52 protein-coding genes, 14 tRNA genes, 1 rRNA gene, 3 pseudogenes and 1 riboswitch (1 of these 71 running past the window's edge) are annotated in these 57671 nt (G+C 34.3%); of the genes and pseudogenes, 69 read left to right on the forward strand and 1 reads right to left on the reverse strand.

Annotated features, from left to right (window positions below):
* Positions 1-163 precede the first annotated feature (163 nt).
* The 15 genes from rrf to ACFQ3N_RS19620 all read left to right on the forward strand — a co-directional run bounded on the left by rrf (position 164) and on the right by ACFQ3N_RS19620 (position 1666).
* Positions 164-279, forward strand: a 5S ribosomal RNA gene (rrf, locus tag ACFQ3N_RS19550).
* A gap of 95 nt (positions 280-374) precedes the next feature.
* Positions 375-449: transfer RNA gene (locus tag ACFQ3N_RS19555), tRNA-Asn, on the forward strand.
* A 1-nt stretch (position 450) separates the two neighbouring features.
* Positions 451-542: transfer RNA gene (locus ACFQ3N_RS19560), tRNA-Ser, on the forward strand.
* A gap of 18 nt (positions 543-560) precedes the next feature.
* Positions 561-635: transfer RNA gene (locus ACFQ3N_RS19565), tRNA-Glu, on the forward strand.
* Between the two features lie 5 nt (positions 636-640).
* Positions 641-716: transfer RNA gene (locus tag ACFQ3N_RS19570), tRNA-Val, on the forward strand.
* Positions 717-738: 22 nt separating this feature from the next.
* Positions 739-815 (forward strand) — tRNA-Met (locus ACFQ3N_RS19575).
* Positions 816-844: 29 nt separating this feature from the next.
* Positions 845-921 (forward strand) — tRNA-Asp (locus ACFQ3N_RS19580).
* 34 nt (positions 922-955) lie between these two features.
* Positions 956-1031, forward strand: a tRNA-Phe gene (locus tag ACFQ3N_RS19585).
* A 31-nt stretch (positions 1032-1062) separates the two neighbouring features.
* Positions 1063-1146, forward strand: a tRNA-Tyr gene (locus tag ACFQ3N_RS19590).
* Positions 1147-1165: 19 nt separating this feature from the next.
* Positions 1166-1239: transfer RNA gene (locus ACFQ3N_RS19595), tRNA-Trp, on the forward strand.
* Positions 1240-1250: 11 nt separating this feature from the next.
* Positions 1251-1326 (forward strand) — tRNA-His (locus tag ACFQ3N_RS19600).
* A 16-nt stretch (positions 1327-1342) separates the two neighbouring features.
* Positions 1343-1417: transfer RNA gene (locus ACFQ3N_RS19605), tRNA-Gln, on the forward strand.
* Positions 1418-1422: 5 nt separating this feature from the next.
* Positions 1423-1497: transfer RNA gene (locus ACFQ3N_RS19610), tRNA-Gly, on the forward strand.
* A gap of 10 nt (positions 1498-1507) precedes the next feature.
* Positions 1508-1581, forward strand: a tRNA-Cys gene (locus ACFQ3N_RS19615).
* A gap of 3 nt (positions 1582-1584) precedes the next feature.
* A tRNA-Leu gene (locus tag ACFQ3N_RS19620) sits at positions 1585-1666 on the forward strand.
* Between the two features lie 838 nt (positions 1667-2504).
* On the opposite strand, the gene ACFQ3N_RS19625 is transcribed toward ACFQ3N_RS19620, so the two are convergent.
* A complete protein-coding gene (locus ACFQ3N_RS19625) occupies positions 2505-2666 on the reverse strand; it encodes a hypothetical protein (RefSeq protein WP_390364932.1) in 162 nt (53 codons plus the stop codon).
* 542 nt (positions 2667-3208) lie between these two features.
* On the opposite strand from ACFQ3N_RS19625, the gene ACFQ3N_RS19630 reads away from it, so the two are divergent.
* The 54 genes and pseudogenes from ACFQ3N_RS19630 to rfbA form a co-directional block, all read left to right on the forward strand.
* Positions 3209-4114 carry an NAD(P)-dependent oxidoreductase gene (locus ACFQ3N_RS19630; protein WP_390364793.1) on the forward strand — a complete coding sequence of 302 codons (906 nt, stop codon included), beginning with the start codon at positions 3209-3211 and terminating at the stop codon, positions 4112-4114.
* A gap of 176 nt (positions 4115-4290) precedes the next feature.
* Positions 4291-4992: a GntR family transcriptional regulator gene (locus tag ACFQ3N_RS19635; RefSeq protein WP_390364795.1), complete on the forward strand. Its 702-nt coding sequence runs from the start codon at positions 4291-4293 to the stop codon at positions 4990-4992.
* An 85-nt stretch (positions 4993-5077) separates the two neighbouring features.
* Positions 5078-6277, forward strand: coding sequence for a trans-sulfuration enzyme family protein (locus ACFQ3N_RS19640; protein WP_390364797.1), 1200 nt, complete (start codon positions 5078-5080; stop codon positions 6275-6277).
* Positions 6278-6331: 54 nt separating this feature from the next.
* The gene (locus ACFQ3N_RS19645) at positions 6332-6484 is read left to right on the forward strand and encodes a hypothetical protein (RefSeq protein WP_390364799.1); all 153 of its coding nucleotides are present in this window, start codon (positions 6332-6334) and stop codon (positions 6482-6484) included.
* Positions 6485-6808: 324 nt separating this feature from the next.
* Entirely contained in the window at positions 6809-7840 is a 1032-nt protein-coding gene (locus ACFQ3N_RS19650) for a uroporphyrinogen decarboxylase family protein (protein ID WP_390364801.1), read from the forward strand.
* Between the two features lie 261 nt (positions 7841-8101).
* The gene (locus ACFQ3N_RS19655) at positions 8102-9247 is read left to right on the forward strand and encodes a hypothetical protein (RefSeq protein ID WP_390364804.1); all 1146 of its coding nucleotides are present in this window, start codon (positions 8102-8104) and stop codon (positions 9245-9247) included.
* A 126-nt stretch (positions 9248-9373) separates the two neighbouring features.
* On the forward strand, positions 9374-10060 hold the full coding sequence (locus ACFQ3N_RS19660) for a GntR family transcriptional regulator (protein ID WP_390364806.1): 687 nt from the start codon (positions 9374-9376) through the stop codon (positions 10058-10060).
* Positions 10061-10111: 51 nt separating this feature from the next.
* Positions 10112-11167, forward strand: a complete 1056-nt coding sequence (locus ACFQ3N_RS19665) for an NAD/NADP-dependent octopine/nopaline dehydrogenase family protein (protein WP_390364808.1) — start codon at positions 10112-10114, stop codon at positions 11165-11167.
* 174 nt (positions 11168-11341) lie between these two features.
* Positions 11342-11506, forward strand: a pseudogene (locus tag ACFQ3N_RS19670) (PLP-dependent transferase); the annotation flags it as partial.
* A gap of 134 nt (positions 11507-11640) precedes the next feature.
* Entirely contained in the window at positions 11641-12402 is a 762-nt protein-coding gene (locus ACFQ3N_RS19675) for an amino acid ABC transporter ATP-binding protein (protein ID WP_390364810.1), read from the forward strand.
* A gap of 32 nt (positions 12403-12434) precedes the next feature.
* Entirely contained in the window at positions 12435-13262 is an 828-nt protein-coding gene (locus ACFQ3N_RS19680) for a transporter substrate-binding domain-containing protein (protein ID WP_390364812.1), read from the forward strand.
* Positions 13263-13390: 128 nt separating this feature from the next.
* Positions 13391-14098 (forward strand): amino acid ABC transporter permease, encoded by a 708-nt coding sequence (locus ACFQ3N_RS19685; protein ID WP_390364814.1) that lies wholly within the window; start codon positions 13391-13393, stop codon positions 14096-14098.
* A complete protein-coding gene (locus ACFQ3N_RS19690; protein ID WP_390364816.1) occupies positions 14099-14791 on the forward strand; it encodes an amino acid ABC transporter permease in 693 nt (230 codons plus the stop codon).
* A 24-nt stretch (positions 14792-14815) separates the two neighbouring features.
* Positions 14816-14974, forward strand: coding sequence for an ATP-binding cassette domain-containing protein (locus tag ACFQ3N_RS19695; protein WP_390364818.1), 159 nt, complete (start codon positions 14816-14818; stop codon positions 14972-14974).
* 5 nt (positions 14975-14979) lie between these two features.
* Entirely contained in the window at positions 14980-15129 is a 150-nt protein-coding gene (locus ACFQ3N_RS19700; protein ID WP_390364820.1) for a hypothetical protein, read from the forward strand.
* A 203-nt stretch (positions 15130-15332) separates the two neighbouring features.
* Positions 15333-16292 carry an L-threonine 3-dehydrogenase gene (locus ACFQ3N_RS19705; RefSeq protein WP_390364822.1) on the forward strand — a complete coding sequence of 320 codons (960 nt, stop codon included), beginning with the start codon at positions 15333-15335 and terminating at the stop codon, positions 16290-16292.
* A 455-nt stretch (positions 16293-16747) separates the two neighbouring features.
* A pseudogene (locus ACFQ3N_RS19710) lies at positions 16748-16918 on the forward strand (DDE-type integrase/transposase/recombinase); the annotation flags it as partial.
* Positions 16919-17601: 683 nt separating this feature from the next.
* Positions 17602-19162, forward strand: a pseudogene (locus tag ACFQ3N_RS19715) (IS1182 family transposase); the annotation flags it as partial.
* Positions 19160-19303 (forward strand): hypothetical protein, encoded by a 144-nt coding sequence (locus ACFQ3N_RS19720; RefSeq protein ID WP_390364933.1) that lies wholly within the window; start codon positions 19160-19162, stop codon positions 19301-19303. The pseudogene ACFQ3N_RS19715 and the gene ACFQ3N_RS19720, both read left to right, overlap by 3 nt.
* A gap of 571 nt (positions 19304-19874) precedes the next feature.
* On the forward strand, positions 19875-20165 hold the full coding sequence (locus tag ACFQ3N_RS19725; RefSeq protein WP_390364824.1) for a hypothetical protein: 291 nt from the start codon (positions 19875-19877) through the stop codon (positions 20163-20165).
* A 566-nt stretch (positions 20166-20731) separates the two neighbouring features.
* Positions 20732-20794: riboswitch (Fluoride riboswitch) on the forward strand.
* Positions 20795-20974: 180 nt separating this feature from the next.
* A complete protein-coding gene (locus ACFQ3N_RS19730) occupies positions 20975-21247 on the forward strand; it encodes a metal-sensing transcriptional repressor (RefSeq protein WP_390364826.1) in 273 nt (90 codons plus the stop codon).
* 12 nt (positions 21248-21259) lie between these two features.
* The gene (locus ACFQ3N_RS19735; RefSeq protein ID WP_390364828.1) at positions 21260-22639 is read left to right on the forward strand and encodes an MATE family efflux transporter; all 1380 of its coding nucleotides are present in this window, start codon (positions 21260-21262) and stop codon (positions 22637-22639) included.
* A gap of 218 nt (positions 22640-22857) precedes the next feature.
* A complete protein-coding gene (locus ACFQ3N_RS19740; protein WP_390364830.1) occupies positions 22858-23079 on the forward strand; it encodes a hypothetical protein in 222 nt (73 codons plus the stop codon).
* 538 nt (positions 23080-23617) lie between these two features.
* Complete coding sequence (locus ACFQ3N_RS19745; RefSeq protein WP_390364832.1) at positions 23618-25750, forward strand: tetratricopeptide repeat protein; 2133 nt, start codon at positions 23618-23620, stop codon at positions 25748-25750.
* A 648-nt stretch (positions 25751-26398) separates the two neighbouring features.
* Positions 26399-27130: a YveK family protein gene (locus ACFQ3N_RS19750; protein ID WP_390364834.1), complete on the forward strand. Its 732-nt coding sequence runs from the start codon at positions 26399-26401 to the stop codon at positions 27128-27130.
* Positions 27117-27776: a CpsD/CapB family tyrosine-protein kinase gene (locus ACFQ3N_RS19755; RefSeq protein ID WP_390364836.1), complete on the forward strand. Its 660-nt coding sequence runs from the start codon at positions 27117-27119 to the stop codon at positions 27774-27776. Before ACFQ3N_RS19750 ends, ACFQ3N_RS19755 begins: the two co-directional genes overlap by 14 nt.
* A gap of 212 nt (positions 27777-27988) precedes the next feature.
* Positions 27989-29815: a polysaccharide biosynthesis protein gene (locus tag ACFQ3N_RS19760; protein WP_390364838.1), complete on the forward strand. Its 1827-nt coding sequence runs from the start codon at positions 27989-27991 to the stop codon at positions 29813-29815.
* 21 nt (positions 29816-29836) lie between these two features.
* Entirely contained in the window at positions 29837-30715 is an 879-nt protein-coding gene (gene galU, locus ACFQ3N_RS19765) for a UTP--glucose-1-phosphate uridylyltransferase GalU (RefSeq protein WP_390364839.1), read from the forward strand.
* Positions 30716-30731: 16 nt separating this feature from the next.
* Positions 30732-31886: a glycosyltransferase family 4 protein gene (locus tag ACFQ3N_RS19770; protein ID WP_390364841.1), complete on the forward strand. Its 1155-nt coding sequence runs from the start codon at positions 30732-30734 to the stop codon at positions 31884-31886.
* Positions 31871-32989, forward strand: a complete 1119-nt coding sequence (locus tag ACFQ3N_RS19775) for a glycosyltransferase family 1 protein (RefSeq protein ID WP_390364843.1) — start codon at positions 31871-31873, stop codon at positions 32987-32989. Before ACFQ3N_RS19770 ends, ACFQ3N_RS19775 begins: the two co-directional genes overlap by 16 nt.
* Entirely contained in the window at positions 32986-33879 is an 894-nt protein-coding gene (locus ACFQ3N_RS19780) for a glycosyltransferase family 2 protein (protein ID WP_390364845.1), read from the forward strand. The genes ACFQ3N_RS19775 and ACFQ3N_RS19780 overlap by 4 nt, the downstream gene beginning before the upstream one ends.
* 28 nt (positions 33880-33907) lie before the next feature.
* Positions 33908-34975: an EpsG family protein gene (locus tag ACFQ3N_RS19785; protein WP_390364847.1), complete on the forward strand. Its 1068-nt coding sequence runs from the start codon at positions 33908-33910 to the stop codon at positions 34973-34975.
* Positions 34976-34991: 16 nt separating this feature from the next.
* Positions 34992-36074 (forward strand): UDP-glucose 4-epimerase GalE, encoded by a 1083-nt coding sequence (galE, locus tag ACFQ3N_RS19790; protein ID WP_390364849.1) that lies wholly within the window; start codon positions 34992-34994, stop codon positions 36072-36074.
* A gap of 33 nt (positions 36075-36107) precedes the next feature.
* Positions 36108-36707: a sugar transferase gene (locus tag ACFQ3N_RS19795; protein WP_390364851.1), complete on the forward strand. Its 600-nt coding sequence runs from the start codon at positions 36108-36110 to the stop codon at positions 36705-36707.
* A gap of 1 nt (position 36708) precedes the next feature.
* Positions 36709-37338, forward strand: a complete 630-nt coding sequence (locus ACFQ3N_RS19800) for an acetyltransferase (RefSeq protein WP_390364853.1) — start codon at positions 36709-36711, stop codon at positions 37336-37338.
* The gene (locus tag ACFQ3N_RS19805) at positions 37331-38548 is read left to right on the forward strand and encodes a DegT/DnrJ/EryC1/StrS family aminotransferase (protein ID WP_390364855.1); all 1218 of its coding nucleotides are present in this window, start codon (positions 37331-37333) and stop codon (positions 38546-38548) included. The genes ACFQ3N_RS19800 and ACFQ3N_RS19805 overlap by 8 nt, the downstream gene beginning before the upstream one ends.
* Positions 38549-38551: 3 nt before the next feature.
* Positions 38552-38899 (forward strand): helix-turn-helix domain-containing protein, encoded by a 348-nt coding sequence (locus ACFQ3N_RS19810; RefSeq protein WP_390364857.1) that lies wholly within the window; start codon positions 38552-38554, stop codon positions 38897-38899.
* Between the two features lie 21 nt (positions 38900-38920).
* Complete coding sequence (locus ACFQ3N_RS19815) at positions 38921-40072, forward strand: glycosyltransferase family 1 protein (RefSeq protein WP_390364859.1); 1152 nt, start codon at positions 38921-38923, stop codon at positions 40070-40072.
* Entirely contained in the window at positions 40044-41222 is a 1179-nt protein-coding gene (locus ACFQ3N_RS19820; RefSeq protein ID WP_390364861.1) for a glycosyltransferase, read from the forward strand. Before ACFQ3N_RS19815 ends, ACFQ3N_RS19820 begins: the two co-directional genes overlap by 29 nt.
* Before the next feature lie 12 nt (positions 41223-41234).
* Positions 41235-42257, forward strand: a complete 1023-nt coding sequence (locus ACFQ3N_RS19825) for a glycosyltransferase family 2 protein (protein ID WP_390364863.1) — start codon at positions 41235-41237, stop codon at positions 42255-42257.
* Between the two features lie 31 nt (positions 42258-42288).
* On the forward strand, positions 42289-43464 hold the full coding sequence (locus ACFQ3N_RS19830; RefSeq protein ID WP_390364865.1) for a CDP-glycerol glycerophosphotransferase family protein: 1176 nt from the start codon (positions 42289-42291) through the stop codon (positions 43462-43464).
* The gene (locus ACFQ3N_RS19835; RefSeq protein WP_390364867.1) at positions 43451-43867 is read left to right on the forward strand and encodes an adenylyltransferase/cytidyltransferase family protein; all 417 of its coding nucleotides are present in this window, start codon (positions 43451-43453) and stop codon (positions 43865-43867) included. Before ACFQ3N_RS19830 ends, ACFQ3N_RS19835 begins: the two co-directional genes overlap by 14 nt.
* Before the next feature lie 29 nt (positions 43868-43896).
* Complete coding sequence (locus tag ACFQ3N_RS19840; RefSeq protein WP_390364869.1) at positions 43897-44937, forward strand: phosphotransferase; 1041 nt, start codon at positions 43897-43899, stop codon at positions 44935-44937.
* The gene (locus ACFQ3N_RS19845) at positions 44934-46121 is read left to right on the forward strand and encodes a glycosyltransferase (RefSeq protein ID WP_390364872.1); all 1188 of its coding nucleotides are present in this window, start codon (positions 44934-44936) and stop codon (positions 46119-46121) included. Before ACFQ3N_RS19840 ends, ACFQ3N_RS19845 begins: the two co-directional genes overlap by 4 nt.
* 23 nt (positions 46122-46144) lie before the next feature.
* Positions 46145-47131, forward strand: coding sequence for a glycosyltransferase family 2 protein (locus tag ACFQ3N_RS19850; RefSeq protein WP_390364874.1), 987 nt, complete (start codon positions 46145-46147; stop codon positions 47129-47131).
* Positions 47132-47151: 20 nt separating this feature from the next.
* On the forward strand, positions 47152-48348 hold the full coding sequence (locus tag ACFQ3N_RS19855; protein ID WP_390364876.1) for a glycosyltransferase: 1197 nt from the start codon (positions 47152-47154) through the stop codon (positions 48346-48348).
* A gap of 43 nt (positions 48349-48391) precedes the next feature.
* Positions 48392-49432, forward strand: a complete 1041-nt coding sequence (locus ACFQ3N_RS19860; RefSeq protein ID WP_390364878.1) for a glycosyltransferase — start codon at positions 48392-48394, stop codon at positions 49430-49432.
* Positions 49433-49496: 64 nt separating this feature from the next.
* Complete coding sequence (locus ACFQ3N_RS19865; RefSeq protein WP_390364880.1) at positions 49497-50594, forward strand: polysaccharide pyruvyl transferase family protein; 1098 nt, start codon at positions 49497-49499, stop codon at positions 50592-50594.
* Between the two features lie 68 nt (positions 50595-50662).
* Positions 50663-52444, forward strand: coding sequence for an ABC transporter ATP-binding protein (locus ACFQ3N_RS19870; RefSeq protein WP_390364882.1), 1782 nt, complete (start codon positions 50663-50665; stop codon positions 52442-52444).
* A gap of 92 nt (positions 52445-52536) precedes the next feature.
* On the forward strand, positions 52537-53748 hold the full coding sequence (locus tag ACFQ3N_RS19875) for a hypothetical protein (protein WP_390364884.1): 1212 nt from the start codon (positions 52537-52539) through the stop codon (positions 53746-53748).
* Between the two features lie 75 nt (positions 53749-53823).
* Positions 53824-55038 carry a hypothetical protein gene (locus tag ACFQ3N_RS19880; protein WP_390364886.1) on the forward strand — a complete coding sequence of 405 codons (1215 nt, stop codon included), beginning with the start codon at positions 53824-53826 and terminating at the stop codon, positions 55036-55038.
* 377 nt (positions 55039-55415) lie between these two features.
* Positions 55416-56288, forward strand: coding sequence for a hypothetical protein (locus tag ACFQ3N_RS19885; RefSeq protein WP_390364888.1), 873 nt, complete (start codon positions 55416-55418; stop codon positions 56286-56288).
* A gap of 23 nt (positions 56289-56311) precedes the next feature.
* Positions 56312-57406, forward strand: coding sequence for an acyltransferase family protein (locus ACFQ3N_RS19890; protein WP_390364890.1), 1095 nt, complete (start codon positions 56312-56314; stop codon positions 57404-57406).
* Between the two features lie 99 nt (positions 57407-57505).
* Positions 57506-57671, forward strand: partial view of a glucose-1-phosphate thymidylyltransferase RfbA gene (rfbA, locus tag ACFQ3N_RS19895; protein ID WP_390364892.1) — the beginning only. Its footprint extends 737 nt past the window's final position; 166 of the gene's 903 nt are visible here — the first part of the coding sequence; its start codon is at positions 57506-57508; its stop codon lies beyond the right edge, outside the window.

Consider the following 57671-nt stretch of genomic DNA (forward strand, 5'->3'; position numbering starts at 1 on the left):
ATTTTATGTACCTATTTGTATTTGGATGACTTGAATGTAAAGCTCTTATTTAGTTTTTAGGGTACAACCCTATACATAATTTAAATTTATGCTTGATTTTTTTTGAAAATCAATTATAATATTGGTTGTCACAAAAAAATCTTGCTGTCACTTTTATATTATGTCTGGTAGTTATAGCGGAGAGGACACACCTGTTCCCATACCGAACACAGAAGTTAAGCTTTCCAGCGCCGATGGTAGTTGGGGCATTGCCCCTGCAAGAGTAGGACGCCGCCAGGCAAATTTCATTCTATTAATAGCTTGATCATAAGCACCTTTGTGTGCGGGTCATACGAGGAATGAAGCTCCTCCGAAGTAATATTCATTTGGATTATTCCACAGTAGCTCAGTGGTAGAGCTATCGGCTGTTAACCGATCGGTCGTAGGTTCGAATCCTACCTGTGGAGCCATGGAGAGCTGTCCGAGTGGCCGAAGGAGCACGATTGGAAATCGTGTAGGCCGCTAACGCGGCCTCGAGGGTTCGAATCCCTCGCTCTCCGCCACTTTTGATATATTATATTGGCCCGTTGGTCAAGTGGTTAAGACACCGCCCTTTCACGGCGGTAACACGGGTTCGAATCCCGTACGGGTCACCACTTATGGAGGATTAGCTCAGCTGGGAGAGCACTTGCCTTACAAGCAAGATGTCGCAGGTTCGAGCCCTGCATCCTCCACCATTAATTTAATATTATTTCATATCGCGGGGTGGAGCAGTCTGGTAGCTCGTCGGGCTCATAACCCGAAGGTCGCAAGTTCAAATCTTGCCCCCGCAACCAATTTAATTCAATTAAATCTTCTTATAGTTGGTCCGGTAGTTCAGTTGGTTAGAATGCCTGCCTGTCACGCAGGAGGTCGCGGGTTCGAGTCCCGTCCGGACCGCCACTTTAAAAACAACATTTCATAAATATTTTAGTATGGCTCGGTAGCTCAGTCGGTAGAGCAACGGACTGAAAATCCGTGTGTCGGCGGTTCGATTCCGTCCCGAGCCACCATTTTTCAAAATCAAAGTAACTCCAATCATATGGAGGGGTAGCGAAGTGGCTAAACGCGGCGGACTGTAAATCCGCTCCTTCGGGTTCGGCAGTTCGAATCTGCCCCCCTCCACCATATATTTTTTATTTTAAGTAGGGGTATAGTTTAATGGTAAAACGAAGGTCTCCAAAACCTTTGATGTGGGTTCGATTCCTACTACCCCTGCCATTTTCTATATGGCGGTCGTGGCGAAGTGGTTAACGCACCGGATTGTGGCTCCGGCATACGTGGGTTCAATCCCCACCGGTCGCCCCATAATGTTAATATGAATTGGGCTATAGCCAAGCGGTAAGGCATCGGGTTTTGATCCCGTGTACCCCAGGTTCGAATCCTGGTAGCCCAGCCATTATCGCGGAAGTAGTTCAGTGGTAGAACATCACCTTGCCAAGGTGGGGGTCGCGGGTTCGAATCCCGTCTTCCGCTCCAAAATTATTATGGCGGTATAGCCAAGTGGTAAGGCAGAGGTCTGCAAAACCTTTATCACCGGTTCAAATCCGGTTACCGCCTCCATATGCCGGTGTGGCGGAATTGGCAGACGCGCACGACTCAAAATCGTGTTCCTTCTGGAGTGCCGGTTCGACCCCGGCCACCGGTATCTACTTTATACACACAAACTACAAAATATTATTATCGTAAGAGAAAAGACAGGTTATTGCCTGTCTTTTTTTGTTGTTCCATTTTAACTGATTGGCTTCTAATGACAACTTAATATGCCCATAAAAGCGGAAACATCTTAACATCTACGTTAAACTTATAACAATATGCGGGGGTGAGCAAACTTGCGGAAAATAATTGATTTTTTTGGCATAAGTTGGTTATGATTGAAGTAATGTTTTATTACTCATTATGCTTTACAACTATATGTTTCCCTTTAATGTGGTGTCACTATGGAAAACCAATAACAGATTATTATTTTGTCAGTTTCCACATTATTTATTGGTGGCTTGGTATTCAATATATTCTTATCAGAAGTACATCCTATAAAATCGGAGGATTTAGGAGAGGGTTTTCCAAAGAGTTTATCATCACCGTATTTGTTGGCAAGTTAATTTTTTTCTTATTTCCAATTTTGTCTTTTTTGAAATAACTGACAATACTGTTCTAAGCATATATTTTCCTATGTTTTTAATGATAGGGGGATATTTTTCATTTTGCATTCTTCGAAAATATATTTTAGAAAGAAATGATTATAAAGGTCGTGAAATTAATAGAGGCATTACTTTGCTAGGAAAGATATTGTTTTTAGTATCCCCGCTTTTTTGGTACTTGGATACTTTTTCCTGCCTTAATTATTCTGCCGGACTGCATACAGACTTTGAAAGGGTGAAAGTTTATGAATAAAACGAAATCAAGAATAATGATAGGAGATAAACTTCAACATTTAATGAGAGTTAATGGTTTTGGTGTTGCTTCTCTAGTTAAAGGTTCTAATATTAATGAATCAACGCTTCAAGATCACTTGAAAAAATTAGATAATCATTAGAGGCATATTGGCTGCCTCGATCTGAATGGTGAATCGAACCTTTTGTTGGTGGTTGTGTGACCATTGCTCGCTTTAAAGCTGTAATGGGGGACTGGCACCATATATTTTTCATGTCTAAAATGCAAGGCTGTGTTGTTTTTCCATAGAAAGCTAAAGCTTGCCAAGTAGACGTGTGAAATTAAAGTAAGTAGAAGGCACAAAACTTACAGTGATCTCATTAAAGAGCCGTCTTCATGTCCTCTTATTCTAGGCTTTGTCCTTTTTTTCTTTGGTATCTACGTGTTATTCATTAAGACATTGGTATATTTCTTAAATTCGCCTAAGGTTTTATTCAGCAGCTTTTCCGATTTCCGGTAATAATTATATCGATTCGGCTTTATTTGATATACGCTTTTTTAATAAATAAACAGTTCAACAAGATACTCATTTTTAAAAAAAACTAACTAAAATGGAATTCTCTACTTTTCATCTTGTTAACTTGATGGCTTTGGGGACTGGACCTATTTTTAAACCTTTTAAAAATTTGGAAAATAAAATTGGTGGCTGTCCCAAAAGTATAGGGATATTTGACAGTTTTTTTAATATATAGCTGAAGAATGAGCAATTGGACTTCTTCCCAAGTGTCGAGTATGATTTTAGTACTCTCTTACAAAAATGAAAGGATTGATAAAAATAGTAAAAGAAAAAAACAAGATCATAGGCTTTATTGGCACAGGAGTTATGGGGAATGCGATGGCGAAAAACCTGCTGAAGATTGGTTACAGTGTAATTGTCTACACAAGGACTAAAGAAAAAGCTGAAAATTTACTCAATCTGGGAGCAATTTGGAAGAATTCAATCCAAGAGCTTGTTAGTACATCAGATGTAATCATTTCAATGGTTGGCTCACCGAAAGATGTAGAGGAGGTTTACTTCAGTGACTCTGGTATTTTGGAAAATGCAAAGCAGGGTACTTTATTGATAGATATGACGACATCAAAACCATCTTTGGCGAAACGTATATTTCAGGCAGCACATTCTAAAAAATTACTTACTCTTGATGCACCGGTTTCAGGAGGTGAAAATGGTGCGAAACAAGGTACGCTTTCAATTATGACAGGAGGAACTGAAGAAGCATACAAACAGTCATTGCCGATATTAGAGGCTATGGGCAAAAATATAATTTATAAAGGCAAGGCTGGGTCGGGACAATTTACAAAAATGTGTAATCAAATGGCTATGGCAAATAACATGATGGGTGTATGTGAAGCAATTATTCTTGCTGAAAAATCCGGTATGGATCCAAAAAGTGTAATCGATACTATGTCTGTAGGAACATCTAATAGCTGGGTAATGGGAAATTTAGCATATAAAATGATTGAGGGTGATTTTACACCAGGGTTTTATGTGAAACATCTAATTAAAGATCTGACAATTGCATTGGAATCCGCACAGGAGTTAAATGTAGCTGCCCCCGGACTTGAACTATGCTTAAGATTGTTTAAAGAATTGGAAGGTATGGGGGAAGGGGATAATGGGACACGTGCATTGATAAAGCTTTATAAGATCAAATCAAAGTAGGTATAATCGTTTTATTAAAACTTAAAATTAACTGATAAATTAGAATATAAATTATTTTAAAAATAACTTGACATCTTTAAAAGCATGGCGTATTGTAAATATATACATTTATTGTATACATTTATTGCGTACATTTATTGTATACATTTTTAACAAAATATAAGCGAGGTATTACAATGACAAATCAGACCAACCGAGCAGGATTAAGAGGGCTTACTGCAAAAGACTATGCCTATAATGAAATAAAACAAGGAATCATTGAAGGGAAATTACCGCCAAACCTTCCTGTAAGAGAAGAAGAGATATCTTCAAAATTAAAAATTAGTCGTACACCACTACGGGGGGCGTTTGAAAGGCTTGAATTCGAGAAAATGGTAGTTCGCCAATCCAATGGCAGACTTAAAATAGCACCAATTTCTGTCCAAGAGGTAAAAGAAATATTCAAAGTCAGATCTAAACTTGAAGAAATTGCTGTCTTTGAAGCAACTGAAAGAGCATCGGATGAGGATATTAAAAACTTGTACGAAATAGCAGAGTCAATTAGAAAAACAACCCAAAAAGGCAATATCGAAGAAATTCTGCATCATGGAGGTGAATTCCACTTGTACCTTTATCAATTAAGCGGTAACAGAGTTGTAAGCAATTTCCTATCACAGCTGAATGACCATATCCATAGATACCGTCGTTTGGTCCCGAAACAAAGTTTGAATCGGATTATGGAAGAAGGTGAAGAGCATTTGGAAATAGTCGATTGTATAGCGAAGAGAGATGCAAAAGGTGCAGAACTTGCAATGAAGAAACACATTGAAAATAGTTTGAAATCAGCCGTTACAGCTATAGGTATCTATGAAAAAAATAAAGCAGATTCCATATGGTGATACAGAAATTATAGTTCACATTCACTAATCACGAATGATTTTATATAAAACAGCAAAACATTTCTTGGGAGGGGTTTAATTAATTATGGTTACAAATTGGAATTTTAATACACAGGCAGTTCATAATGAGCAAAATCCAGATGAAAAGTCAGGTGCTGTTTCACAGCCAATCATACCAGCAGTTGCATATTCCTTTGATAATGCAGAAGCGGCGGTTGCCGTTGTATCCGGAGAAAAGGAAGGAAGATATTATGGAAGATATGGCAATCCCACTACAAGGACACTTGAGAAAAAGGTAGCAAGTCTTGAAAATGCTGAAGACGCTTTAGGCGTCAGCAGTGGAATGGCAGCTATCAGCATAGCATTGATGGCGAACCTTGCTTCAGGAGATCATGTTGTAGTTACAAAGGATGTATACGGAGGAACACATAAGTTTTTATCAACTATAGCCACAAGATATGGAATTGAATATGATTACGTGGATTGTACTGATGCTGCTTGTATTGAAAGCGCTATTAACAGGAAAACCCGTGCAGTGTATATTGAAACACCCTCAAATCCAAGTCTTACATTGATTGATATCAAGGCAGTTGCTAGTATTACAAAACGCTATGATCTTAAACTGATTGTAGATAATACATTTATGACACCATATTTACAGAAACCGCTTGGGTTAGGTGCAGACATTGTGATTCATAGTGCTACGAAATATTTAAATGGACATGGCGATGTTATTGCAGGGGTTATTTGTGGGAAGAAAACAGACATAGATTATATGCGCAAAGATGTGATGGGTGACCTCGGACAAAATCTTAATGCTTGGGAGTCATTTTTGATCTTAAGAGGGATAAAGACATTGGGGGTACGAATGGAACAACATTGCAGCAATGCTCAGAAGGTCGCAAGATTTTTAGAGAAAAATCCATTTGTTGACAAAGTATTTTATCCAGGTTTGGAATCACATCCTCAGCATGAGCTGGCAGTTCGGCAGATGAAGGAAAATGGAGGAATTGTCGCATTTGAAGTTAAAGGAGGGGTCCAGGTAGGAAAAGATTTTATCAGTGCACTGAATATGGCTATGATCTCATTTAGCCTAGGCGATCCAGAGACGTTGGTGCAGCATCCGGCATCGATGACTCACTCATCGATACCGGAAGAAGAACTTGCGAATTTCGGAATAGCAAAAGGTTTGATCAGACTATCTGTTGGGCTAGAAGATGCAGATGATATTATCGTGGACCTTGAGCAGGCATTAAAGTCAAGTGCCGTTCCTGTTAAAAATTAAAATATATAATTTAATTTTTTTACCGAAATTAAACTGAATATTTTAATCAGTGTGATGATTTTAATTTATCTGAATTATGAGGGGGCGATGCTGTCACTTCAAGCATTCGGATATACTGAGGTTGTAAAAGGGATCGATATAAATGTTAATAAAGGCGATTTCGTAACATTCATTGGACAGGAAAAAAACGTTACAAAGGCCCAATAATTATCTGGAAAAACCTCAGGAAGGTGAAGTGTTATATCAGACGTTTGTTTAAATTATAAATCGGTACACAAAAAGGATAGCCTTATATGGTAATTATTAAAACGCCTTCATAAGCATTTTAAATCACAGTGGCCAATAATTTTGTGTAAGCCAAAATAAATAATGGAAGCAATGACCTTTAGGTATCTGGAAGCACTTGTTGCTGCCTTATCTATTGGCTACTAAATGTAACCTTGACAGCGCTTATTAACAAATATGAACTTCGTTTAAGAAGGGCACACTGATGTCTTGTAACTTCTAACTAAAAAAAGGGAGATATGTGTGATGAATAAGTATGAACGTATTAAAGCAGCGTTGAACTTTGAGGAAGTTGACCGGGTACCAATCAGTTTGTGGATGCATCTATCCGAGAATGATATCAATCCAAAAAGCCTTGCGGAATCCCAAATAGAACAAACCAGAAAATATGATTTTGATTTTATTAAATTAATGCCTTTTGGTTTATACTGTGTAGAAGATTGGGGGGCACAAGTACAGTACTATAGCAAATCCAATCAACCACCAATCGTGAAGAAGCCAGGTATTGAATCAATAGAAGACTGGGGAAAACTGAAGGTTCTACCAGCGATCTATGGTACCTATGGAAAGCAGCTTCAACTGGCTGAACATGTAAGCAGGAAAGTTGGGGGGGAGACACCATTTGTTCAGACCATATTCAGTCCATTAACAGTTGCCCGAAAGTTAGCTGGGGACCGCCTGCTTTTGGATATGAAGGAAAATCCAGCAATTGTTAAGCAGGCACTTGAAGTGATCACTGAAACGACGATTAACTTTGTGAAAGCCAATGTTAATGCAGGTGTTGATGGATTCTTTTTTGCAACTCAATGCGCCTCAGAAGAACTGTTAACGGAAGAGGAATATAAAATATTTGGAGTGCCTTACGACTTAAAGGTTATCGAAAGCTACAATAAGGAAACATTTTTTAATATAGCACATATTCACGGGGATAAAATTATGTTTGACTTAGTAGCAAATTATCCGGTTAATTGCCTGAATTGGCATGATCGTTGGATTTCTCCTTCCTTGGCTGAGGCACGTAAACGAACAGACAAATGTCTGCTTGGAGGAGTAAGAGAAGCCCCATACTTTGATGGGAACAATAAAAAAATCAGAGATAGTCTGTTAATTGATGGCACTGTAGTAGAAATCGGTAATCATGTGAAAGAATCTATTGATTCTGTAGATGGGAAAGGATTAATATTAGGTCCGGGCTGTGTTATTGATCAGCAGACACCAGAAAGAAGCCTGTATGCTGCCAGAAGATCAGTTTATACCGGCGCCCACACTTTGGTATAAATTAGGTGCCGCTTGGAGATTCGTAATTTTACGAAGCTCCATTTTGTAAAGGGGTATTTGTTAATTTTGAAAAAATGGAGTAATCGAATTATATTATTGCTTATTGTCTTGTATATTGTAGAACAATTCTATACTTTTCAAATTTTTACTGTCGGTATTGTCATTCTAACTGTATTTACTACGTTCATCAGCCTGAGGTACAGTAGGAATATGCCCAGGATTTTTAGTATAATTATGCTGAGTACAGGATGTCTTATTTTATTGATTCAGAGTGCCGGACTGGATATTTGGATGGAGAGTATTATAAAAAATCTGCCTTTGGTTTGTTTAATTATCATTGTTCCAATTTTATCTGTCCCTATTAATCTCGGTAAATATGATAATGATATTGCAGAGTTAACTGCGAAATTTAATGGGAACCTGAAATTTTTATTTTTATTTTTAACTAGTCTTTTTTATATTTTAGGACCAATAACAAATTTAGGATCTATTCATATTATTAATTCGATGGTTCAGAAATTGAGACTCCCACCTGAATTTTTAGGCAGGGTCTATGTTCGGGGATTCTCCTCAATTAATACATGGGCACCATATTTTGCCTCCGTATTTTTAGTTGTATATTATTTGGAAATCCCAATGGCTAAATTCTTGCCATATGGATTATTGCTGAGCTTTTTTCAATTCCTTACAGCAAATACTTTATTTTCATTAAAAGAAGCTCGTTCCATATCTATTGAATATTCGGGGTTAAGATCAGAAAACGGATTAAAAAAATTGTATGAATTGTTTTTTATTCTCCTGCTTTTAATTGGAGTCATATTTTATTTCGAACCATATATTGATGTGAATGTGAGTATATTGATTATTCTTGCATCTGTAATTTTCTCTATTGTCTGGAGTATGTACTTAAAAAAATTTAAAAGGTTTATGCATAAGACACAGGATTTTCGTGACAGCATCATGCCAAAACAGGCAAATGAAATTTCCTTGTTCCTAAGTGCTGGCTTTTTTGGGGTTGTCCTTTCAACTACAATTTTCTCAGATTATTTAAATATCATATGGATTCAGGTTGCTGGCGTGTCAATATTACTGCTTATTTCATTTACAATCAGTCTTGTCGCCATTCTATCATTTTTAGGGATTCACCAGATTGTTATTATAAGTTCAATACTAGCAAGTGTATCTCCATCACTTATTGGAATTGATGACATAACATTAGCGATGATCCTGCTTAGTTCTTGGGCAATAGCAGGAACCGTTTCCCCTATAACACCAACAAATGTTGTTACATCCGATATTATTAATGTAAATGTATATCAGATTATATTGAAATGGAACCTGCTCTATTCTATCATTCTTGCAGTTGTACATACTCTTATTATTTATATTGTACATTTGCTAATTTAGACAAAGCTGAGAAATAGGATATCCTATTTAATTAAATATAAAGAATTATATAAATATTCATTGCAATCTGACAAATACGAGTTATAATAATTGTATACAATTATTATATTATACTAAAAGGTGGTGATGAATTTTGATAAAAAAAAATATATAAGTAGAATTTCATCTAAAGATATTGCTTATGAACAGTTAAAGGAAAGGATTATAAAATGCATTTTTGATCCAGGTCAACCTATTGTAGAAGATGAGTTAGCAAAAGAATTAGAGATAAGTAGAACACCTCTAAGAGAGGCATTACTACGACTCGAACTAGAGGGATTAGTTGTTCGAAATTCTAATGGAAGAATTAAAGTTGCTCCTATATCAATTAAAGAGTTAAAAGAATTATTTATTATGCGCAGTAAATTGGAAGGAATTGTGATTGTGGATGCAATTGATAATATTACCGAAGAAGATGTTAAGTACTTATCTTACCTTGCCAAAATGGTTAAGTTGACTTCGCGACTGCGAAACCATGAAGACATTGATAACTTTGGTGCCCAGTTTCATAATTTTATTTATAACATAAGTGGTAACAAAACTGCTGTAAAAATTTTATTCCAGCTAAATGATCATATTAACCGATATAGACGCTTGGCCCATAAACACATTATTGATACAAAAAAAGCATCAGATGAACATGAGATTATTCTTGAATACATCATTAATAAAGATAAAGTAAACGCAGAATCCAAAATAGTAAACCACATTATTGGTTCAATGAACCAGGCTGTAAAAGCTGTCGAAAAATATGAAAGTTCAGTTACCAAATAAGCAAGGTAAGGTTCAGTTAAGGAAATAAAACGTATTAAGGAGAGAATTTTTATGAGGTACGCGGTAATAGGTGGAGGTAACACAGGTCAGGCCATAGCTAGCTACCTTTCACTAAATGAAAAGAAAGTAAAGTTATATACACGCGATTCATATAAGGCAAAAAGAATCTCAGAGGAGGGTTTAAAACTAAAGGGAGTGTATTCTGCTAACATAAAATTGAAAGCGTATTCATCGCTAAGTGAAGTAATTGCAGATTCCGAGATTATTATTATCGCAACCACCTCCTCTGGGCATAAACCAATCATAAATCAAATTAAACCGTTTTTGGAGAAAAATCAGACAATTGTATTTTTCCCAGGATACTGGGGGGCAGTCGAATGTCATGAAATACTAGGTCATGAAATAGAAAATAAAAATATTACGATCGCAGAAACTAGTGCTATGCCGTTTATTAGTAAAGCCGATAATAATGGTTCGGTTTACATTAATAGAATTAAAAATAACGTGCTTATAAGTACGCTACCTACATCAACGAGTCTCTCTATCTCAACATCTTTTTTAGATGATTTTCCACAACTGGTACAAGCAAAAAACATTTTTGAAACATCATTAAATAATACAAATGTTGTTGTTCACACACCAATATCATTATTTAATGCTAGTAGGATTGACGCTTCTGAAGAATTTCAATTTTATGCTATCGGCGCCTCCCCCCTCGCTGTAAGATATATTGAAAATCTTGATAATGAGCGTCGGACAATAGCAGATTTATTTCAGATAAAAACAGAAAATATATTAACTATCTTAAATAATTTCTACAGAACCAATTATTCCAATTTATATGATGCGTTACCTGGTTTATTTCCGGATGCTGCAGCTCCTACCACTTTTGATCATAGGTATTTTACAGAAGATATTCCTTTTGGACTTGTTCCTATTTCCGAAATAGGAAAAAAAGCGGGAATTGAAACACCTTTTACAGATTCAATTATTAACACTGCATCATTATTTTTAAATAAAAATTATAGGAAGGATGGAGTAAATTTTGAGGGAATGACTTTTGAAGAAATTTCTAGTTTAGGTAGCTTGACTGAAAAAATTAATTAATTTTCAAAACATCAACTTATTGAGGGGGGGAGTTTAGAGGACCATGGAGGGAAGGGAGTATTGTGTCCTTTGAAGTTAATGGAGGTGTTAAAGCAGGGAAAATTTAATTTATTGCATAAAAATTGCGATGATTTCTTTTAGTCTAGGTGACTCAGAAACATTAATCCAGTATAAATGACTCATTCTTCAATTCCTGAAGTTGAGCTTGCTGATTTTGGAATTACAAAAGGTTTAATTCGATTATCTGTTGGGTTGGAAGATGTAAACGATATTATCTCTGATTTAGATCAAGCTATTATCAATTGCTGTTACAGCAAAAAATGTATGTATCGTGGATAAGGGGGGGATATCATAAGTTAATTTTTTTGAATAAGAAGATTTATAATCTATAAATGGTGTATAACAGTAATCAGGTAGAAACAGTATGATCGACTCATTACAATTGTCAATTAGTTTGACAAGGGAGGACTTTGATGTTAAATATTCACAATTTGAGATTATCATTTGGAGATAATGAGGTTTTGAAGGGGGTCGATTTATCAATTGATAAAGGTGATGTCGTAACATTTATAGGACCGAGTGGAACAGGGAAGACAACCATATTAAAATGCATCAATTATTTGGTGAAGCCTGATGAAGGTGAGATAGATATAGCAGACCTTCACTTTAACTATAAAACAATAAAGAAAAAGGACATACTTAAACTTCGACGAAAAACAGCAATGGTATTTCAGCACTTCAATATTTTTAAAACTAAGACAGTCATACAAAATGTGATGGATGCCCAAATGGTAGTTCAGAAGAAATCTAAAAAAGAAGCTTATGAAAAAAGTATTGAAGAAATAAGAAGAGTGGGATTATTGGACAAGGAAAATGAATACCCTTCTAAATTATCCGGTGGACAACTGCAACGAGTCGGTATTGCACGTGCGTTAGCTGTAGAACCAGAAGTAATTTTATTTGATGAACCAACATCTTCACTCGACCCGGAATTAGTGGGGGAGGTTTTAAATGTTATCGAAGATGTAGCAAAATCGGGAATGACCATTCTTCTCGTTACACATGAAATGGATTTTGCAAAAAAAATATCAAATAAAGTTGTATTTATGGATCAGGGGAAGGTTGTTGAAGAGGGATCACCTTTACAAATCTTTGAGAACTCTACCCATAAGAGAACAAGACAGTTTTTAAAAAGTTTCTATGAGGATACAGAGAACTTTGAAAAGTCAATATGATTTATTAATAATAAACTAGGGAGTTGATTATGATGGTCAAAAAAATGACTGCATTGGTTTTACTTTTCGGAGTAATTTTTTTATTAGCTGCATGTGGCAGTGAAACTACTTCGGGTGATACAGACGATTCTGAAGTAAGGACGGTAGAAGTTACAGTTCCGCCAACTTCTAAAAATCTAAGTTGGCAAACACCAGATGGTGAAATCCTAGGCTATGAACCGGATGTATTAAGGGCGATTGATGAAAAACTAGAAGACTACAATTTTAATATTCTGGCTGTATCTGATAGTGCTCAAGAGACAGGGCTGAAAACTGGAAAATATGATGTTGCTGTTGGTGGATACTATAAAACGCCAGAACGTGAGGAACAATTTTTAATTCCTTCCGAGCCCACTGGCATGAGCCTGATCAAAATATATGTTAGAGAAGACAGTGATATAGAGGAAATGAAAGACTTGGTGGGAAAGAATATGGTTCCCACGACAGCAGGTGGAGGCACTCACAATGTTATTATGGAATGGCAAGAGGAAAATCCGGAATATAATCTTGAAGTTACTTCATCAAGTGGTGACATACCCTACTCAGAACGACTACAGTCAGTAGAAGGCGGTCAGTTTGATGCTCTAATTCTTCCCTCCAATTTGGGGCAAAATGAGGTAATTGAAGAACTGGATTTAAATATTCGAGAAACAGATCCTATTAAAACAGGTGAAACCGTTATGCTGATTCATAACTCAGAAGAAAATGAACAATTAGCTGAAGACATTAACAACGCATTGAAAGAATTGAGAGATGAGGGAACACTTTCTGAAATCTCTAATGAATATTATGGTGAAGATATTTTTCAATATGCAGAGTAAAAGTTAGTAATAGAATTGCATTAATGGCCTTTACCCCCCCCCATTAAAAAGGCTTACTTCTTCCTTTTAATGGGGGTTGCTTTTAATGAGAGGTTTAAATTTCTTAGTAAAGGAGAGGTTTGGTTGGTATGGATACACCAAACACACTACACACCATCATTCAACTATTAGAGGTAGCTTACATCAATTTGATTATTTTAGTGGTATCAGCCGTGTTCGGATTATTACTAGGCGCACTGTTAACAATGTTTAAAATTAAAAAAATTCCTGTTCTCAAACAACTGGTTGGTACATTTTCTTCATTTGCGAGAAGTGTCCCTATCATCATTCAGTTGTTTATTGTTTATTATGCTCTGCCGCCTATTGCTGCTCAGTTTGGTATTGATATTAACAACTTGGGGGCGTCTGTTGCAGCTACTTTTGCGCTAACTATGTATCATGGCGGCTATCTTACTGAAGTTTTTCGTGCAGCCTACATTTCTGTTGAGAAGGGGCAGCACGAGGCGGCGGATAGTTTTGGTTATCCTCCTGTAAAAAAGTTTTTCAGAATCATACTTCCACAAGTAATACCAGTTGCATTGCCCGGATGGGGGAATGCCTTAGTTCATTTAACTCACGATACTTCCCTTGTTTTTGCTCTTGGTGTAATTGATTTAATGGGCCGCGCTGATTTAATCTCAGCTTCATCTTATGGGGTTAATCAGGTACAAATTTATATCATCGTCGCTTTACTATATTGTCTTATTACATTTATGACTGATTGGATGGTTCGTTTGTTTGAAAAGAAAAATAGAAAATATAAGTTGGACACTGGTCTTAAGGCTGGGGGGATATAAATGCTTAATCTTGAAATATTGATAGAGGATTTTTTGGGTGTGTTGACCGTAGTCCCACAGACGTTTGCGTTAGCTGTGACTATATTTATTTTGTCCGTATTTGTGGGGACCATCATGGCATTAATTCAGGAATATAAGGTTCCCGTGATATCACAAATTGTTTGGTTGTTTAAATTGTTTCTGAGAGGTACGCCATTGATAGTGTTCATCTTAATCATGTATTACTCATTACCTATGATTGTTGACTTTTTCGCATCTTTGTTAGGTATTGATTTTAACCCATACGGTATATCGCCCGTCGTGATTCTCATCGTTGCGGTAACACTGACGTTGTCGTCTTTTCAATCAGAAACGATAAGGGGTTCATTTCTTTCCGTAAGTTACGGACAAGTTGAGGCGGCCCGCTCTATGGGATACAATTCTTTTCAGGCCTTTCGGAGAGTTATTTTTCCACAGGCACTTGTGGAGGCGATTCCTGAATTCGGAAGTGCTTTCTTGATTATAATGAAGGCGATTTCATTGGGATATATGATTACGGTTGTCGATATATTCGCAAAGACCAGACTTATGGCTGCTTCGAATTCTTATTACATTGAAGCATTTATAGTAGCGGCTTTAATGTATTGGGCTATAGCTTATTTTATTACGTATATAGCAAGCAAATATGAATCAATCTTGTTAAGCAGGTCATAATTTCTGTTTATAAAACTCCAAACAGTGGGACTAGAAAATAAAAGAAAAGAACATCCATTTTCTTTAAGCAGGGACGAGCGGCAAAGATTAGCTGTAGCAACTAAGTTAGTTTCGAATCCCAAGCTTATTTTATTAGATGAACCAACCATGGTCAGGATGAACAAAGTCTGCAATCTCTATTAAAATTAATGAAAAATCTAATAGAGAAGACAGAAGCAACGATTGTTATGATAATACATGATATGGAAATTGTTTCCCAATATGCTAGTAGAGTAGTAGTAATCAATGCTGGGAGAGTTGTTATTGAGGGGAGTCCAAATGAAATGATATTTTCTTAAAACTCTAAAAAGCTACATTCATTGAAATTAAAACCACCAATCATTTCGCAATTCTCAGCAGAACTGAATAAATACGGATTTCCACATATATCAAATTGGAACATTTTTAGTAATCATTTTGTAGATAATGATAACGGGATAACAAGTAGAACAAAAACTTCAATTATATAATGTGATTTTAAGATACAAGTAGGAGGATAATAATGGAAAGGGTCTTAATTACCGGTGCTTTGGGTCAAATTGGAACAGAATTGGTTATGAAAATGAGAGGAATTTATGGTGCAGACAATGTTATAGCTACCGATATTAGAAAAAGGGATGATGCCGTCGTACTCGGTGGGACTTTTGAAATTTTAGATGTAACCGATAAAAAAGCGTATTTTGAAGTTGCTAGGAAATATAGAGTTGATACAATAATCCACCTTGCAGCGTTATTATCAGCAACTGCTGAAACAAAACCTATTCTTGCTTGGGACTTAAATATGGGTGGACTTCTGAATGCATTAGAAGTTGCAAAAGAATTAGAATGCAAATTTTTCACACCAAGTTCCATAGGGGTATTTGGACCAACTACACCGAAAAATAATACACCACAAGATACAATTCAAAGACCAACTACTATGTATGGTGTTAATAAAGTATCTGGTGAGCTACTTTGTGATTATTACTTTCACAAATATGGCCTTGATACAAGAGGGCTTCGTTTTCCAGGTCTGATTTCATCAGTTGCACTTCCTGGAGGGGGGACGACAGATTATGCAGTTGAAATTTACTATGAAGCGATTGAAAATGCTAAGTTTTCCTCCTATATTGCACAAGGAACCTATATGGATATGATGTATATGCCGGATGCACTAGATGCAATTATAAATTTGATGGAAGCAGATGCAACAAAACTTGTTCACCGAAATTCATTTAACGTAACAGCAATGAGTTTTGAACCTAATGAAATTGCCTCTGAGATTCGACAACATATTCCTAAATTTAAAATGGAGTACAATGTCGATCCTGTAAAGCAAGCAATTGCGGAAAGTTGGCCAGATTCAATAGACGCAACAGTTGCCAAAGAAGAGTGGGGTTTTAAGATAGCATACGATTTGAAAGAAATGACGGAAGATATGCTTCTTAAGTTAGGAGGGAAATTAAAGCAGGTCGGTTCGTAGTGATACGTAGGGTGTTTAAGTGCCTGGTGTGACTTCCTTAAACATGTAATATTTTGCCGAAGAATGATAGATTAAAAGAATCTAAATACTGTGAGAGTGGTTGATTGTTGCTCTTCTTTTCCTTTTGGGAGAGGAGGTAATAATCATGGAAACATTTCTTGAAATCATACCATGAGATCGTGAAAGGTATTAGTGCTAGTCTTGGACACGCAATAGAGAGAACTTATATTATAGAATAAGTTGAATGGAGTGTGTAAAATGCCAAGACAATATGATCATGAATTTTAACAATATATAGTTAAATTAGTTGTAGAAAAAGAAAAGAACATGGCAGAAGTAGCGAGTGAGATGGATGCGCCCATCAGTCGTTTTGTCGTTACGGCTGAATCCAAACACTTCGAACCTATTTATCCCAACCTGTTTAAACCGGAAGTTTCACTCCGACCAGGCCTGATCTTGTATGGGTTACAGATATCACTTACATTTGGACCACAGAGGACTGGTTGTATCTAGCCACTGTTATGTATTTATATTCATGCAGAATCATTGGTTGGAACATGGATAAAAAAATGATTAAAGAGTTATGTTTAGTGGCTCTAGATCTTGCGTTACTCGGGGTGACATAATCCAGTTGATCTGCCTGTGTTTTTTGCTTCTTGCGATAGTCCGCACCCATCGCACCATCGTCTTATAAGGTACATTTCTCTGGCTACTTCTGAACTTTTTTTCTTACCTTCTTCTACCACCATTTTTGCAATATACTGTTTAAACTATTGATCATATCGTCTACCATTTAGGACACGCTCCATTTCATTTATAACTATTATAGTATATTCTCACTGTCGCATGTCCACTTTTAAGTCTAACTCTAATACAAGCGAATTTGAAACGGTTTAACGGGTAATTGCGCGGTTAGTTGCGAGATAAGGCTGTACAATCGTAGGTTATCGTTTACAATGGCGATAATAAAGGGAAGTGGTCATGTTACCGTTTTTCCGTCTGAACGTCCGTAAATATTAACGTTATGCCTACCGGGTGCTTATCGAGGTTAAGCGACGACTCAAAATCGTGTTCCCTTGGAGTGCCGGTTCGAACCCGGCCACCGGTATCTACTTTATACACACAAACTACAAAATATTATTATCGTAAGAGGAGGCTGGGATAAAACTCAGTAAATAAAAAAAGCGTGGCACTCACCCGTGTAGGTGACGTACCACGCTTTTTTATATAATCGTTTATTTTTACAAAACAAAAAGAACCCCTTTTGATAGAATAAAGTCACTACACAATAACTATCGGAGGGATTCTTATGTTTAAAAATTATAACATAAATCAAGTTGTTTTGTCGCTATATTTAGAAATAAAATTGGACAAAGATGATATTGCCTATGCGGTAAATGATGTTGTAACACAGGTTCCAGATGAAGCTTTCGCTACCTTTTCCCGTGACACCGGATGTCCAGCCTACCACCCAAAATGATTATGAAAATAATCCTGTGTGCCTACACGCAGTCGGTTTTTTCTGGAAGAAAAATCGAAGGGTTACTTAAAGACAGTGTGCGTATGATGTGATTAGCTTAAGGATATGAACCAAGTTATCGTACCATCAATCGTTTTCGTGTGCATCCAGAGGTCTAAAAGCTACTACGTCAATGTTTCGTGCAATTTCGCTGTCAACTTGTCCAAGAAAAACTGATTGAGGAAGAAGCAATTATTATTGATGGTACGAAAATAGAAGCGAATGCCAATAAATTTACGTTTGTCTGGCGCAAAGCCACTGAAAGATATAGTGCTCAGTTAGTGGAGAGGTCCAACCAAATGTATGATGAATTACTGGAACAAGAAATTATTCCAGGCATTGAACGCGAAAGTTTGGACGAACTTTCTACGGATGAACTCACAAAAGTAGTGGGACAACTGGACGACGTGGTAAAGAACCACAACAGTAAAATAGAAGCGAGTGAGGACGGCAACGAGCGGAAACAACTTCGATCGAAGCGCAAAGCACCGAAACAATACCGCAAACAATTTAAGGATTTTGTAGTGCGCAAACAAAAATATCGAAACGACATGGAAATCTTCGGAGAACGGAACAGTTATTCGAAAACAGATCATGATGCCACGTTTATGCGAATGAAAGATGACTATATGAAGAACGGTCAATTGAAAGCAGGTTATAATGTCCAGGCTGCGACGGAAGGACAATATGTGCTCGCTTATGATGTATTTCCGAACTCGACAGATACACGCACCTTTATTCCATTTCTCGATAACATAGAGGATAATTTCTTTAAGCTGCCGAAGCATATTGTCGCTGACGCAGGGTACGGAAGTGAACAAAACTACGAAGATGTCATGGAGAATCGAAAACGTACCCCACTGGTTACATATAACCAATATCGAAAAGAGAAGAAAAAGAAACACAAGAATAACGCTTTCCATACAGCCAATTGGGAATATAACGAGGAAGACGATACGTTTACCTGTCCAAATGGAAAACAATTGATGTTCAGCTACGTGTCCAATCGAACAGACAAATACGGACTGACACGAACGTTTAAAGTTTACGAGTGTGAAGACTGTTCAGGTTGTCCATTGCGTTCTCAATGTACCAAGGCGAAGGAAGGAAATAATCGAAAAATTTACTATACGAAAAATGGGAACACCAAAAAGAATATATTAGGCAGCTGCTTTCGGATGAGAAAACTGGTGAAATCTACGTCAATCGTAAAATCGATGTGGAGCCAGTCTTCGGATTTTTGAAGGCTAATTTGTGCTTCACTCGCATGTCTGTAAGGGGCGAAGAGAAAGTAGAAAATGAATTAGGATTTGCATTCATGGCGGTAAACTTGAGGAAGTATACCGCCATGAAGATAAATCAACCAATAGATCATGAAAGTAACCCAACGAAAAATGGTTCCAATCATCAAAAACCGATGATTGGAACCATTTTTAAGTTATTTTTGGCTAGTTATGTCCCAGCCTCTTTGTATTTTATTTTAATTGATTGATCTTTATTAATACTTGAATGTACCCATAATAGCGGAGATATTTTAGTATCTACGTTAAACTAATAACAATATATGGGGGTGAACACATTTGCGGAAAATAATCGATTTTTTTGTCATAAGGTCGCAATGATTGTAATGATGTTCTACTATTCATTATGTTTTACAACTATATGTTTGCCTTTAATGTGGTGGCACTACAGAATTCAAACAGCAAATTATTATAACCTATCAGTTTTTACACTATTAATTAAAAACTAATCAAGGAGTTGAGATTTACTTAATGGAATCGTTAGTAAACATAAGCAAAGCAAGACAGAAGCAATTGTCAATCTTGCACAAAAAAACAACTTCAGTATTGCATTACCAACTCATAAACTAAAAGATGAAGTTTCTCAGCGTTTAAACGCTAAAAAGATAAAGCATAAAAAAGTTCCAGAATTGCCTTTACTCCAAGAAATCATTTTCAGGAAAGATTGAACACCTATATAATATTGGAGCCTATAAGACGGTAAATAAATTTTTAAGACAGATTTCCAATGAAAACGAGGATGTAACTAATTTTCTACAAGAATTGGAAAAAGTAAAATCTTCTAAAAAAGAATTACTGCTTACAACGCATCAACGAGCAATTTTTACAAATGACAATTCAAACTCAACGCTTATTTTCGATGAAGACCCGATCCCAAATCTTTTTCCAATATCTCAAATGAAAGTGTCCGATTTAGTGTTTGCATTTGCAAAGTTACAAGATAATGAAGTGAATAAGGATATTATTATTACATTGCAAAACGGGATATTAAATGCTCCAGTTGATGTTGTTCAGGAACGTTCATCTTTTTTATTGCCGTTTGTAAAGACCTAGAACAGACTACTGTAAAAAAATCAACCGTTAGTTCAAATGTATTAAGATTTCTAAACTGCGACTATTTTATTAAGAAAAAATTCACAATACAGATTATATATTTTCAGCTTAACATAAGCTGGCTATTTTAATGATTGCAAAATGTTAATCTTCATTATAACTATTAGTGCCTTTTAGTAATGAATAAAATAGTTAGTACCATTTATATCTATTATAATGATAATAAACATTACTAATGTTTAAAATGGTTATTAAAGATTACTAATCGTTCATTTATTTCATTTTTTTTGCTTAATTTCGTATCATGGAAATAGTTTTTACTATCATCTTAGATATTAAAAAAAAGAAGAAATTACAAGATACCCGAAAAAACCAACATTTATTTTAGAATGGCTAAAACAGTCTCAAAACGGGAAATTCGGCATATTTTGAGCGTTTTAGAGAAGGTAAGTGTTGATGACACTTTATTGATGGTTAAAGGTACTATTTCTACAGTATGATGTCGCAGATTAAACAATATAAACACGAAAAACAATACATATATAATTGATAATGCTTGTCTATAGTAACGATTAGGTGATGGAGTTCACCATAACCGACAATATAGGGCTAATGACTCCTGTTAATGATATAGAGGTATACTTATGTCTTTGGCAGGAGTTTTTCTAGTTATGTGATAACTTCTATTATTGTAGGAGCTACTGCAGCAACAATTGGTCTAATAATTTATAGCTATTGTTACGCAGACAGTTTATATTTCTTTACCTATCCCCTGGGGGGGGTTATAATTACCGTAGGAGGGATTTGATATGGTTGATAATCATAAACACCGTAAAAGCATTGAAAACCGATTAGCACGTATTGAAGGTCATGTTCGATCTGTAAAACAAATGTCAGTAGAAGGGCGTGATTGTGGAGAATTACTAATTCAACTTGCAGCAATTCGCTCGGCGGTTGACAGTTGCGGAAAGTTAATTTTAAAGGATCATTTACAGGGTTGTGTCGTAGATGCAGTTAAACATGGCGACGAAGAAAAGGTTTTGGAAGATCTAAATAAATCAATTGACCAATTTATAAGATAGAAGGGATAGTAAATGTTTTCTAACTCTAAAGATGTTGCTCTTGGAGAACTAGTAGATACAAGGGGAAAAATAAAAATTATTCTACTGCTGGCTATGCCAGCAGTAATTGAGAACTTTTTTCAAACGATTCTTGGCTTTGTAGACACGTTGTTTGTTGCAAAGATTAGTTTAGATGCAGTTTCCGCTGTAGGGGTTACGAATGCTGTCTTAGCTGTGTACATTGCTATTTTTATGTCACTTGGAGTAGCAGTTAATGTTTTGGTTGCTAAATATATAGGAGCAGGTGATAGTGAGAAGGCAAAACATATTGGTCAGCAAGCAATCGTAATGGCAATTGTATTAGGAGTTATCTTCGGTGCCATAACATTCTTTTTTGCTACTCCTTTGTTACACCTTATGGGGATTGAAGACAATGTTCTCGAACAAGGAACACTTTATTTCAGAATCGTGGCCATACCCTCTGTACTTATTTCTTTAATGTTTGTTTTAAGTAGTATTATAAGAGGAATTGGCGATACAAAAACTCCCATGAAAATAACAATTGGTATTAATCTATTAAATATAGTGTTGGATTATGTACTTATTTTCGGATTTGCACTCATTCCTGCACTTGGTATAGCAGGAGCAGCACTTGCAACCGTAATTGCTAGAACAGTAGGTAGTATCCTTTTATGGATTAATATATCACGGTCAAAGGATCTGGGCTTTATAAAAGACTATTGGAAATTAGACCGCAAATACATTTGGGATTTAATCACACTTGGAACACCTGTAGGAATTGAACGACTAGTTATGAGGGTTGGGCAAGTTCTTTACTTTGGCTTTATTGTAGTACTTGGTACAAATACCTTTGCTGCACACCAAATAGCCGGAAGTATCGAAACATTTTCCTACATGATAGCAGCAGGCTTTGCGACAGCAGCTACAATACTGGTTGGACAAAATCTTGGTGCAAATTCCTATAATGATGCAAGGGAGTACGCCAAACTTTCAACGATGCTTGGTGTGGGATTAATGACTATTGTTGGATTAATTCTGTTTTTCTTTGGACGTTGGATTGGTGGATTCTTTACCAGTAATGCGTCGGTATTAGATGAGATTCAAATAGCATTGCAAATTGACGCTTTTATCCAACCTATTTTGGCTGTAGTTTTGATTTTGACTGGAGTGTTTAACGGTGCTAGTAATACAAAGTTCCCAATGTATATTACCACTATTGGAATTTGGGGTATTCGTACGGTCTTTGTTTATCTATTAGGAATTTCATTAGGATGGGGCATTGCAGGAGTTTGGATAGCAATTGGGCTAGATAATCTATTTCGTGCTTTAGTACTGTGGCAGCGTTTTAGAAGTGATCGTTGGATTAAAAAGGATAAGATACAAAGCGTTTGAAAGTAGAAAAGTATATGGTGCTTCTGAATCTATAAGGAAAAAAACTATAAATTAAATGAAAATAATGGAATATAAGTTGGATATTCAGCAACTACAATATAATTTTTGGTTCGAAATCGAAATGGATTTCTTTCTATGAAACTAGAATTCAATAAATTATTATTTCGATATACGAGTTTAAAAGAACTATAGTTTTAATAAGTAGGAGGAGGTTTACCATGAAAACACCATATGATTCTTATAGGAATCTATATCCTGAGCAATTTTCAGATTCAAAAAGCATTACCAAAGTTGATTTAAGTAAGGATATGTTTGATTATTACTTAGAATCCCTGACTAGTAGAAGCCAAGAGAATTTGAAAACTTCTGTAGGAAGATTGCAGAAAAAGAAATTTGTCCGATTCTTATTGTCCAAACAGGCCCAACTGGTGGGGGAATAGTAAGGTTGTTACAGAAACCTACCCTGTTTCAGACGATATTTCCCTCTCTTGGTATAGTGGGATAGGTAGAGAGGCTTCAAAAGAAAGATGGGCTTTTGCCATTAGTGCCAAAAAGGACTGGAAGAGTAAAGTAAAGTCTGATGTAAAAAAATTGTAGGAACTGCTAGAGGATACAGTATTATTTATTTTATGAGTAATCAGTTTATTTCTGATAAAAAGAGAGCAGATCTCCGTAATAAATGACACGTATCCGTAGACTTCATACCCTTTACGCTTAAAGTACTTGTTAATTGGTTTATATAAATCTATCTCTTTCAACTTCACTTTTTCCAATGCTAGCACCGTCCAGTTTTTGAATACTAGATTTAATTTTATCATATTAGTCTACTATTTATGGTAAATGGTTAAAAACTAGAAAGTTATTTCGAATATTGTAACGTGGGAAGTTTTATAGTAGTCCTATTTTTATGAGAAGAACTTTTTTCATGATATTGGTGTAGGACATGAATAATAATTCATATAAATTGGTATTAGAACCATGAGTGAAAATTTAATGAATAAATGGGGGATTATCGTGACAACTGTGAATGAACTGATTAATAAATCCTATTATCAAACGATAATGGATAAGCACGAAAAAAAGCATCCAATCAACATATTGGGTGAAATGTACATGGAGGAGATGGAGAAGCAGTGGCCCGATATATCTTCTATTCGCTATGCACAAGGAGAAGTATATTTCTTAAACAAGGATTATGAAGCAGCTATTTATAAATGGGGAAATCCTTTAGAAGATCCATTCATTCCATGGGCACAAAAAAATATAGCAGATGCCCATTTGGAGATGGGGTTATTGGAGGAAGCTGAAAAATTCTACAAGGAAGTGGAAACACAGTCGGTTGAATTAAAAGCGGAAGTTTTATTACAGCTGTTTTCTCTATACATTCAACAAGGCAAACATGAAAATGCGGTTGATGCGATTAAAAACGCCGTTCAAATAGCTCCAGATTATTCCGATGTGACGAAGGTCGCTCAGACATTTTTTGAGAACTACAAGGATTGGGAAAACGCGGTTGAACTAGCAGTAAATGAAGCAATTCGAACAAAGTCGTATTCGTGGTTTGAGGTTTTACAAGGGTATGCGGAGCAAGGTCATATCCTAAACGATGAACCTAGCTACTTTAGTGAAGTGTTAACTACTTTATTAGCTATTGATATGTATCGATTTGAAAGCCTTACTGAAGTATTGTGGAACAGATATAAACCTAGTGAGTTTTATATTCAGTGGCTAGAAAAGATTAATCAGATTATATTGAATAACAATGTGGAAGAATCGTATATGTGGAAGAAGCTTCCGAACTTATTTAAAACTTCTTACTTTGAGTTAATTAGTGGAAGTTTTCTAATAAGGGACATATCAGAGCTTATACAAAACCATTTAAAGAATTGGCTGAAAATATCATCCGTTTCAGATACGTTAATTTCCTCAACAGCAATACTTGCTTGGGATGAGGTTTTCCAATCCGATCTAGATGCAACCTTGGTTAATGAAGCAGCGTACCTTTTTGAAAATTCAAATGCTAATCCAAACGGCATACAAGAAGGAATGAATCTATTTGAATCTATTCAAGCTTGGGCGGAAAAGGAAGGCTTGTTAGATGATTTATCTGAATTTATGAAGCCGATGATCGAGGATTATAACTTAGAAGTGGCAAGTCCTTCTAAGATCCGAAGTATTAACAAAACTTCGATTGAGTTTCTGATTGAAAAAAGGGTAGAAGTGGAACATGGTATTAATGAAAAAATGAATTGGAACGAAGAATTCCTTGCAAGGCTGAATGGTCTACATCATCAGTTAAGGGATATGGAACAGGAAGAAGCTAACGTCATGAAAGCTTCATTCAGTCAAATGAAACTTGAATTCACTCAGAATATGACGAATAAGCTAACTAAACTCCTTCAGGATTGTTCTAAAATAGTACGTGAAGACAGTGATTTTAGAAAACTTCATATCGAGATTAATGATGAAATGAATAGGCAGATTGCTAATTATATGGAAAATACAGCCCTACATGATTTTAAGAATGCCATTCAGAGTTGGCTAGAGGATTGCGAGAGAGAGTTTAAAGATTGCCAAATAAACTTTGACGAAATGAGCGAAAGTTTTAATCAGCAATATGGAGAAGAGAAGATTGTATTGGATGGTGACTTTAAGATATTGGATGATTGGCAGAGAGATTTGGAACGGATATCAAGGGGGATGGTACGCATTGAAAAAGCAAATATAATGCTGCGTAATAATCCTTCTCAGTTGTTGTTAAAAGGAGCAGGAAGGCTGTTAGGTTCCATATCAAAAAGCAAAGAAAAACTCCATGTGTCTTATAAAAACTACATTGAAAATGAAGATTATAGCCAAAATATATTGGAATTAACAAATCCACTCAGACAGCAATTAGATTTATTTGAGCGATCGATAGAGTGGGATGTAAGTAAATTTTTCTCCAGCTCACTTGATGTACTCACAAGTGTAAGTGAGGAAGTACACGGGGATATTGAAAAACACAAACATTTCCTGGATGTTATGCGTGAAAAACCTGAAATTTATCGTGATCCTCTTACATTGTTTGAATTAAGGCTTAGGCAATATGAGTTGATAAATGGGATGGATTGATTTGAAGAACAGAAAGATGGATAACTATAATTTAAATTGTGATCTTGAATTCGCAATTAAAAGGCAGAAGTTGCTCTGTATGAGCTTACTTCTGCCTTTTTTCTATTCTTTGATTGAATTAACTGGTGTGTTATTACTATAAAACATGTCAACATCGTGATGAACAAACCTTTTTTCTCACTCACTGAAATGAAAAGGGAAGTTAGGCTAGGTCTTAACAAGATGTTTAGAAGGGGAACAATTCATCGCTTCGCTAAGTGAGTGAAGCGATACATAGGCCCTTGTAATGTTCTTTCGATAAAATTCCATCTAATATAATTTCCCTGAACCTCTTGAATTATTTCATTAAGTAATGTATTATTTAATTTCGTTCTTGATTAAGAATTTAATGTTAGTGTAATGGATAATTTTAATTCCATGTTCATATACATGATCTTGTATCTTGTTATATTTAAAATGTTATATATAAACATAGGAGTAAATTAACTGTTGACTTGTTCTTTATAAAGAACTATACTAAGAGATATATAATTTTCACGTGAATGAAAATGAAAATGTATTTTTTTGAAATCAATGTTCGTTATAAAGAATAAAATGTGAGTTTTTGAATACAGTTATTACATCCCAATAGAATAAAAGGTGATTCTAATGAGAGATCGAAATAAAGACCGAAACATTGGATATAGAAGTTCTAAAGAAGTTAATCTGAAGGACTATTTCGAGGTCATTAAAAAAAGACTGTGGATTATAGTCCTGATTACAATAATCTGTACAACGGCTGGTTATTATTATAGCAATATGAATAATATACTACTTTATCAAACCTACACGAGAATTATTTTAGGAGCAGAAGGTGATATGAAAACACTGATGGTTATGATTAAAGATCCCATTATTATGGAGAAGGTGAAAGAAGACTTGCAGCTATCTAAATCTCCCGGAAGTATCGCAAATCAAATTGAGGTGGCGAGAGTGGAAGATTCGCAAGTGGTAAGAATTTCTGTTATTGATAGTGATCCAAAGCTTGCAATGGACATTGCCAATGCAACTGCAGCTTCATTTAAAAGTGAAATTTCAACCATTCTTGATTTTGATGAAGTTCAACTGCTGTCATCAGCCGTAGAAAGCACAGTCCCTATTAATGAGGGGACAAATCGTACAACAATTATTGCCTTAGTATTCGGTCTAATAACTGGAATTGGGTTGGTGTTTTTACTGGACAGTTTAGATGGAACAGTAAGAAAAGAAAGCGAAGTGGAAGAACTGCTAGGCGTTCCTGTAATAGGGGTTATTTCGAATATGAATAAGCAAAAGTATGCCACAAAAAAAAACAAACAAAGAGAAGTGAAAATAAGGAGTGAGACGGTTGATATTAAATAGAAGGAGTAATGCGGTTTACTTAAAAAAAAGAAACCTGATCACGTACTCGAATTCAGATTCCATTATTTCTGATCAGTTTAGAACTATACGTGCAAATATTAAGTTTCTGACTGGTGACAATGATAATCGTATTTTTCTTATTACCTCACCAGGTGCTGGAGAAGGGAAATCAACTACTATAGCAAATTTGGCCGTGTCTATGGCTCAGCAAAAAGAAAAAGTATTATTGATCGACGCCAACTTAAGAGAACCGTTTATTCATAGTATTTTTAAAATCCCTAACGATGTTGGTGTAACAAATATACTCGAAGAAAAAGTATCTCTTGAAGAAGCGATCTATCACACTGGTATTGGTAAATTAGACATCTTAACAAGTGGTTCAACGATATATAATCCTGCTGAGGTCTTAGGGAATGAGGTAATGACCCAGGTTCTAAAAGCTGTAAGTATGACTTATGATACGGTGCTAATCGATGCACCTACCATTTTAGAATCTACAGAGACAAGAATTTTAGCTAATCAATGTGATGGGGTGGTATTAGTTTTAAAACGAGGAAAAACTTCATTAGAAAAAGCGGATGAAGCTAGAAGAGTTTTAGAGCTTTCACAAGCAAACCTGGTTGGAGCAATAATCAATCATAAGTAATGCCGTTTTTTTTACATATATCGTTCTTTATTAAGAATTTAAGTAATTCTCTATGGTGATGCCTACTTGCCATTATCGATGTAGGCACTCGGTCATGCTGTGGGTTTAACCAATTTGAACCTTAGACGCTAGTCGTCGGTAGTGTGGTGTGAGGGCGGGTTGAATGCCCATTTACATAACTTTTACTAAAATTCGAGGGAAGGAGGAAATGTATGACTTATCGACAAAGGTTATCATTATTTATTGTTATTGATTCGTGTATTGTACTTACAGCAATATTTATTAGCAGTTTTCTTGTTAATGCAACTATTCATGTTGTTACTATTCCAATTATCATAACCTCCGCAGCAATCATACTAAGTCACCATTTATTTTCTTTAAAATATAAACTTTATAAAAAGATTTGGGAGTATGCGAGTACGAAAGAATTATTAATCATATTTAAAATAGTTTCTTACTCTATTTTAGCTACAACCTTGCTTCAGTTCATCTTTTTACAAGAAGTATTTTTCCGATTACTAGGGGTAACGTGGTTGCTTCACATGTTTTTAATCGGTGGGTCACGATTCGTATGGAGATTGTACCGAGATTCCATTATGAATAAGCAAGATAATAAAATACGGACATTAATAATTGGCGCCGGTTCTGCTGGGACTATGGTTGCTAGACAGTTAATGAAAAATAATGAGAGTAATCTCATACCTGTTGCTTTTATAGATGACGATATGAAAAAACATCATCTGGATCTGTTTGGCTTACCTGTAGTTGGGGGAGTCAATGAAATAGCAAAGTGTGTTGAGGATTATAAAATCGATAACATCATCATTTCTATTCCATCACTTCGAAAAAAGAAATTAAATATCATATTTCAAGAGTGTGCGAAAACAAAAGCGCAAACAAAAATTCTTCCGTTATTAGAAGATTTAATAACAGGTAAAATTTCAGTCAGTCAATTTCGTGATGTTCAGGTGGAAGATCTTCTTGGCAGAGACCCTGTTGATATGGATATCAACACCATTTCAGAATATATCACCAAAAAGGTTGTTTTAGTAACGGGTGCTGGTGGATCTATTGGATCAGAAATTGCTAGACAACTTTCTGAATTTAGGCCGAATCAGCTTATTCTACTAGGACACGGGGAGAACAGTATTTATACGATTGAGATGGAATTAAAAGATAGGTTTAAAAATAGTGACATTGAATTTATAACAGAGATTGCTGATGTACAGGATTTGAAAAAAATGATGCGTGTTATGCAAAACTATAAACCTGATGTGATCTACCATGCTGCCGCCCATAAACATGTTCCTCTTATGGAACGTAATCCAGAAGAAGCCGTTAAGAATAATATTATCGGATCCATGAATGTAGCCAAGGCTGCAAGCTGGAATAACGTAGATACCTTTGTAATGGTTTCAACGGATAAGGCAGTTAATCCAACAAGTGTTATGGGGGCATCAAAAAGACTTGCAGAAATGGTTATTCAGAATATGGATAACAATAGTAAGACAAATTTTGTTGCCGTTCGTTTTGGAAATGTATTAGGAAGTCGTGGAAGTGTTATCCCTTTATTTAAAAAGCAAATTGAAAAAGGTGGGCCAGTGACCGTAACACATCCAGATATGGTTCGCTATTTTATGACCATTCCAGAAGCATCTCGTTTAGTCATTCAAGCAGGTGCGTTTGCTAAAGGCGGGGAGATTTTTGTTCTTGATATGGGAGACCCAGTGAAAATAGTAGAACTTGCAAAAAACTTAATCAAACTGTCTGGAAATTCACTTGAAGAAATTGGATTAGAATTTACGGGAATAAGACCTGGTGAAAAGCTGTTTGAAGAATTGTTAAAAGATAACGAAGTACAAAAGCAACAAGTGTACCCTAAAATTTATATCGGAAAGACAACAGAGCTTTACATAGAGGATATTGAAAAAATTATATCCACTTATGCCAACTTGGACAGGGATACCCTCAGAGAATACTTACTCAGCTTAGCTAATAACGGTGTAATTAAGCAGCCCGAAAAGGTAATGACTATATAAGATAAAGAGGTGAGAAATACAATGAAAGTAAAAAAAGCTATTATACCTGCAGCTGGATTAGGAACCAGGTTTCTCCCAGCAACAAAGGCAATGCCAAAAGAAATGTTACCCATTGTTGATAAGCCAACGATTCAATACATTGTGGAAGAGGCAATTGAATCAGGTATTGAAGACATTATCATTGTCACGGGTAAAGGAAAGCGAGCAATAGAGGATCACTTTGATAACTCGTTTGAATTGGAACAGAATTTACTCAATAAAGGAAAATTGGATCTATTAAGTGAGGTACAAAAATCTTCAAAAATGGTAGACATTCATTACATTCGTCAAAAAGAGCCAATGGGATTAGGTCACGCTATTTGGTGTGCACGTAAATTTATTGGAAATGAACCGTTTGCAGTACTTCTGGGAGATGACATTGTAGAAGCTCAAACACCATGCTTAAAGCAGTTAATGGATCAGTATAATCGATATAATGCCTCGATCTTGGGCGTACAAACGGTGAAAGATAGAGAGGTATCTAGATATGGAATTGTTGATGGAAGCCCTGTAAAAGAAAATGTGTACAATGTTCATCATTTAGTTGAAAAACCAAAACTGGAAGTATCCCCATCAAATCTAGCTATTTTGGGACGATATATTCTGAGTCCAAAGATATTTGATATATTGAGTACGCAAACACCAGGTGCTGGAGATGAAATTCAATTAACAGATGCCATAGCTGAGCTTAACAACTATGAGGCAGTCTATGCGTATGAATTTGAAGGCAAACGTTACGATGTCGGCGAGAAAATGGGTTTTATTCAAACTACCATTGAATTAGCTTTGAAACGCGAGGATCTAAGAAAAGAATTATTAGATTATCTATCGTTTGTAGTCGAGACCGAATTGACTAAATAGAATATAGAAAGGTGATATGATGGCCAATAAAATTCTGTACTGTGCAACCGTTGACTACCATTTTAAAGCTTTTCATTTACCTTATATGAAATGGTTTAAAGAACAAGGTTGGGACGTTGATGTTGTTGCATCAGGTCATATACATTTGCCTTTTACAGATAATAAGTACAACATTCCCATACAGCGATCACCATTTAATCGATGTAACATAAAAGCATATAAACAGTTAAAACACATTATAAATCAGAACAATTATTCTATCATCCATTGTCACACACCTTTAGGAGGTGTATTGGCGCGTTTAGCTGCAAAAGAAGCTAGAAAACGAGGAACAAAAGTGATTTACACAGCACATGGTTTTCATTTTTGTAAAGGTTCCTCCTTGATCAATTGGCTTATTTATTATCCAACTGAGAGACTTTTATCTCGTTACACGGATAGTCTAATAACCATCAATCAAGAAGACTACAACATAGCCAGAAAACATCGATTTAAAGCAAAAATAATTGAACAAGTTCATGGAGTAGGAGTAAATATTGGGAAATTTAAGCCGGTTACCCAAAATAAAAAAAGGCAATTGAAAGAGTCATTTGGCTATAAAGCTGATGACTTTTTGTTATTTAATGCGGCGGAATTTAACAAGAATAAAAATCAGCAATTTCTTATTCACTCTTTATCATTAATAAAAGAAGAAGTTCCACATGCAAAATTGTTGCTTGCTGGAGAAGGAGCTTTATTGGAAAGCAGTAAAGAGCTTGCTAGTCGTCTTGGTATTAGTCATATGGTTGATTTCCTAGGTTTCCGAAAGGACATAGATTTCCTGTTGCCAATGTGTGACATGGCAGTTGCATCAAGTTTTAGAGAAGGGCTTCCTGTTAATATCATGGAGGCGATGGCATGTGGATTACCAGTGGTGGCGGTTGATAATAGAGGCCACAGAGAACTGGTTCAAAATAATAAAACGGGTTGGGTATTGCCTTTTGATCCTGAAGCATTTGCTAATAAAATAATAGTACTTGCCAATGCAGTAGATATGAAAAACCAACTTGGCCAAAACGGACGTGATTTGATCGTTTCAACTTACAGTACAAATAAGGTACTACTTGAAAAAAGTAAAATTTATAAATCGTATATGAAAGAACAGGAGGAAGCGATGTGGGCAGCCCATTAAGAATATTACATGTGGTAGTCAATATGAATCGGGGTGGTGCCGAAACACTCATTATGAACTTGTATCGAAACATGGATCGATCAAAGGTTCAATTTGATTTTCTGACATGTAAAGAAGGAGTCTTCGATGCAGAAATTTTAAAAATGGGTGGAAAATTGTATCGAATACCTTATGTTACAGAAGCGGGCCATTTCGGTTTTAATCGTGCTCTAACACAATTTTTAAAGATGCATACAGAATATAAAATAATTCACTCTCACATGGATAAAATGAGTGGATTCGTACTCCGGGCGGCTAGGAAAGCAAGTGTTCCAGTAAGAATAGCACATAGTCATAATACAGAAAGTGAGGGAGGAATTGCATCCAAAACATATAAATGGTATGCAGGTAATTATATAACTTCACATGCAACCCACTTTTATGCCTGTTCAAATGCTGCAGCTGAGTGGCTATATAAAAATAAATCTAATAAAGCCTTCATTCTTAAAAATGGAATTGAAACAGATAAATTTCAGTTTTCTGAAAGAACACGTAATTCTATTCGAAGTGAATTGAAACTTGAAGAGGATACATTTGTGTTAGGAAACGTCGGGAGGTTTGCACAACAAAAAAATCATTTATTCCTATTAGATATATTTGCAGACTTAACAAAAAAACTACCAAATGCTTACCTGCTATTAGCTGGAGATGGGATATTAAGACGTAAGATTGAGGAGAAGATAAAAGCATTAAAACTGGATGAGAAAGTAAAATTGCTTGGAGTAAGAGAAGATATGAATGCTGTACTTCACGCCATGGATTTAGTTGTTTTTCCATCCTTGCATGAAGGTTTACCAGTCACCTTAATAGAAGCACAAGGTGCAGGGCTACCATGTTTGATTTCCGATACGATAACGAAGGAAGTGGATATGGGAGCTGGACTTGTGGAACATCTTCCATTAACGGATACGGCTTTATGGGTGGAGCGAATTATCAGGATACAAAACGATATTCAACCAAGAAATATAGCTAATCAAGCATTATCTAAAAAAGGCTATGATATACGAAATACTGCTGAGAAAACGCAAACCACCTATTTATCATTAGGAGAAAAAGTTATATGAAAAAGTTAACGGTATTCACACCAACCTATAACCGAGCTTATTGTCTTCATACCTGTTACGAAAGTTTAAAAAGCCAATCATGCAACGATTTTATCTGGTTGATTATCGATGACGGTTCTACAGATGAAACGGGAGAGATGGTAAGAAGATGGATAGTTGAGAACATAATAGAAATACACTATTATCGGCAGAACAATCAGGGAATGCATGGAGCACATAACACCGCATACGAACTGATTAATACTGAACTAAACGTTTGTATTGATTCAGATGATTATATGCCAGATGATGCTGTAGAAAAAATAGTAACATTTTGGAGTAAATATGGAAGTGATAAGGTCAGTGGGATTATAGGACTCGATTCGGATACGGAAAATAGAGTAATTGGAACTAGATTGCCAGATGATAGAAAAAGGTCTACCTTATTTGATCTGTATAACAAACATAATGTAACTGGTGATAAAAAATTGGTGTATCGTACAGCGTTAACGAAGAAGTATCCATACCCAATCTTTTCAAATGAAAAATACGTAGGGCTAGCTTATAAGTATTATATGCTTGATCGGGATTATGAAATGCTTTTGATGAATGAGGTTTTATGCTGTGTGGAGTACCTGCAAGATGGTTCTTCTCTTAACATGCTTCATCAGTATAAGAGAAACCCAAATGGTTTTAGTTTCTATCGTAAGGAATTGATGAAGTTACCATTTGCAAGTAGTTTATTCAAATTTAGGCAAGCAATACATTACGTATCTAGTAGTCTATTGAGCAGAAACTCATCCTTTTTACAAGAGACACCAAGTAAAGTGCTTACCATTCCAGCACTTCCATTAGGATTAATATTATATGTATATATAGCAATGAAAACCAGGACAGTTCATGTGTCCTGATTTTTTACCACCGAAAGGGACATAGCCAATGACTATACTCTGGATTAACCTTGCTGTTGTATTTGGTAGTTCATTTTTAGCCAGACATTTTGCATCACCTCGGTCATTACAAGACTATAAAAAACCTAATATGTTTTTAATAATTAGTTCTATGACAACTTTAGTGTTAGTATCCGGTCTCAGGTCAAACATTGGAGATACTTATTTTTATAAGCATGCCTATGAAGTAAGTGATTTTAGTTGGGAATACATCCTTTCTCAAAAGGATATTGGATTTGGCATTCTTCAAATGGTTCTAAAAAACTATGTTTCAGAAGATCCACAAATTTTGCTATTCATTACAGCATTGATTACCAATACGCTTATAGTTATCGTTTTTTACAACTACTCCAGAATGATCGAACTAAGTCTATACGTTTATATAACAGGTGGTTTATTTTTAGTTTCCATGAATGGGATTAGACAGGCACTTGCAGCAGCGATTGCATTCACAGCTATAAAATACTTAATTGAAGGTAAATTTCTAGGATACTTTCTAGTCATCGTATTTGCATCTTTATTTCATCAAAGTGCACTAATCTTATTACCAATATATTTCCTAGTAAGATTCCAGGCATGGTCAAAGGCTACTGTGGCACTACTTGTTCTTTCAGTAGTTATTGTCATAGGATTTGAGCAATTTACGGCGGTTTTATTTACAGCATTAGAGGATACACAGTATGGACACTACGACACCTTTACCGAAGGCGGTGCGAATTTTCTCAGGGTTGCCGTCACGTCTGTTCCGGTAATTATTGCCTATTTAGGCAGAGAGAAATTAAAGCGACTATTTCCAGATAGCGATTATATTGTAAATATGGCATTAATAGGTTTTATGTTTATGATCATATCGACACAAAATTGGATCTTTGCCAGATTTTCTATTTACTTTGAACTGTATCAGTTGATCCTTCTTTCGTGGATTGTAAAGGTGTTTAGAGAAAGAGATCAAAAGCTTGTTTATTTTGGCATTATCGTTTGTTATTTTGCTTATTATTACTTTGAAAATGTTATGACACTCAATATTTTATATAAAAGTGATTATTTATTCTGGTAATGAAAGGAGGTCAAGTATGGTTGTTTTAGTTACAGGGGGAGCAGGATACATTGGAAGTCACACATGTGTAGAACTTTTAAAAGAAGGCTACGAAATTATCGTTTTGGATAACTTTAAAAATAGTAACAGGGAAGCGATAAACAGAATAGCTGAAATTACGGGTAAAAAAGTAAAGACATATAACATTGATTTATTGGATAAAGTTCAAGTGAAAGAAATATTTGAGGCAAATAAAATTGATGTAGTTATTCACTTCGCAGGTCTGAAAGCTGTTGGTGAATCGGTTTCGGTCCCACTTCGATATTATGAAAATAATATAACAGGGACCGTTATTTTATGTGAAGTGATGCAGCAATACGGAGTGAAGAACCTGGTATTCAGTTCTTCAGCAACTGTATATGGTGCAACGAATAAAGTTCCTATTATGGAGGATACAAGGCTAGAACCTACTAATCCGTATGGTCGAACTAAACACATGATTGAAGAAATATTGCATGATGTATATGCTTCAGACCCAGAGTGGAGCATTGCGTTGTTACGATATTTCAATCCAATCGGAGCCCATCAAAGTGGACGTATAGGTGAGGATCCACACGGGATTCCAAATAATCTAATGCCATTCATTTCACAGGTGGCTATTGGAAAAAGAAATAAGCTTAACATATTTGGAAATGATTATTCAACAAGGGACGGAACAGGCGTAAGAGATTATATCCATGTCGTCGATTTAGCTATAGGTCATTTAAGAGCTTTAGAAAAAATTCATGCAACAAAAGGAATAGATGCATACAATCTAGGTACTGGTCGTGGTTATAGCGTGTTGGAGATGGTAGAGGCATTTGAAAGGGCATCTAACAAAACTATTCCTTATAGGATAACCGCACGTCGACCAGGTGATATTGCCACATGCTTTGCAAACGTATCGAAGGCAAAGGAATCACTTAATTGGCAGGCCACTAGAGGTATTGATGTTATGTGTGAAGATACATGGCGTTGGCAGAGTGAAAATCCAAATGGGTATAAAGAGAAGCATAAATCAACTATAGGAAGTGATTCCCCGGTGCATCATGCAGCGGGTTTTTTAATGCCCACTAAATAAAGTTCAGGTAAGAATGATTAGGAGTGATCGTTAGTGAAACGTTTACTGGACATCACCATTTCTTTAATGGCAGTCATGTTATTGTCCCCATTAATGGCGTTGGTTGCGTTAATCATCAGAATTCGAATGGGTAAACCAGTAGTTTTTAAGCAACAACGACCAGGGTTAAACGGAAAGCCATTTTTCCTGTATAAGTTTCGAACCATGACTCTGGAATTGGATCACAACAATAAAGAATTATCGGATGCTGTCCGATTAACTCCACTCGGTAAACGAATTCGGAAGCTTAGTTTAGACGAATTCCCACAACTTTTCAACGTCATAAAGGGAGATATGAGTTTAGTTGGACCAAGGCCATTATTAATGGAGTATTTACCACTATATACCAGTGATCAATTGATGCGTCATACCGTTAAGCCCGGTATTACCGGCTGGGCACAGATTAATGGAAGAAATACAATTACTTGGGAAGAAAAGTTCAGATTAGATACATGGTATGTAAAAAATAAAACACTCTTTCTGGATTGCAAAATTATTTTTGTAACCCTACTCAAGGTTTTGAAGCGAGAAGGTATTAGTCATCAGGATACTGTAACAATGGAAAAATTCAGTGGCACGAAAGAAGTGCTTTAATATGAAAGTGATCATCCTGGGAGATGGTGGCCATAGCAGAGTCATACGGGAAATGATTACATCCAAAAACTATGAGATCACTGCTATTTTGGATGACAAGTATGAAGATGGATTTCAGAAAAAGGGAATCATACATGCTCCCATATCCTTCTTAGCTAAACTACTTCGTCACGATACCAAAGTAGTGATAGCGATTGGTGGAAACAAAGTAAGAAAACGTATTGTTCAAGGGTTAGACTTGTCACCCGAAATATATTTAACGGTAATTCATCCCTCAGCAGTTGTGAGCACATCAGCGCAGATCGGATATGGAACAGTAATTATGCCAAACGCCGTTGTTAATGCGAAGGCGGAAATTGGTGTGCACTGTATTATCAATACAGCAGCAATTGTAGAGCACGACAATAAGATTGGCGATTATACCCATGTATCCCCAAATGCTACGTTAACAGGAAATGTTACCACTGGTGAAGGAGTACATGTTGGATCATCTGCAACTGTAATTCCTGGGATGCATCTTGGTAATTGGTCGGTAATTGGAGCTGGATCTACGGTAATAGAGCACATTCCTGCATACAGCAAAGCGGTAGGATGTCCAACAAGGATTATAGAAAGAATACTGAATGCTTAGAAGAGAAGGTAGTGATGTTATGGAAAAATCAAGAATTGGTTTATCCCGACCGCACATGAGCGGAAAGGAGCAACAGTATATAAATGACGCATTTGAAACAAATTGGATTGCACCATTGGGGCCAAATGTGGATGCCTTTGAAAAGGAAATAGCGAAAAAGGTTGGAACAAAAGATGCGGTAGCTGTAAGTTCTGGTACTGCGGCAATTCATTTGGCACTTTCACTATTGAATATTACAAAAGGTGATACCGTTTTTTGTTCAACTTTTACATTCGTCGCTAGTGCTAATCCGATTGTATACCAAGGAGCAGATCCTGTTTTTATTGATTCCGAGCCTGATTCATGGAATATGTCACCACAAGCACTTAAGCGGGCACTGCAGGAATCCGTACTGGAAGGGAACTTACCAAAGGCAGTTATCGTTGTAAATTTATATGGTCAAAGTTCTAAAATGGATGAGCTGCTTCAACTATGTAATCACTATGATGTACCAATCATTGAGGACGCAGCTGAATCTCTAGGAACTACTTACAAGGGGAAAGCGAGTGGTACATTTGGTAAGTTTGGAATTTACTCGTTTAATGGTAATAAAATTATCACGACTTCTGGAGGAGGGATGCTTGTATCAAATGATGAAAAAGCAATGCAACGAGCTCGGTTTTTAGCAAGTCAAGCACGTGATCCCGCCCCGCATTACGAACATAGTGTTACTGGATATAACTATCGGTTAAGTAATATCTTAGCTGGAGTAGGGCGAACACAATTACAGGTATTAGATGAGCGAGTATCAGCAAGAAGACGTATATACGACATCTACTATAATAGGTTAGCTAATTTATCAGTAATTGAATTTATGCCAGAATTAGAAGGTACTAAAATGAATCGTTGGCTCACCACTTTTATCCTAAATGAAGAAGAAGCAGGGATAACGGTAACTGAATTACTAGCAGAACTATACAGTGAGAACATCGAAGCAAGACCTGTGTGGAAACCACTTCACATGCAACCACTTTTTAAAGGTGCAAGGTACTATTCGCACGGATTAAATGACCATGTGGCTGAACGATTATTTGCTACCGGGATATGTCTTCCATCAGGGTCAGGTCTAACAAGTGAAGAACAACTACGCGTTATTAGATGTATTAGAGATGCATTCTTCAAGGTAGACAGAAATAAATATTATTTGATTCTAGGAAAACACGGGGTATAGATGATGATAGGAGAAAACATTCAACATATCAGGAAAAAGAAAGGGCTCAGTTTATCGGAGTGCGCAAAACGTGCGAATATATCTAAATCTTACTTGAGTAATATTGAGCGTAACTTAAATCAAAATCCTTCTGTACAAATTATCGGAAAAGTCGCTATGGTTTTAGGTGTCGATTTTCGTACATTACTTGGCACCAAATCTGTTGAAGAACTACTACCAGAAAATGAATGGTTGGATTTTGTAAAGGAATTAAAAGATTCAGGGATTGAAAAGGAACAGCTTCAAGAATATAAGACGGTTATTGAATTTGTTAAGTGGCAGAATGAAAAAATTAATAAGGAAAGAACTTGAAAGAATAGAGAGGACGGATAAATGAACGTAAAACCATTAAAAGTTCTTCATGTAGTTGGAGCCATGAATAAAGCTGGAACAGAAACGATGTTAATGAACATATATAGAAATGTTGATTACAATAAGATGCAGTTTGATTTTATTTCTTATAGTACACAAGATGCACACTATGACGAAGAAATAGAAAAGCGTGGCGGAAGAGTTATAAAGCTTTCAAAAACAAACTCTATCAAAGAAATATATAATGCAATTAAAAAATACGGTCCATATGATGTCGTTCATGCACACACACTATTTCATTGCGGGGTTGCCACAATTGCAGCATATATGGCCGGAATTAAGGTGCGAATTTCACATGCACATACAACGCTGGATCATGGTAACAATTTTAGCAGGAAGGCCTACTTTAAAGTGATGCGGTTAATCATCAACCATTTTTCTACAGATTTGCTGGCATGCAGTCATGGAGCAGGCAGTTATTTATTTGGAAAAAAAGGTGTAGCGAAAACGAAGTATACTTATTTTCCTAATGTAATCGACTATTCTACATTCTTATCACATTCACATATAGAAGTAAAAAAGTTCAAAGTGGAACAAGGACTTGGTAAAAGTATCATTATTGGCCATATTGGTAGGTTTATAGAAGCGAAAAACCATGCGTATCTATTAGAAATTATGAAAAGTGTTAATAAAAGGAATCCAAACATTAATTTATTATTAGTGGGCGATGGGGATTTAAGACAACAAATAGAGAATAAGGCTAAAAGGGAAGGACTTCTGGAAAAGATACGATTTGTCGGGATAAGAGATGACATACCAACGATGTTGCACAGTATGGATGTTTTTGTTTTTCCATCTATTTATGAAGGGTTAGGGCTTGTTTTACTAGAAGCACAAGCAAGTGGTGTACCATCTGTTGTATCAGAAAACATCCAGCCTGAAGCGGACTTAGGGTTAGGATTAGTCTCCAAGCTTTCATTGAAAGAAGATCCAGAAGTTTGGGCAGATAAAATAATTAAGTTAGCGACTAAAAAAGAAAGAAATATCAGTAAGATCAAGAATGGATTTGAAAGAAGTGGATATTCCTTAAAACGTGCAATTTCAACTTTAACGGATATATACGATACTAATTCAGGAGGAGCCTATGAAGGAAATATTGATCGCCTCCTTTGATATGGAAGTTGGAGGAGTGGAAAGAAGTCTTATCAGTATGTTAAATAATTTTGATTATGAGGCTTACAACGTCGACCTTATGTTATACAGCCATACTGGTGATTTCATACAGTTACTTCCAGCAAACGCAAACTTGCTAAAAGAATCTCAATCCTACAAAACGTTCAGAATGTCGATAGGGCAAGTACTTAAATCAGGAAAAATAACACTAAGTCTAACAAGGTTGATGGCAAAGTATAAGGCGAGTATGAGCAAGACGTCAGAACCTGGGTATAAACAGATGCAATATATGTGGAAATACGCCCTACCATTATTACCAAGAATCGAAAAGACATACGATGTTGCAATTAGTTATTTATGGCCACATTACGTTGTAGCAGAAAAGGTAAAAGCAAACATTAAAATTGCGTGGATACATACTGATTTCTCAACTGTAGAAACCGATGTTAAAACGGATATTATTATGTGGCAAAAATTTAATTATATTATAGCTGTATCCGAGGAATGTAAGAATACATTTATTACAAAGTATCCTAGTTTAAAAGAGAAAGTTATAGTCATGGAGAACATTACATCACCAGACATTGTCACAGCATTATCTACTGAAGAAGTCGAGAACCCAATGACAAACGATCAGCGGTTTAAATTAATTACAGTAGCCAGATTATCTCATGCTAAAGGAATAGATCAAGCCGTTAAAGCGTTAAAGTTAGTTAGAGATAGAGGCTTTAAAAATATTGCCTGGTATGTAGTTGGGTACGGCGGAGATGAAGAGATGCTGCGTGAGTTAATAGCAGCAAATGGTTTAGAAGACAGCTTTATTTTTTTAGGTAAAAAAATGAATCCTTATGCTTATATGAAAGCCGCAGACCTTTATGTTCAACCATCACGCTATGAAGGAAAGGCTGTTACAGTAGGTGAGGCACAAATTCTTGCCAAATCTGTACTGATAACGAACTACCCCACAGCACAAAGTCAAGTGAACGATGGAGTGGATGGTATAATATGTGATTTGTCGGTTGAGGGAATTGCAGACGGAATAGAAAATCTATATCAAAATGATAAATTGAGAAAGCAGCTAATTACCAATTGTTTAAGTAAGGATTTTTATAATAGTAAGGAAATGGAAAAACTATACGAATTAATTTAGGAGGGACAATACATGAAAAAGAAAGAAATGGTAAGCATTGTTGTTCCGATCTATAAGGTGGAAAAATATATTCATAGATGTGTAGACAGCATTCTACATCAAACGTACTCCACTATCGAGGTTATTTTAGTGGATGATGGCTCTCCGGATAATTGTGGAAGTATTGCAGAACGTTATAAGGAATTAGATCCTCGGGTAAAGGTGATACACAAGGAAAACGGAGGACTATCTGATGCTAGAAATTACGGGATGCAACACGCCACAGGAGAATTTATCGTGTTTGTTGATAGTGATGATTGGTTGGAAGAAAAGATGATCGAAATAATGATTACAAATAGTCTGGATCACAAAGCTGATGTCGTGCAATCGGCTTTTTATTATGCCTATGACGATAAGCTGCTTTTAGATAAAAGGTACAATGACAACCTAAATAACTTGGATAATAAAACACTAATGTATGAGCTCGTAAAAAATGAAAAAGTGAAAAATTTTGCTTGGGGAAAGCTTTATAAAACAAAACTTATCAAAGATATTCCATTTAAAAAAGGAGTGTTATTTGAAGATGTATTCTGGGCACATCAAGTAATGCAACGAGTCAATAATTTTTTAATTCTACATCAGCCACTATATTACTACTATCAACGCGATGATAGCATTGTTGCAGCTTATACACCGAAAAATCTGGATATCATTAAAGGTTTAAAAGAGAGGCATGAATTTTTAGAGAAACATTATGGAGAGCTAACGCATGAGTCTTACAAAGGATTATTGAAAATGTCACTCATTCATTATAACTTATTGCTTTTAAACAAAGAGAAAGATAGAGATAGACTCCACCGGAAAGAAATACAATCGTACATAATCGATAACTACCAGCAGCTTAAAGAAGCAGTCGAAAATGAGAAACAGCTACGACAGCAATTGTACTTGTTTTCTTTACATCCTTACTTGAATGTTTGTTTTCTGGGATTTAAAAAGGGATTGAGGGCGATCAAAATTCTGCCACAACCAGTTGGCTTAACACGGGTTGATTGATAAGGAGATTTAAAATTATATGATTGAAAGTATGAAAAAACTTATTTATTTAGTCATAATTTATGGTTTTAACTGTCTTCCAATAAAGAAAAACAAGATCTTTTTATTCAGCTATTATGGAAGTCAATTTGGATGCAACCCAAAATACATTACTGATTATATTTACAAACATTATCCAAAAAACAGATTCGATGTTGTCTGGGCATTTAATGATCCCAAGTCTAAAAGCCACCTGAAGCATTTCAGAAAGGTGAAGACAATGTCATTACGCTACTTTTATGAATTATGCACATCAAAAGTAGTGATTACAAATTATCGAACAACGGCTTTATTTGTTAAACGAAAAGAACAGTATTACATCCAAACCTGGCACAGTTCATTACGATTAAAACATATCGAAAAGGATGCTGAAGATGTCTTGCCAACTAGTTATGTGAAGATGGCAAAAAAAGATTCACTTAAATGTGATTTGTTGTTATCAGGCAGTAAATACAGCACTTCCATCTTTAAAAGATCCTATTGGTATGATGGAGAGATTTTTGAGCATGGAACACCAAGAAATGATTTGTTGTTTAAAAGCAATCCTAATATGAGGGCAATGGTATTAGAAGAATTAAACATCCCTAGTGAATCTAAGGTTTTGTTATACGCCCCAACATTTAGAAAAGACAACAATCTAGAAGTTTATGATATTAATTGGCCTGGAGTAGTAGAGAAGTTAAAAAGCAAATTTGGAAATGAGTGGACGATATTAGTTAAGTTGCATCCACACTTAATTTCAGAATCTAAGAAGCTAATATATGGTGATAACGTTAGGGATGTTACATCATACGATGACATCCAGGAATTGCTGCTAGCAACAGATGTATTAATCTCGGACTATTCATCACTGATGTTTGATTTTTCCATAACAAATCGTCCTTGTTTTCTTTATGTACCAGATATAGAGGAGTATACAGCCCAAGACAGGAAGCTATATTTTGATATTGTTGATCTTCCTTTTATTAGTGCAACAAGTAACAAGGATCTATTAGAGAAAATAGGAAATTTCCAACATGAGCAATACAGAAGGAGTCTAGGGAAGTTTTTGAAGCAAGTTGGTTCATACGAAAATGGAGAAGCGAGTAAACACTTATTAAAGCGAATCGATGATATTTGCTATGGTAAAACAGGAAAGAGGAGTGAAGAAATGTATGAAGCAGTATAAAATCGGCTATACAACAGGCGTTTTTGATTTATTTCATGTTGGACACTTAAACATTTTGAAAAGGGCAAAAGAACAATGTGAGTTTCTTATTGTGGGAGTCAGTACAGATGAATTAGTAGGTGAATATAAAAACAAACAACCTGTCATTCCGTATGGAGAGCGAATAGAAATTGTAGAAGGAATTAAATATGTAGATAAAGTAGTACCACAGGAAAATAGAGATAAATACGCAGCTTGGGAGCACTTACTTTTCGACGTCATGTTTGTAGGAAATGACTGGAAAGGAAGTGCTCTTTTTAATGAAATGGAAAACAGGTTTAAAAGAGTAGGAGTCGATATCGTTTATTTTCCATATACAAAAGGAGTTTCGTCGACTATCGTAAACGAGAAAATTAAATCATAAATAAAAAGTAATAAAAAAGGTTGATCATAATGAATACATTTGTATCCCTTGGTGATTTGATAAGTGTAAATAAAAAATTGTCATTTCTATCTATGGCTCTCAAATTATTTAGCTGTAAGCCATTAATGCCAAAGAACCCAATAAAAAGGATAGAGATTGTTTATAAATATTTGATTCTTTTTAGATTAAATATTTCTTCTAACGAACATCTCTTAAGAAGTGATGGAGACGTTGCTCTAAGGGTTGCTGATAGTAATTATAAAGTAATAAATATAAAAGACAGAGTTATTCATACTATTTTCGAGGAGGAAAATGAAGATAAAATATACAGTAGTTTAAAACATAAGGATTCAAGTTCCGTTTATGAAAAGATATGTAATATTGATAAGGAAAATAGAATAATAACAGGAGTATTTTATAATGGACACCACCCTAATCTAAATAAAACAAAAAGTAAAATTCTCAAAAAAAGATTAAGAGATATGTTCATAAATTTGTTAGTTAAATCGGACATAAAGTATGTCAATGCTGATTTATACTCTAAATCACTTGTCGCTAATATATTAACTACCTTAGAAAGAAACTCAAAAAATATTATGGAAGAAGAATCTGATCTTGTTAGAAATTTTGCGATTGAGACACACCAAAGATTTATTAAAAATTTTCATGATGAATTTTTACTACTAACACTAAGTCATGGCGACATAAAACAAGATAACCTTCTAGTAGAAAACAATAAAATTATATTGATCGACTGGGAATTTTGTGAGTTCCGGTCTCCAACTTATGACATTATGAAATTTAAGTCACGATTTCCAGAATTTGAAGATAAGTTTTATTTGCATGTAAATAAGTGTTTATCAGAAAATCTTTCAAGTAAAACTAAAACGAAAAAGCATAGTAAATTAACCCATCGAGATATGGATAGTCAGTTGGATATTTACTATTTAGAAGATATTTCATTAAGGCTGTTACAGTTTGAGAACAGAGAGTTTGCAAAAGATTTTTCTAAGATAGTGAAATTTGTTAGTAGAACAATGCAAGTAAATCAAAAGGGGAATGTAGTATGAAGAAGCGTTTATTATTTGTAATTGACTCATTGCATTGTGCAGGTGCAGAAAAAAGTTTAGTAACTTTGATGGGTTTATTAGACTACTCTAGGTATGATGTTGATTTAATTTTATTTGGTCACGGTGGAGAGTTAGAACAACTTGTGCCTGAAGAGGTGAATATCCTTCCTCCTTTAAAATACACTCAATTTGCAAACACCAACTTAATAGAAGTAATTGTAAAAACGCTTAAAGAAAGTAATTATCAAATGTTATGTGCAAGACTGAAATATTCAGCAAAGATTCATAGTAAAAAATACCGTAATTCACAGAAAGCTAGATTATATTGGGAGAGTGTTTCAAAAGTAATTGAACGAAACCCAAAATCATATGATGTAGCTATTAGTTATGCTCAGGGGGTTCCGACTTTCTATGTAGCTGACAAAGTGAATGCTACTAAAAAATTTGGGTGGGTTAATGTTAGTTATAGATTAGATGGGAAAGAGAAAAAATTCCAAAATAAATTCTATGATCAATTAAACGAAATTGTTGCAGTTTCGGAATCTACAAAAGAGATCCTTTTGAAGTCTTTTCCTGAATATAAAGACAGAATAAAAGTAATTTATGATATAAGTAATCCTCAATTCATTTCCGATATGTCACAGATTGGAAATTATGAGGATTTATTTGATGGAATTAGAATAGTCACTATTGGAAGGTTAGCGAATCAAAAAGGTTATGATATTGCACTTGAGGCATGTAAGATGCTTAAGGAAGCAAACATCAATTTTAGATGGTATGCACTTGGAAAAGGGCCTTTAGAACATGAAATTAAGGAATATATAAAACAAAATGATCTAACAGAACACTTTATATTGTTAGGAGTAAAAGCAAACCCTTATCCTTTTATAAAAAATGCTGATATTTACGTACAAACATCAAAGTTTGAAGGATTTGGTATTGCCATTGCAGAAGCACGAATGTTGAATGTTCCAATTGTTACTACTAGATTTGACGCAGTCTATAGTCAAATGGTTGATGAAAAAAATGGTTTAGTTGTAGATATGGATTCTGAAGCGGTTACTAAAGGAATCTTAAGACTTATTAATGACCAGGACTTGAAAAAAGAAATTGTTCATTACTTACAATCAGAGAAAAAAGGAAATGTTGAAGAGATAGAAAAATTTTATCAGTTGATTGGATGAGTATATAGAGGGGGAGAAGAAAGATGAAGCAACCAGAAATAAGTATTATCGTTCCTGTCTATAATTCAAGCCCGTATATTAGAAAATGTATAGAAAGTATACAGGTACAAACCTTTAAGAACTTTGAACTTATTTTAGTTAATGATGGGTCCATTGATCAAAGTGGTGATATTTGTGATCAATATGCCCGAAATGATAGCAGGATAAAAGTGGTCCATAAAGAAAATGGAGGAGTGTCTTCTGCGAGAAATGCCGGATTAAACATAGCCAAAGGTGAATTTATTAGCTTTGTAGATGGAGATGACTGGATTTACAAGGATATGTTTGAAAAGTTATATAACTTATGTAGGAAATCGGAAAGTGATATTTCTATTTGCAGCATATATAGAGAATTGAACGGGGACATAGTGCATATTAAAAGGGAAGAACTCGTAAAAGAAATGGATAATATTGAGGCAATGAAGCAGTTATTTACTGGCAAATATTTTAGATTTGCTGTGTGGGCAAAACTATATAAAAAACATTGTTTCAACGACATTCGTTACCCGGAAGATAGAAGACTTGATGATTTACCAACCACATATAAAGTGGTATCAAAGGCGAACAAGGTAGTATATACAAATTACACAGGATATATATATGTATGGAGAGATAATAGTATATTAACTTCAACATATAATGAAAAAAAACTGGATGTATTTTTAGGTTGGGATGAAATCATTGCTTTCATGAATGAAAATTACCCACAACTGTCTGAAGAGTATATGTCTTGCTTTGTGTACTACAGTATGGATCATGTGTATAAAATTTTAAATCAAGTAAAGGATCCGGGTGAAAAGGAAATGTACATTCTATTCATACAACAATATATTAGAAAATATTATAAAAAGATTCTAAAAAACACACGTTTATCATTAAAGTATAAGTATTTAATAACTTTAATAAATTATGATGTTAAGTTTCTATTTTTAAATAATAAACTAAAAAAAATCGTATCTATTGGTAATTAAGAATGAAAGTGAGTAGGTCAATGAAGAAAAAAATATTATTTATGGTTATCAATATGAATATTGGTGGTACAGAAAAAGCATTGCTAAATATGGTTGCTGAAATGCCTGAAGATGAATATGATATCACTATTTTGATGCTAGAGAAATATGGGGGGTTTTTGGATTCTATTCCTAGTAAAGTTCATGTTGAGTATCTACAGGAATATTCCAAAATAAAAGAAAAACTAAATAAACCTCCAAAAAAAGTTGCAATGAGTTTTATTAAAAAAGGTAAGTTGATAAAAGGATTTGAATTCTCATTCATTGTATTATTGTCAAAACTCACAAAAAATAAATGTATTTTCTTTAAATATCTTCTGAGAGATATTCCTGAATTTGAAAATGAATATGATGTTGCTATAGCCTATGCTGGTCCCATGGACTTCATAAGCTATTTTATTTCAGCAAAGATAGAAGCAACAAAAAGAATACAATGGATACATTTTGATACTACAAAGATAGGTTTTAGCGTGGATTTTGCGAAAAGAATATATAAGCAATTTGATAAGCTATTCGTTGTTTCAGAAGAAGCAAACAATAAACTAATTGAATTTGTACCAAAATTAAAAGGAAAAACCGAAGTATTTCTAAATATGATTTCTCCTAAGTTAATATATAGTCAATCAAAAGAAGGTAAAGGATTTGATGACGAGTTTAACGGATTAAGAATCCTAACTGTGGGTCGTTTAAAAGCAGAAAAAGGTCAAGATATGGCTATTCGTGCACTATCTAGAATCATTAAAGACGGATATCAAGTAAAATGGTATTGCTTAGGAGAGGGAAGTTCTAGAAGTGAATTTGAACAATTAATAAAAGAGTATAATCTCCAGGGTAAGTTTGTACTGTTGGGAACAGATATAAACCCGTATCCTTATATTGCTCAGTGCGATCTATATGTTCAACCATCTAGGTATGAGGGTTACTGCATTACCCTTAGCGAAGCAAGATGTTTAGGTAAGCCCATTGTAACAACAAATGTTAACGGAGCAATAGAACAAATACAAAATGGAAGGACAGGGTTAATTGTGGACATAGATGAAAATGCAATTTTTTATGGATTAAAAAAAATGTTAGATGATAAGTATTTACGACAAAAATTTTCTGAGAATCTATCAAAAGAATACGTTGGCACCAAATCTGAATTAGATAAATTATATCAGATCACTAATTTAGTTTAATTTCATTAGATTAGTTTTAAGTGAATAAAGGAGTGAAATTAAAGTGAACCCACAGATTAGTATAATAGTACCCATTTACAATGTGGAGCAATACCTGCATAAATGTATCGATTCAATACTTGCCCAAACATTTAATGATTTTGAACTTATACTTGTAAATGATGGTTCATCTGATAAAAGTGGAGAAATTTGTGATCAATTCGCAAAAAAGGATATCAGGGCTAAGGTGATACATAAAAAAAATGGAGGTGTTTCTTCAGCACGTAATAAAGGTATTGATATTGCTACGGGTAATTTTATTGGATTTGTAGATCCAGATGATGTTATTGAACCAAATATGTATGACGAACTGTTGCAATCCGCAATACAACTAGACGCTGATATTGTTGTTTGCCCCATTAAGACGATAAATTTAATAATAGACAGAATATCGATTTCCTCCATTTGGAGAAACAACGTTGGCTGTGTATTAAATAAGGAAACAATTGAGAATGAAATCATTCCGTCTATCTTAGCCAATAAAACTTATAGTTTAGTATCTAGTGTCAACAAACTTTACAAAAAGTCAATATTTGATTTGTATGATATAAGATTTGATGAAAATAAACATCACAGTGAAGATGCAAGGTTGAATTTCACTTTCCTAATGATGATAAATAGTTTGGTCTTTGTGGATAAACCCTTATATACCTATTACATAAGGAAAAGAAATTCACTAACACAAGTTTTTAGATCCAATCTGTTTGATTATATAAAAGATAATAGGAGCTTTTTAATAAACATGTGTGAAAAATACAATATGAATAAAAATATTGAATCTATAAAGAATCATTTTACCAATGTCACATTATCACATATGCAGGACGTTATTATAAATACTAATTTAACTAAAGGTGAAAAACAGAAGATACTGTTGTCAATCATGGAAGATGAAGTATTTATAGATGATATATCAAGCTATTCTAGTCCAACATCTTTTTATAAGGTTGTAAAAATGCTAAGTATAAAAAAACATATAAATTTATTAATAGGCCTAGTGAGAATTAAAACGAAATATCAAAATTTTAATAAGAAGGTAAGTTAATAAAAAATTTTGTTAAAACTAAATAGTTAAGTGTATCAGATAAATATAAAGGTGGATATTAGGCATGAGTACAAAGCGAGTATTAGTAAATGCATATTTTGCCCAAAACTTAGGAGATGATTTATTTTTAAAAGTATTGTTTGATAGATACCCAAACGCTGAATTCCATTTATTAACGAAAAATGAAAATTACAATATAATATTTCAAAATTATAGTAACGTAAAAATTATGAAATCTATGAGTGTGAAAATAGGTAACCACACTTTTAATTTCTTTAGTAAGTTACACGATCTAATTATAAAGTATAAAAATTATGATGCATTAGTTAATATCGGAGGCTCTATTTTCATGGAAAGTGTGGGATGGCAAGAACGTTTAGAAAGCAGGGGTGACTTACCAAAAAAGTTTAAAAAAATAAACAGGAAAACATATATAATAGGAGCCAATTTTGGCCCTTTTGAAGATAATCTATACATTGAGAAGCATAAAGAATTCTTCTCACAGTTTGATGATATATGTTTTAGAGATAATTATTCCCACAATATTTTTAAGGAATTAGATAATGTAAGATATGCTCCAGATGTTGTCTTTAACATGGAAATTAACTTTGATGTTCAAGATAAGGAGAAAATTATAGGTTTTTCAATTATTGATGTCGAAAATAGAAAAGATTTAGAAAAGTACTTCCATAGTTATATGGAGAAAATAAAAGAAATAGTAAAAAGCTATATACAGTTAGGTTATAAAATAAAGTTATTTTCTTTTTGTGAAAAGGAAGGCGACATTAAGGCTATAAACTATCTCCTAGATAATATAGAACACACATACAAGAGACAAATAGAAGTGATCACTTACAATCTAGATATCAACTTCTTTCTTGATGAATACAAATCATGTGAGGCAATAATAGCAACAAGATTTCATTCTGTTGTTTTGAGTCTATTACTTGATCAAAATGTATTCCCAATAATATATAGTGATAAAACCTTTAATGTTATAAAAGACTTAAACATGGAAAGTAATTGCTGTTATATAAAAGACATCGATAAACTAAATACTAAAAGTCTTATTGAAATTCTAAAAGATAATAAATTGAAAGATAAAAATTTGATATCGGAATCTGAGAAACAGTTTCAAAAGCTAGATTTATTATTTGTTTAAAATTACATTCATAATTAGTGAGTTTAATTGATTATAATAACGATATCCTTTTAAAAGGTGTGAAAATGATGAAGAAATCAATTAGAAAATTATTGTTGCTTTTTAATAAAAGAGAAAAGAAAAAGTTCATTATATTATTCGCTATGATGATAATAGCAGCATTATTAGAAACGATAGGAATAGGGTTGATTGTTCCATTTGTTGGGATTGTAACAAATCCTGGTATTATTCAGGAACAGGCAATTTTATCGTTTATTTATGAATTTTTAAATTTCCAATCAACAACAACTTTTATTATATTTTCTGTTGTAATGTTACTTGCAGTATTCGTTTTAAAGAACCTATACTTGCTTATTTTCAATTATGCACAATTCAGGGTTATCTTAAATCAGCAGGTTAAATTATCCCGGGTTCTGTTTAAAGAATATTTAACAAAACCATATACTTTTCATTTGCAGCGAAATACAGCTGACTTATTGCGTAATGTGAATGGAGAAGTATCCAAGGTATTTCAAGGGATAATCATGTCAGGATTCCAGTTATTTACTGAAATTCTTGTAATTACTTGTATTCTTGTACTGTTATTGGTGACAGCACCAGTTGCAACGTTAGTAGCTTTTACTTTGTTAGGTGGAAGTGTTTTTTTATTTTTTGCATTTCTTCGGAAGAAAATTACTCTTTTAGGAAAAGAGCAGCAAAAAGTGAGTGGAACAATGATTAAATGGGTAAATCAAGGGCTGGGAGCCAGTAAAGAAGTTAAAGTATCAGGTAAAGAGAGTTTCTTTATAAATTCATACACTGGCCAGAGTCAAATCAAGGCGAACAATAGTCGATATATGAAGATGTTAGAAATAGTACCTAGATTATTTATTGAAACCTTGTTAGTATCTATTGTTCTTATTACGATGCTTATAATTGTGTTTCAAGGAACAAGTCTCACACAGCTTGTATCGACAATGGCATTATTTGCAATGGCATCCTTTCGACTAATGCCTTCAATTACACGAGTTGTTTCATTGGTTACCCGTATTCGGTATAGTCAGCCCGCTTTATCTGTTGTATATGAGGATTTATTTAATTATAAAGACGAAAATAAAAATTCAGAAGTTAAGAGTAATAAAGATACAGTAATAATTAATAAAGGTGAGAGAACTTTTGCAGACTCAATAAAACTAAACGAAGTATCTTTTCGTTACCCAAATCAGAAGGAATTGTCAGTAAAAGATATTTCATTGACTATACCAATAGGACAGTCAGTTGCATTTATTGGGGAGTCGGGCGCAGGAAAAACAACACTTGTAGATATTATACTAGGACTTTTTCGCCCAGAAAGGGGATCTGTCTTGATAGACGGAAAAAACATTTATGATCAGAAGGCATTATGGCAACAAAAAATAGGTTATATTCCACAATCTATCTTCCTATCAGATGATACTATACGTGGCAATGTTGCCTTTGGGATAGATAAAGGGAAGATTGAGGATAAGGAAGTATGGCGAGCTTTAAAACAAGCGCAGTTAAAGGAATTTGTTGAAGAACTTCCAAATAAATTAGAAACAACAGTAGGAGAACGAGGTGTAAGACTTTCTGGTGGTCAACGACAACGGATAGGTATAGCTCGTGCATTATATCATAATCCAGAAATATTATTTATGGATGAAGCAACGTCGGCATTGGATAATGAAACAGAAAAAGAAATTATGAAAGCGATCGACGGATTAAAAGGTGAAAAGACATTAATTATTATTGCACACAGATTAAGTACTATAGAAAATTGTGATACTGTCTTTAAAATCAGTAAAGCTGAATTAGTAGCTATTGATAATAAAATTGAGAAGTCAGTTATCTAAAAAATATTCGCAATAATTAGACACATTAAATATCTAAATTACAAAATTAACAGGATAAGTTCCTTAGTTCTATTAAATGGGAGTTGACAATGGTGTTGAAAATTCATAAGCCAGAGATCATTAACACAAATACTGGTGTTAGAATACAAGCTGTGTTTGAACATAACCAAAATACAGATATATTATGGTACGAAGTGGAAGATAAGTATAGCGAATATTTAACTGATGAAACGGCTGATGGCTATTTAGTTGGCTTATTATTTTACGCGTTAAAGAATGGATATGATATCGAAGTTTTGGCGCCTATCTCCCAGAATTTATACTATTCGCTTAACACTTATTTACTACCATTGTTAGCTAAAATACATGGGTATAGAAACATTAAAATAAATTGTAATGAACTAATGACTAAACCTATAGAAAACCAAGGTGCTGTTGGTACAGGTCTTTCGTGTGGTATTGATTCTTTTGCTACTATTATTGATCACCTGGATGAAAAGTGTCCTGAATATTATAAAATCACTCATTATACTTTTTTTAATGTTGGCTCTCACGGTGATAATGGTGGAGATAAAGCAAGAAGTTTGTTTAAAGAAAGGGCCGAACTAACGAGAAGGTATGCTAGTGAATTTGGAAAGGAATTTATTACAGTAGATAGTAATATTAGTGAAATATTACAAATGAATTTTAAACAAACTAATAGCATGAGAAGCTTGTCTGCAGTTTTAATCTTACAAAGGTTATTTAAGGTATACTATTATTCTTCTGGTTTTCCTTTAAAACGGTTCAGGTTGATTAAAGAAGATACAGGGGCCTATGATATTTTCAATATGAGCATGATATCTACAGAAACAATTAGGTTTTACTCATCTTGTCCTATTATGACAAGGATTGAAAAAACTGAGCTTGTTGCTGACTATACACCTTCATACAAGTATCTGAATGTTTGCTATTTTAATAAATACAATTGCGGGAAGTGTCCTAAATGCTTAAGGACTTTATTGACACTTGAAATCATTGGAAAGATTGAAAATTACACAAATGTATTTAATCTTGAAGCTTATTATTCTAACAAGCACAGATATATCGCCACTATTCTTGCAGGAAGAAAAAGTAGTAAAGTTCTAAAAGAGATCTATGATGAAATGCTAGCTAGAAAATTTAAGGTTCCATTATCTTCAAAAATTATCTCTGTTATTTATAAAATGAAAAACGGTTTCACAAGAAAATTTATGGGTAAGGGAAGATATACTCAACTAAAAAATTTAAGAAGGGCTTACTTAGATAAAAAACAGATATCGTAAAATATAAGGTAATATTCAAGTGCATACAAAGGTAATAGCCTTAGTTCCTTAGTTTATTAAAAGGAGTTGATAAATGTGTTGAAAATATACAGACCGAAAATCATTGAAACTGATGCTGGCGTTAGAATACAAGCTGTATTTGAAGATAATCGAAACAAAGATACGTTATGGTACGAAGTGGAAGAAAGATATAGTAAATATTTAGCAAATGAAACGGCTGACGGTTTTTTAGTTGGCTTATTATTTTACGCGTTAAAGAATAATTATGACATCGAGGTCCTCGCACCTATCTCCCAGAATTTATACTATTCACTTAACACTTATTTATTACCATTGTTATCGAAAATACATGGGTATAGAAACATTAAAATAAACTGTAATGAATTAATTACTAAACCCATAGAAAACCAAGGTGCTGTTGGTACTGGTCTTTCTTGTGGTATTGATTCTTTTGCTACTATTATTGATCACTTGGATATAAAGTGTCCTGAAGACTATAGAATCACTCATTATACATTTTTTAATGTAGGCTCACACGGTGATAATGGAGGGGATAAAGCGAGAAGTTTGTTTAAAGAAAGGGCTGAAATAGTTAGAAAATATGCTTATGAATTTGGAAAGGAATTTATTACATTAGATAGTAATATTAGTGAAATATTACAAATGAATTTTAAAAAAACTAATAGTATGAGGAGTATATCTGCTGCTTTGATTTTACAAGGTTTATTTAAGGTGTACTATTATTCATCTGGTGTACCAATTAAAAATTTTAATTTAAATAAAGACAGCACGAATGGTTTTGACATCTTTAATATGAGCATGTTATCAACTGAAACACTCAGTTTTTTTTCTTCTTGTCCAATTATGACTAGATTTGAAAAAACTAGAATTGTATCTGATTATAAACCTTCATACAAGTATTTGAATGTATGCTTTTTTAACAAGAATAATTGTGGGAAATGTCCAAAATGTTTAAGAACTTTATTAACACTTGATATTATTAATAAAATACAAAATTATTCAAATGTATTTAACCTTGAAGCTTATTATTCTAAAAAAAATAAATATATTGCTACTGTGCTTGCTGAAAGAAAAAGTAATAGATTTTCAAAAGAGATTTATAAAGAAATGCTGTCTAGAAAATTTAATATTTCATTATCTTCAAAAATAATGTCTGTTGGTTATAAAATCAAATTTAATCTAGCAGAAAAGTTCATGGGCAAGGGGAGATACATTAAGCTAAAAAAAACATGGGAAGGATTAAATCCAGGAACAAGCTTTAAAAAATAAAGATGGACTAAGAGTTATTGATAAAAAGTCAAGGAGAATAGAGAATGGATACAAGGAACAAAAAGTATGATTATATTCAAGTCAGAAACAAGTTATACGTTAATATTGAACAAAGTTTAGTAAGCCTATTCTTTAATTTATATTATAAATCGAGACCATTAACCTTTCTTGAAAGAAAAACAAGATATAGATTCATTAATATATCTAATCCCCTAGTTAGACTAATAAGGGTAGTGGGTATTGTTTTTCTATTCCATAAGCAAAAGAATAAATATAATAAGAAACGTGAATTTGTTAATGTATTCCCCAGTAAGTTCTATGGAACTTTTCTCATGAAGTTACGTCAAAAGGAATATAAGATCATTAATTTGAAAAAGATGGAAGTTACAACAGTATTTCCTGAGCATTTTACTTTAATAGAAGTCAAGAAAAAGCTAGGTATATTACGGAAAGCTGCAAGCTGTCAATTAGCACCTAATATACTGCAGTCGAGCTTGAAGGAAAGGTATGTAAAAGAGGAGTATATTAATTTAAAAAGGCCATCTTATAACTTATATGAGTACGAACGGTTTAATAGTGAAATAGTTCCTATACTTACAAAGATTTCATCGACTGAAATACCGAAAGTAGCAATAGTACAGAATTATTTAGAAGACATAACTACAGAGTTTTACTCATTAATAAGAAGGTACTATAAAACGACAAATACAGCAAATTATAATTTTAGAAAAATAGAAGATTACTTCTTATATATAAGAATGAAGTTGTTAAATAGGGCAAAAAAAGAAGAATTCCTTTTAGTATTCTCACATGGGGATTTTTGGGAAGGAAATATACTCAATAATTCAAACATGCACTATGTAATAGACTGGAACACTCTTGATCAAAGAAGTTGTTATTTTGACTTCTATTTTTTTATGTTCTCTCACGCAAGTCAAACTGATAAGCATCTAAGAATCAATCATCTCATTAAAAGATTACCATCTACTTATAATTTATTGCATAAGGAGTTACTTAAACAATCACATTTGAGTTCAAAACACAAATCTAGACTTATCGATAAAACGGGTATTTATCTAAATTTATTTTATATAGAATATATATATCTTAAAACTAAAGAAATTATTATAGATGAAACTGACCATATTAAGGAGTTCAATAGGTGGGTTGAACTATTTCAGGAATATGAACAAAAGATACCCAATTTAGAAAAACAAGAATATATTTTAAAGCCTGAAAAGTATATATGAAAGCGGAACGAAAGGAGGAGCCAATGAATAGTCAAAGTATAATAAATGAAGTATTTTGGCTTAGGTGTATAGCCTGTTTGGCTGTTACATTAGGTCATTCTATTCATAACGGATACTTTTTTTACCCTAATCCAACAATCAGCCATTCAGGACTATACATCTTGCAAATGGCTGTTCTTTTTGGAGTACCTGTATTTGTATTCATTTCTGAACTTCTTCTGGCAAATAAATATACTGAAAGAGTTCCTAATGGATTTATGAAGAAAAGGGTTAAAATTCTATTGCTACCTTATTTAGTTATGAGTATTGTTTATACATTTATTTCAATCGAAAATTGGACTTTACAAGATGTCCTTATAAGATTAGTAATTAGTACTTTTCTTGGAGATTCAGCAGTTTATTTTATTTTAATTATATTTCAATTTTATTTTTTACATTTGTTTCTAAGGAATTATTTAACTCACTTGCCCATGAAATTTGTTATTCCTGGAGCCTTTTTAATTAATTTTATGTATTTAGCTTTCTTCAATTTTGTAGAATCCCCTAATAATGCCATTGGAGAATTCATATGGACAAAAGGGTACTGGATGCCATTTCTTGGATGGATCTTTTATTTTGTCTTAGGTTTTTACTGTGGAAGGAATTACAAGGAATTATTAAATATTCTGAGGAAAAAATGGTTACTCTTAATGCCATTATTAGCTTTGGTATTTATGCTGTTAATGAATAGAGCTTTTCATCTCGATTATGATTCTAAAAGGGTAGATATGTTGTTATATGCCAGTTCAGTAATATTTTTTATTATGTATATATACTCCCACATTAAAAAGGTTCCTAAATTAGTGATGTTTATCAGTAACTATTCATTTAGCATATTTTTGTTAAATTTATTTTACTTTCGCTTATTAAGGAACATAAAACCACCTGACTTTCTAAATATAATAACTTATACGTTTTTAGTGTTTTTATTAACTTTACTCTTATGTATTGGTACAGCTTATTTATTTAATCAATTTAGTTTCGGAAAATATATTGTTGGGAAAATTATGCGATTTAAGGTTGATAATACTCACAAGAGTGAATACCAATATACTCCTACTGTAAAAGGCAATAAATAACGGAAAAAACAAAAAGTTAAAATATTAAAAGGCTTACTAAGGCCTTTTATTTTTTGTGACTGTTTTTCTAAAACTATTTTTATGAAGAGGTGATTTACCATGAAAGGGATTATTTTAGCTGGTGGAAGTGGCACAAGATTATATCCTTTAACAAAATCGATATCTAAACAGTTGCTGCCTATTTACGACAAACCAATGATTTATTATCCGATTTCGGTGTTGATGCTTGCGGGTATAAAGGATATTTTAATTATTTCGACTCCAG

The sequence above is a fragment of the Virgibacillus byunsanensis genome (genome assembly GCF_042675965.1).
GTDB classification, from domain to species: Bacteria; Bacillota; Bacilli; order Bacillales; family Amphibacillaceae; genus Virgibacillus_R; species Virgibacillus_R byunsanensis.

Excerpts from the sequence above, each read along its gene's own strand:
- ACFQ3N_RS19625 (WP_390364932.1), bottom strand. The coding sequence starts at position 2,666 with ATGAAAAATATATGGTGCCAGTCCCCCATTACAGCTTTAAAGCGAGCA.
- ACFQ3N_RS19630 (WP_390364793.1), top strand. The coding sequence starts at position 3,209 with ATGAAAGGATTGATAAAAATAGTAAAAGAAAAAAACAAGATCATAGGC.
- ACFQ3N_RS19635 (WP_390364795.1), top strand. The coding sequence starts at position 4,291 with ATGACAAATCAGACCAACCGAGCAGGATTAAGAGGGCTTACTGCAAAA.
- ACFQ3N_RS19640 (WP_390364797.1), top strand. The coding sequence starts at position 5,078 with ATGGTTACAAATTGGAATTTTAATACACAGGCAGTTCATAATGAGCAA.
- ACFQ3N_RS19645 (WP_390364799.1), top strand. The coding sequence starts at position 6,332 with ATGATTTTAATTTATCTGAATTATGAGGGGGCGATGCTGTCACTTCAA.
- ACFQ3N_RS19650 (WP_390364801.1), top strand. The coding sequence starts at position 6,809 with ATGAATAAGTATGAACGTATTAAAGCAGCGTTGAACTTTGAGGAAGTT.
- ACFQ3N_RS19660 (WP_390364806.1), top strand. The coding sequence starts at position 9,374 with ATGAATTTTGATAAAAAAAAATATATAAGTAGAATTTCATCTAAAGAT.
- ACFQ3N_RS19665 (WP_390364808.1), top strand. The coding sequence starts at position 10,112 with ATGAGGTACGCGGTAATAGGTGGAGGTAACACAGGTCAGGCCATAGCT.
- ACFQ3N_RS19675 (WP_390364810.1), top strand. The coding sequence starts at position 11,641 with ATGTTAAATATTCACAATTTGAGATTATCATTTGGAGATAATGAGGTT.
- ACFQ3N_RS19680 (WP_390364812.1), top strand. The coding sequence starts at position 12,435 with ATGGTCAAAAAAATGACTGCATTGGTTTTACTTTTCGGAGTAATTTTT.
- ACFQ3N_RS19685 (WP_390364814.1), top strand. The coding sequence starts at position 13,391 with ATGGATACACCAAACACACTACACACCATCATTCAACTATTAGAGGTA.
- ACFQ3N_RS19690 (WP_390364816.1), top strand. The coding sequence starts at position 14,099 with ATGCTTAATCTTGAAATATTGATAGAGGATTTTTTGGGTGTGTTGACC.
- ACFQ3N_RS19700 (WP_390364820.1), top strand. The coding sequence starts at position 14,980 with ATGAAAAATCTAATAGAGAAGACAGAAGCAACGATTGTTATGATAATA.
- ACFQ3N_RS19705 (WP_390364822.1), top strand. The coding sequence starts at position 15,333 with ATGGAAAGGGTCTTAATTACCGGTGCTTTGGGTCAAATTGGAACAGAA.
- ACFQ3N_RS19720 (WP_390364933.1), top strand. The coding sequence starts at position 19,160 with ATGAAGATAAATCAACCAATAGATCATGAAAGTAACCCAACGAAAAAT.
- ACFQ3N_RS19730 (WP_390364826.1), top strand. The coding sequence starts at position 20,975 with ATGGTTGATAATCATAAACACCGTAAAAGCATTGAAAACCGATTAGCA.
- ACFQ3N_RS19735 (WP_390364828.1), top strand. The coding sequence starts at position 21,260 with ATGTTTTCTAACTCTAAAGATGTTGCTCTTGGAGAACTAGTAGATACA.
- ACFQ3N_RS19740 (WP_390364830.1), top strand. The coding sequence starts at position 22,858 with ATGAAAACACCATATGATTCTTATAGGAATCTATATCCTGAGCAATTT.
- ACFQ3N_RS19745 (WP_390364832.1), top strand. The coding sequence starts at position 23,618 with ATGAGTGAAAATTTAATGAATAAATGGGGGATTATCGTGACAACTGTG.
- ACFQ3N_RS19750 (WP_390364834.1), top strand. The coding sequence starts at position 26,399 with ATGAGAGATCGAAATAAAGACCGAAACATTGGATATAGAAGTTCTAAA.
- ACFQ3N_RS19760 (WP_390364838.1), top strand. The coding sequence starts at position 27,989 with ATGACTTATCGACAAAGGTTATCATTATTTATTGTTATTGATTCGTGT.
- galU (WP_390364839.1), top strand. The coding sequence starts at position 29,837 with ATGAAAGTAAAAAAAGCTATTATACCTGCAGCTGGATTAGGAACCAGG.
- ACFQ3N_RS19770 (WP_390364841.1), top strand. The coding sequence starts at position 30,732 with ATGATGGCCAATAAAATTCTGTACTGTGCAACCGTTGACTACCATTTT.
- ACFQ3N_RS19780 (WP_390364845.1), top strand. The coding sequence starts at position 32,986 with ATGAAAAAGTTAACGGTATTCACACCAACCTATAACCGAGCTTATTGT.
- ACFQ3N_RS19785 (WP_390364847.1), top strand. The coding sequence starts at position 33,908 with ATGACTATACTCTGGATTAACCTTGCTGTTGTATTTGGTAGTTCATTT.
- galE (WP_390364849.1), top strand. The coding sequence starts at position 34,992 with ATGGTTGTTTTAGTTACAGGGGGAGCAGGATACATTGGAAGTCACACA.
- ACFQ3N_RS19800 (WP_390364853.1), top strand. The coding sequence starts at position 36,709 with ATGAAAGTGATCATCCTGGGAGATGGTGGCCATAGCAGAGTCATACGG.
- ACFQ3N_RS19805 (WP_390364855.1), top strand. The coding sequence starts at position 37,331 with ATGCTTAGAAGAGAAGGTAGTGATGTTATGGAAAAATCAAGAATTGGT.
- ACFQ3N_RS19810 (WP_390364857.1), top strand. The coding sequence starts at position 38,552 with ATGATAGGAGAAAACATTCAACATATCAGGAAAAAGAAAGGGCTCAGT.
- ACFQ3N_RS19815 (WP_390364859.1), top strand. The coding sequence starts at position 38,921 with ATGAACGTAAAACCATTAAAAGTTCTTCATGTAGTTGGAGCCATGAAT.
- ACFQ3N_RS19820 (WP_390364861.1), top strand. The coding sequence starts at position 40,044 with ATGAAGGAAATATTGATCGCCTCCTTTGATATGGAAGTTGGAGGAGTG.
- ACFQ3N_RS19825 (WP_390364863.1), top strand. The coding sequence starts at position 41,235 with ATGAAAAAGAAAGAAATGGTAAGCATTGTTGTTCCGATCTATAAGGTG.
- ACFQ3N_RS19830 (WP_390364865.1), top strand. The coding sequence starts at position 42,289 with ATGAAAAAACTTATTTATTTAGTCATAATTTATGGTTTTAACTGTCTT.
- ACFQ3N_RS19835 (WP_390364867.1), top strand. The coding sequence starts at position 43,451 with ATGAAGCAGTATAAAATCGGCTATACAACAGGCGTTTTTGATTTATTT.
- ACFQ3N_RS19840 (WP_390364869.1), top strand. The coding sequence starts at position 43,897 with ATGAATACATTTGTATCCCTTGGTGATTTGATAAGTGTAAATAAAAAA.
- ACFQ3N_RS19845 (WP_390364872.1), top strand. The coding sequence starts at position 44,934 with ATGAAGAAGCGTTTATTATTTGTAATTGACTCATTGCATTGTGCAGGT.
- ACFQ3N_RS19850 (WP_390364874.1), top strand. The coding sequence starts at position 46,145 with ATGAAGCAACCAGAAATAAGTATTATCGTTCCTGTCTATAATTCAAGC.
- ACFQ3N_RS19855 (WP_390364876.1), top strand. The coding sequence starts at position 47,152 with ATGAAGAAAAAAATATTATTTATGGTTATCAATATGAATATTGGTGGT.
- ACFQ3N_RS19865 (WP_390364880.1), top strand. The coding sequence starts at position 49,497 with ATGAGTACAAAGCGAGTATTAGTAAATGCATATTTTGCCCAAAACTTA.
- ACFQ3N_RS19870 (WP_390364882.1), top strand. The coding sequence starts at position 50,663 with ATGAAGAAATCAATTAGAAAATTATTGTTGCTTTTTAATAAAAGAGAA.
- ACFQ3N_RS19885 (WP_390364888.1), top strand. The coding sequence starts at position 55,416 with ATGGAAGTTACAACAGTATTTCCTGAGCATTTTACTTTAATAGAAGTC.
- ACFQ3N_RS19890 (WP_390364890.1), top strand. The coding sequence starts at position 56,312 with ATGAATAGTCAAAGTATAATAAATGAAGTATTTTGGCTTAGGTGTATA.